The 50155-nt window shown below is 65.6% G+C and carries 42 protein-coding genes and 1 tRNA gene; 7 read left to right on the top strand and 36 right to left on the bottom strand.

Translation table 11 applies throughout. From position 1 onward, the window contains the following. The coding region (locus ACIPVK_RS15995) for a PIG-L family deacetylase (RefSeq protein ID WP_407613008.1) at nucleotides 1–535 on the bottom strand (535 nt) is incomplete at its 3' end. 210 nt (nucleotides 536–745) lie between these two features. Here ACIPVK_RS15995 and ACIPVK_RS16000 point away from each other — a divergent pair. Both ACIPVK_RS16000 and greA read left to right on the top strand, forming a co-directional pair. After that, the gene (locus ACIPVK_RS16000) at nucleotides 746–1147 is read left to right on the top strand and encodes a DUF4307 domain-containing protein (RefSeq protein ID WP_407612971.1); all 402 of its coding nucleotides are present in this window, start codon (nucleotides 746–748) and stop codon (nucleotides 1145–1147) included. A 266-nt stretch (nucleotides 1148–1413) separates the two neighbouring features. Further along, on the top strand, nucleotides 1414–1908 hold the full coding sequence (gene greA / locus ACIPVK_RS16005) for a transcription elongation factor GreA (RefSeq protein WP_407612972.1): 495 nt from the start codon (nucleotides 1414–1416) through the stop codon (nucleotides 1906–1908). A 223-nt stretch (nucleotides 1909–2131) separates the two neighbouring features. Here greA and ilvA read toward each other — a convergent pair whose 3' ends face one another. The 21 genes from ilvA to ACIPVK_RS16110 form a co-directional block, all read right to left on the bottom strand. Beyond that, entirely contained in the window at nucleotides 2132–3382 is a 1251-nt protein-coding gene (ilvA, locus tag ACIPVK_RS16010) for a threonine ammonia-lyase (protein ID WP_407612973.1), read from the bottom strand. A gap of 104 nt (nucleotides 3383–3486) precedes the next feature. Then, a complete protein-coding gene (locus tag ACIPVK_RS16015) occupies nucleotides 3487–4791 on the bottom strand; it encodes an AI-2E family transporter (RefSeq protein WP_407612974.1) in 1305 nt (434 codons plus the stop codon). A 204-nt stretch (nucleotides 4792–4995) separates the two neighbouring features. Continuing rightward, a complete protein-coding gene (locus ACIPVK_RS16020) occupies nucleotides 4996–5808 on the bottom strand; it encodes a Bax inhibitor-1/YccA family protein (RefSeq protein ID WP_407612975.1) in 813 nt (270 codons plus the stop codon). A 249-nt stretch (nucleotides 5809–6057) separates the two neighbouring features. Further along, nucleotides 6058–6139, bottom strand: a tRNA-Leu gene (locus ACIPVK_RS16025). 169 nt (nucleotides 6140–6308) lie between these two features. Then, entirely contained in the window at nucleotides 6309–7682 is a 1374-nt protein-coding gene (locus ACIPVK_RS16030) for an NAD(P)/FAD-dependent oxidoreductase (protein ID WP_407612976.1), read from the bottom strand. An 88-nt stretch (nucleotides 7683–7770) separates the two neighbouring features. Further along, complete coding sequence (locus ACIPVK_RS16035; protein ID WP_407612977.1) at nucleotides 7771–9264, bottom strand: S8 family serine peptidase; 1494 nt, start codon at nucleotides 9262–9264, stop codon at nucleotides 7771–7773. A gap of 45 nt (nucleotides 9265–9309) precedes the next feature. Next, the gene (locus tag ACIPVK_RS16040) at nucleotides 9310–10266 is read right to left on the bottom strand and encodes an exopolyphosphatase (protein WP_407612978.1); all 957 of its coding nucleotides are present in this window, start codon (nucleotides 10264–10266) and stop codon (nucleotides 9310–9312) included. After that, nucleotides 10263–10979: a DUF501 domain-containing protein gene (locus ACIPVK_RS16045; protein WP_407612979.1), complete on the bottom strand. Its 717-nt coding sequence runs from the start codon at nucleotides 10977–10979 to the stop codon at nucleotides 10263–10265. The genes ACIPVK_RS16040 and ACIPVK_RS16045 overlap by 4 nt, the downstream gene beginning before the upstream one ends. Before the next feature lie 54 nt (nucleotides 10980–11033). After that, on the bottom strand, nucleotides 11034–11942 hold the full coding sequence (locus ACIPVK_RS16050) for an FtsB family cell division protein (RefSeq protein ID WP_407612980.1): 909 nt from the start codon (nucleotides 11940–11942) through the stop codon (nucleotides 11034–11036). A gap of 142 nt (nucleotides 11943–12084) precedes the next feature. Further along, nucleotides 12085–13365: a phosphopyruvate hydratase gene (gene eno, locus ACIPVK_RS16055; protein ID WP_407612981.1), complete on the bottom strand. Its 1281-nt coding sequence runs from the start codon at nucleotides 13363–13365 to the stop codon at nucleotides 12085–12087. A gap of 100 nt (nucleotides 13366–13465) precedes the next feature. After that, nucleotides 13466–14185 carry a MazG nucleotide pyrophosphohydrolase domain-containing protein gene (locus ACIPVK_RS16060; protein WP_407612982.1) on the bottom strand — a complete coding sequence of 240 codons (720 nt, stop codon included), beginning with the start codon at nucleotides 14183–14185 and terminating at the stop codon, nucleotides 13466–13468. Nucleotides 14186–14422: 237 nt separating this feature from the next. Further along, nucleotides 14423–15616, bottom strand: coding sequence for an adenosine deaminase (locus ACIPVK_RS16065; protein ID WP_407613009.1), 1194 nt, complete (start codon nucleotides 15614–15616; stop codon nucleotides 14423–14425). A gap of 99 nt (nucleotides 15617–15715) precedes the next feature. Beyond that, nucleotides 15716–16438 carry a DedA family protein gene (locus ACIPVK_RS16070; protein WP_407612983.1) on the bottom strand — a complete coding sequence of 241 codons (723 nt, stop codon included), beginning with the start codon at nucleotides 16436–16438 and terminating at the stop codon, nucleotides 15716–15718. A 204-nt stretch (nucleotides 16439–16642) separates the two neighbouring features. Then, on the bottom strand, nucleotides 16643–17956 hold the full coding sequence (locus ACIPVK_RS16075; protein ID WP_407612984.1) for a thymidine phosphorylase: 1314 nt from the start codon (nucleotides 17954–17956) through the stop codon (nucleotides 16643–16645). Nucleotides 17957–18021: 65 nt separating this feature from the next. Continuing rightward, nucleotides 18022–18438, bottom strand: coding sequence for a cytidine deaminase (locus ACIPVK_RS16080; protein ID WP_407612985.1), 417 nt, complete (start codon nucleotides 18436–18438; stop codon nucleotides 18022–18024). A gap of 11 nt (nucleotides 18439–18449) precedes the next feature. After that, a complete protein-coding gene (locus ACIPVK_RS16085) occupies nucleotides 18450–19733 on the bottom strand; it encodes an ABC transporter permease (RefSeq protein WP_407612986.1) in 1284 nt (427 codons plus the stop codon). Beyond that, complete coding sequence (locus tag ACIPVK_RS16090) at nucleotides 19730–20929, bottom strand: ABC transporter permease (protein ID WP_407613010.1); 1200 nt, start codon at nucleotides 20927–20929, stop codon at nucleotides 19730–19732. Before ACIPVK_RS16090 ends, ACIPVK_RS16085 begins: the two co-directional genes overlap by 4 nt. A 50-nt stretch (nucleotides 20930–20979) precedes the next feature. Beyond that, entirely contained in the window at nucleotides 20980–22536 is a 1557-nt protein-coding gene (locus ACIPVK_RS16095) for an ABC transporter ATP-binding protein (protein WP_407612987.1), read from the bottom strand. A 206-nt stretch (nucleotides 22537–22742) separates the two neighbouring features. Continuing rightward, nucleotides 22743–23837: a BMP family protein gene (locus ACIPVK_RS16100; protein ID WP_407612988.1), complete on the bottom strand. Its 1095-nt coding sequence runs from the start codon at nucleotides 23835–23837 to the stop codon at nucleotides 22743–22745. 279 nt (nucleotides 23838–24116) lie between these two features. Continuing rightward, entirely contained in the window at nucleotides 24117–25337 is a 1221-nt protein-coding gene (locus ACIPVK_RS16105) for an amidohydrolase (protein WP_407612989.1), read from the bottom strand. Nucleotides 25338–25515: 178 nt separating this feature from the next. Next, nucleotides 25516–26628 carry a mannose-1-phosphate guanylyltransferase gene (locus ACIPVK_RS16110; protein ID WP_407612990.1) on the bottom strand — a complete coding sequence of 371 codons (1113 nt, stop codon included), beginning with the start codon at nucleotides 26626–26628 and terminating at the stop codon, nucleotides 25516–25518. A gap of 251 nt (nucleotides 26629–26879) precedes the next feature. Between ACIPVK_RS16110 and sdhC the strand changes: the two genes are divergently transcribed. From sdhC to ACIPVK_RS16130, 4 genes are read left to right on the top strand one after another with little or no spacing between them, the layout of a single operon-like run. Beyond that, nucleotides 26880–27275, top strand: coding sequence for a succinate dehydrogenase, cytochrome b556 subunit (gene sdhC / locus ACIPVK_RS16115; RefSeq protein WP_217388615.1), 396 nt, complete (start codon nucleotides 26880–26882; stop codon nucleotides 27273–27275). A 3-nt stretch (nucleotides 27276–27278) separates the two neighbouring features. After that, nucleotides 27279–27725: a succinate dehydrogenase hydrophobic membrane anchor subunit gene (locus ACIPVK_RS16120; protein WP_407612991.1), complete on the top strand. Its 447-nt coding sequence runs from the start codon at nucleotides 27279–27281 to the stop codon at nucleotides 27723–27725. A 58-nt stretch (nucleotides 27726–27783) separates the two neighbouring features. Beyond that, on the top strand, nucleotides 27784–29571 hold the full coding sequence (gene sdhA / locus ACIPVK_RS16125) for a succinate dehydrogenase flavoprotein subunit (RefSeq protein WP_407612992.1): 1788 nt from the start codon (nucleotides 27784–27786) through the stop codon (nucleotides 29569–29571). Next, complete coding sequence (locus ACIPVK_RS16130; protein ID WP_407612993.1) at nucleotides 29571–30353, top strand: succinate dehydrogenase iron-sulfur subunit; 783 nt, start codon at nucleotides 29571–29573, stop codon at nucleotides 30351–30353. Before sdhA ends, ACIPVK_RS16130 begins: the two co-directional genes overlap by 1 nt. A gap of 197 nt (nucleotides 30354–30550) precedes the next feature. Here ACIPVK_RS16130 and ACIPVK_RS16135 read toward each other — a convergent pair whose 3' ends face one another. The 5 genes from ACIPVK_RS16135 to ACIPVK_RS16155 all read right to left on the bottom strand — a co-directional run bounded on the left by ACIPVK_RS16135 (nucleotide 30551) and on the right by ACIPVK_RS16155 (nucleotide 34753). Continuing rightward, nucleotides 30551–31705 (bottom strand): YhjD/YihY/BrkB family envelope integrity protein, encoded by a 1155-nt coding sequence (locus ACIPVK_RS16135; protein ID WP_407612994.1) that lies wholly within the window; start codon nucleotides 31703–31705, stop codon nucleotides 30551–30553. After that, nucleotides 31686–32243, bottom strand: a complete 558-nt coding sequence (locus ACIPVK_RS16140) for a 2'-5' RNA ligase family protein (protein WP_407612995.1) — start codon at nucleotides 32241–32243, stop codon at nucleotides 31686–31688. Before ACIPVK_RS16140 ends, ACIPVK_RS16135 begins: the two co-directional genes overlap by 20 nt. 2 nt (nucleotides 32244–32245) lie before the next feature. Beyond that, nucleotides 32246–33283, bottom strand: a complete 1038-nt coding sequence (trpS, locus tag ACIPVK_RS16145; RefSeq protein ID WP_407612996.1) for a tryptophan--tRNA ligase — start codon at nucleotides 33281–33283, stop codon at nucleotides 32246–32248. Between the two features lie 16 nt (nucleotides 33284–33299). Then, nucleotides 33300–34046 (bottom strand): exodeoxyribonuclease III, encoded by a 747-nt coding sequence (locus tag ACIPVK_RS16150; RefSeq protein WP_407613011.1) that lies wholly within the window; start codon nucleotides 34044–34046, stop codon nucleotides 33300–33302. A gap of 182 nt (nucleotides 34047–34228) precedes the next feature. After that, entirely contained in the window at nucleotides 34229–34753 is a 525-nt protein-coding gene (locus ACIPVK_RS16155; protein WP_407612997.1) for a hypothetical protein, read from the bottom strand. 154 nt (nucleotides 34754–34907) lie between these two features. Between ACIPVK_RS16155 and ACIPVK_RS16160 the strand changes: the two genes are divergently transcribed. Continuing rightward, the gene (locus ACIPVK_RS16160) at nucleotides 34908–39545 is read left to right on the top strand and encodes a DUF4082 domain-containing protein (protein ID WP_407612998.1); all 4638 of its coding nucleotides are present in this window, start codon (nucleotides 34908–34910) and stop codon (nucleotides 39543–39545) included. 449 nt (nucleotides 39546–39994) lie between these two features. Here the strand turns inward: ACIPVK_RS16160 and ACIPVK_RS16165 are convergent, their stop codons facing one another. The 9 genes from ACIPVK_RS16165 to ACIPVK_RS16205 form a co-directional block, all read right to left on the bottom strand. Beyond that, nucleotides 39995–41011, bottom strand: a complete 1017-nt coding sequence (locus tag ACIPVK_RS16165; RefSeq protein ID WP_407612999.1) for a hypothetical protein — start codon at nucleotides 41009–41011, stop codon at nucleotides 39995–39997. 4 nt (nucleotides 41012–41015) lie between these two features. After that, nucleotides 41016–41765: a hypothetical protein gene (locus ACIPVK_RS16170; protein ID WP_407613000.1), complete on the bottom strand. Its 750-nt coding sequence runs from the start codon at nucleotides 41763–41765 to the stop codon at nucleotides 41016–41018. Nucleotides 41766–41945: 180 nt separating this feature from the next. Then, the gene (locus ACIPVK_RS16175; RefSeq protein WP_407613001.1) at nucleotides 41946–43175 is read right to left on the bottom strand and encodes an NYN domain-containing protein; all 1230 of its coding nucleotides are present in this window, start codon (nucleotides 43173–43175) and stop codon (nucleotides 41946–41948) included. 216 nt (nucleotides 43176–43391) lie between these two features. Then, nucleotides 43392–44324 (bottom strand): ABC transporter permease, encoded by a 933-nt coding sequence (locus ACIPVK_RS16180; RefSeq protein WP_407613002.1) that lies wholly within the window; start codon nucleotides 44322–44324, stop codon nucleotides 43392–43394. Beyond that, nucleotides 44324–45253: an ABC transporter permease gene (locus tag ACIPVK_RS16185; protein WP_407613003.1), complete on the bottom strand. Its 930-nt coding sequence runs from the start codon at nucleotides 45251–45253 to the stop codon at nucleotides 44324–44326. Before ACIPVK_RS16185 ends, ACIPVK_RS16180 begins: the two co-directional genes overlap by 1 nt. Continuing rightward, nucleotides 45250–46383, bottom strand: a complete 1134-nt coding sequence (locus tag ACIPVK_RS16190; protein WP_407613004.1) for an ABC transporter ATP-binding protein — start codon at nucleotides 46381–46383, stop codon at nucleotides 45250–45252. Before ACIPVK_RS16190 ends, ACIPVK_RS16185 begins: the two co-directional genes overlap by 4 nt. 2 nt (nucleotides 46384–46385) lie before the next feature. Beyond that, a complete protein-coding gene (locus ACIPVK_RS16195) occupies nucleotides 46386–47612 on the bottom strand; it encodes an extracellular solute-binding protein (RefSeq protein ID WP_407613005.1) in 1227 nt (408 codons plus the stop codon). A gap of 55 nt (nucleotides 47613–47667) precedes the next feature. Further along, the gene (locus tag ACIPVK_RS16200) at nucleotides 47668–48705 is read right to left on the bottom strand and encodes a LacI family DNA-binding transcriptional regulator (RefSeq protein ID WP_407613006.1); all 1038 of its coding nucleotides are present in this window, start codon (nucleotides 48703–48705) and stop codon (nucleotides 47668–47670) included. 442 nt (nucleotides 48706–49147) lie between these two features. Beyond that, nucleotides 49148–49504, bottom strand: coding sequence for a VOC family protein (locus ACIPVK_RS16205; protein ID WP_407613007.1), 357 nt, complete (start codon nucleotides 49502–49504; stop codon nucleotides 49148–49150). Nucleotides 49505–50155: the final 651 nt, after the last annotated feature.

A 50155-nucleotide genomic window follows, 5' to 3' on the forward strand; every position in this document is an offset into this window, starting at 1 on the left:
AGGGCGACTCGATGCCGGCGTCGACCATGGCATAGTGCAGCGTCTTGAAACGCTCGGGGGCGAAGGCACGGTCGTAGTAGAGCTTGGAGGTTTCCCAGGGCTCGCCGAGTTCCGGTGAGCTGGTGGCCTTGGCGGCTTCTTCAAAGGCGTGCACGGCGATCTTGTGCGCCTGGATGTGGTCGGGGTGCGGGTAGCCGCCGTTTTCGTCGTAGGAAATGATCACGTGTGGCTTGAATTCACGGATCAACTTGATCAGCGGGGCCGCGGCCCGGTCCAGCGGCTGCAGGGCGAAGGCACCGAAGGGCAGCTCGGGCAGCGGGTCGCCCTCGGGCAGGCCCGAATCGACGAAACCGAGCCAGCGGTGCTCGATGCCCAGCACCGCGGCGGCCTCGGCCATTTCCGTGCGCCGCACCCCGGCCAGGTCGCGGTGCGCGTGGGCAAGCTCGCCGACGGCGGCGTTGAGGATGTCGCCGCGTTCCCCGCCTGTGCAGGTTGCCACCATCACGGAAGCTCCGGCCGCAATGTATGCAGCCATCGTGGCCGACCCCTTCGACGATTCGTCGTCGGGGTGCGCATGGACTGCCAGCAAACGCAGGCCCGTTGAATCAGCGATGTGCTCCACGTTTCGATCTTCCACCTAGGTAGCTCCAACTTCTCATGCTCGGTGAAGGGTTCCCCTTGCCAAGGCTTAGACTGGTAGGGATGATTTCCCGGCCGCGACGCCCATGAATCGAGAGGGGCGCCAATGTCCAGCTTAACGAATAGGTACGGTTCCCCCAAGCGGGGCCTTGCCAAAAGAACCCGTGCGACGCTCATCGTCGGTGGCGTCGGCCTCGGAGTACTCGGGGCGCTCTACCTGACCTCCACCACCACTCCAGGAGTGCAGTTCAAGGACATCTCCTTCGATGTCCCCTCCTCCACCATGGCCACCGCGACGGTGGCCATTTCCAAGGACGCGAGTGCAACGGTGCAGTGCGAAGTGCGGGCGTTGAGCGAGTCGTACGCCATTGTCGGGTGGAAGACGCTGGTCGTCGGTCCGACAGAGGGCAAGGGAATGACGACGAAGATCTTCGATGTCGAGCTGCGCACCGAATCGCTGGCGACCACCGCGGGCGTCGAGGAATGCCGGGTCGTCAAGACGGCTTAGTTCCCACACGAACGACAGGTTCCGGACATTGTGAAGTGGCCGAGACGCGCCGATACGCCAAAAGCTCAAACCTTGGGCAATTAGCCAAATGACGGCTAATATCTTTCTAATACGTTAATGCCCCGCTACAGACCGTGACGGACAAAGTTCTTCACCCACTGTGCGGGGTCTTTGCTTGCAAGATGTTCGTCGCATCATCGGGCGGGACCGTCTCGGCATGTTGTTCCCCCAGGGAATAGCGGCCCTGATTACACAAGGAGTACCACGTGACTACGACCAATCACGAACCAGTTATTTGGCTGACCCAAGAGGCCTTTGACCGCTTGACTGTCGAGCTCGAACATCTCTCCGGTCCGGGCCGCGCCGAAATCGTGGACCGCATTGAGCAGGCACGTTCCGAGGGTGACCTCAAGGAGAACGGCGGCTACCACGCGGCCAAGGAAGAGCAGGGCAAGGCCGAGGCACGCATCACGTACCTCAAGGACCTGCTGCGCCGTGCCCACGTGGGCGAGGCACCTGCCGATGACGGAATCGTCGAGCCGGGCATGCTGGTCCAGGCGATCATCGCCGGCGACAAGACGACCTTCCTCTTTGGCAGCCGCGAGGTCGCCGGGGACTCCGACCTGGAGGTCTACTCGGAGCGCTCCCCGATCGGCGCTGCCGTCCATGGCGCCAAGTCCGGCGACACGCTCACCTACACCGCGCCAAACGGCAAGGAAATCACCGTAGAGATCGTTTCCTGCAAGCCGTACAGCGCGTAATTTCTTTCACCCACGCCTTGGCGTGATCGGTGGCCCGGTGGCCGCCAATGCCTCACCCACTTGGAAGCTCCCCCCTTGGGGCGATTCCACGGAGGGTCGCCGCATTGGCGGCCATCGCGCTGTGGCCCCGGGGTCGCGCTGTGGCCGCCAATAGCAATGCCCCCTGTTCATCCCGCATGCGGGATCGGAACAGGGGGCATTGCTGCTCTTTGGCGGGACCTGCCTAGCCCATGATCATGGGCTGGAAACCCTCGGCCCGCAGGTTGTTCAGGACCATCTCCGAGTGCACGTGCCCCTTGGTTTCCATGTCGATGGTGATCGCCACGTCCCCCATGGACAGCGAACCGCCGACGCGGGTGTGGTCCAGCCGGGTGACGTTGGCGTCGGATTCTGCGATGACGCGGGAGATCGTTGCAAGCTCGCCGGGACGGTCGTCAAGCATCATGCGCACGGTGAGGTAGCGCCCCGCCGCGGAGAGGCCTCGCTGGATGACCTTGAGCATCAGCAGCGGATCGATGTTGCCGCCGGAGAGGATCACCGCGGTCTTGGTGGGGGTCAGCCCGAGTTCCTCCAGCTTGCCTTCCAGCAGGGCTGCCACGCCCACTGCGCCGGCCGGCTCCACCACCAGCTTCGAGCGTTCCATGAGGAACACCAGCGCGCGCGCCAGCGCGTCCTCGGAGACCGTGACGACCTCGTCGACGAGTTCGCGGATGATCTGGAAGGGCAGCTGGCCGGGCCGGCCCACCGCGATGCCGTCGGCAATGGTGCGCACGGTGTCCAGCGGGACCAGCGCGTCGGCGGCCAGCGAGGGAGGATAGGCTGCTGCGTTCTCCGCCTGAACCCCGATGATCTTGATGTCGCGCCCCAGCTCGGCGGCGCGGGACTTGATCGCCACGGCGACCCCGGCCAGCAGTCCGCCGCCGCCCACGCCCATCAGCACGGTGTCGACGTCGGGCAGCTGGTCCAGGATCTCCAGGCCGATGGTGCCTTGCCCGGCGATGATGTCGGGGTTGTCGAAGGGGTGCACGAAGACGGCACCGGTGGCGGTGGCGTAGCGCTCGGCCTCGGCCAGTGCCTCGTCGACGTTGTGGCCGTGCAGGATGACCTCGGCCCCGTGGTCGCGGGTGGCCGTGAGCTTGGGCAGCGCCACGCCCAGCGGCATGTAGATGCGGGCCTTGATCCCGAGCCGGCGCGCCGCCTGGGCCACGCCCTGGGCGTGGTTTCCCGCCGAGGCCGCGACGACGCCGCGGGCACGCTCCTCCGCGGAGAGCTTGGCCATGCGGACGTAGGCGCCGCGGACCTTGAACGACCCGGCGCGCTGCAGGTTCTCGCACTTGAGGTAGACCTCGGAGCCGACGTCCAGGGACAGTGCGCGGGAGTGCTCCATCGGCGTGCGGACGGCCACCCCCTCGAGCAGGTCGCGGGCCTCTTCGATGTCGGAGAGGCTCACCGGGAGTTTGGTCTTCTGGATCATGGGAGCGGCTTTCTTCTGGGCGTGTTCACACGCTGGTGCAATCAGGACTGGAGGCCTTTCAAGGGCCAGGACCTTGGACCGCGAGTAGGCGGTGCGGGTGCGGATCAGGAACCGGGGTCGGGTTCTTCTCCGTCAAGGTCGGCGGGAGCCGGTTCCGCGGAGCGGACCGGCCTGGTAATTCGGGGGCGCTCCCCCGCGGCCAGGGGTTCGAACAGGGTGTCGTGTTCCCAGCCCCGGTCGGCGATGTACTTGACCACGGTGTTGGCCACGGCCAGCACGGGAACGGCGAAGAGCGCACCGGCGATGCCGGCGACGATGGAGCCGCCGGCCACGGCCATGACGACGGCCAGCGGGTGGAGGCTCACCGCCTTGCCCATGATCAGCGGCTGCAGGATGTGGGATTCGGCCTGCTGCACAAACAGCACCACCAGGAGCATGATCAGCGCATTCACCGGGCCGTTGGCTACCAGGGCCAGCAGCACGGCAACCGCGCCGGTGACCAAGGCGCCGACGACCGGGATGAAGGAGCCGATGAAGACGAGCACGCCCAGCGGCAGCGCCAGCGGCACCCCGAGGATCAGCGCGCCGATGCCGATGCCCACGGCGTCGATGAAGGCGACAAAGAGCTGGACGCGCACGTAAATGACCATCGAGGCCCAGCCCCGGCGTCCGGCGCCATGTGCTGCGGCCCGGGCGCGGCGCGGCAGGATGTTGACGAAGAAGCGTCCGATCCGTGCACCGTCAAGCAGCAGGAAGATCAGCGAGAAGAGCACCAGCAGCGTGCCGGCGACCAAGTGCCCCAGCGTGGTGCCCCAGGACAGCGCCCCGGAAAGGATCGAGGAGGAATTGTTCTTGAGCTGGTTCAGCGCGTCCTGCACCAGCTGGTCCACGTCCTGGTTGCTCAGTGCCAGCGGGCCGGTGGAGAGCCAGTGCTGGATCTGGCCGATTCCGGTCAGGGCCTGGGACCAGAGCGAGGCGAAACCGTTGGCCAGGCGCTGTCCGACAATCGACAGGCCACCGACGATCAGGGCCAGGAAACCGATCATGGTCACCCCGACGGATAGCCCCCTGGGGAATCGCAGGGCGCGGTTCAGGAACTTCACCACGGGGCTCAGCAGCCCCGCCAGCAGGGCCGCGATCATCAGCGGGATCACCAACAGGGACACGTGGGACAGCAGCCACACCGCGATGCCCAGGGCGATCACGATGACAATCAGCCGCCAGGACCAGGATGCCGCGATGCGCACCGCGTAAGGCAGGTCATCGGCCGTGGCATGTTCGGCGTAGGAAGGCACACCGGCGTCTTCCGCCGCGGGCTCGGCGGTCAGTCGCTGCTTGGTGGCTTGGGCCCCCTGCTGCACCGCTTCGGTGGCGGCGGCCAGGCGCTTGAAGGCGCGCGGCAGCTTCATGCGGCTCCCCCGAGGGAACCGCACCGGGGCGTCGCGCCCGTGCGCTCATGCCTTCCGGTCGCATCCAAGCTGCCTGTAAATGCCATGAACATACGTTATCCCCTGGAGGTTGACTGTGCGGCATAGATGACGCACATATTGCAGAAAAACCGCGGGGCAGTACCCAAATCATGGGTACTGCCCCGCGGTCACACAGCAGATTGACTAGTCGTCGCCACGCAGGATAGCCAGAATGCGCAGAATCTCAACGTAGAGCCAGATGAGTGTCACCGTCAGGCCGAACGCCGCGGCCCAGGCCATCTTGGCCGGGGCTCCCTGGCGCACGCCCTCGGAGATGCTGGTGAAGTCCAGCACCAGCGCGTAGGTGGCCAGCAGCACGGCGAGCACGCCGATGCCCAGGCCGAGCAGGCCGCTGCGCATGCCGAACATGCCGTCAATGACACCGAACATCATCAGGCCGAAGTTCAGCAGCGAGAACAGGCCGTAGCCGATCATCGCGATCATGAACATGCGGGTCATCTTCGGGGTCGCACGGTACTTGCCGGAGCGGTAGAGCATCAGGGTCACGGCGAAGACCGACAGGGTGGCCAGCACGGCCTGGACCGCGATGCCCGGGTACATGTTCTCAAAGACGCCCGACAGGCCGCCGAGGAAGATGCCCTCGAAGCCCGCGTAGAGCATGATCAGGATCGGCGAAGGCTGGCGCTTGAATGCATTGACCAGACCCAGCACCAGGCCGACCACGGCGCCGACGAGCATCAGGCCCGGCAGCTGCCAACCAATGGCGGCACCGATGACGACCAGGCCGAGTGTCAGCATGGTCTTGTTGATGACGTCCGCATAGGTCATGCGGCCGGTTTCCTGCGGCGATGCGGACGGCTGCGTGTACAGGTCCTGCAGCGCTTGCGCGCTCATCGGCTGAGCATAGGTCGTGGACGCGGCACCCGTTGCGCCGGCCGCACGGGTCTGCTCGCGGTAATTCTTGGAATTGAAGACCGGGTTTCCGCCCAGGGCCATGGTGGTTCTCCTCCGTAGGGGTTGTTAGTAAATAGCCTACGTTGGTAGAACGCTTGATGCAGACCAATAAATCCCCAAATCAAGACCTTTTTGGGATTAAGCGTGTAGCTTGTGGCTTTTGGGGCATCATGGTGCGAACCCCCATCATTTCCGGCTGTCGTGGCATCCGAAGACAACCCCGGATAGGAGCCGTAAAACAAAGGCTCCTGCTCCCCCGCAAATTCGGGAAAGCAGGAGCCTCGCATTTTGTACCCCCAGTGGGACTCGAACCCACAAGCCTTTCGGCAGCTGATTTTAAGTCAGCCGTGTATGCCAATTCCACCATGGGGGCCTACTGCACCAAGCGTACAAGATCGTTCCCTCGGTTGAGAAACGACCGGTTGCCCGCCAATGCATGAGGAAGGGCGGTGACACCGACGTCCTCGGTTCCCGGGCCGTGGCCCTATCACTTTGGGGCCCGGGATCCGTGACGCGTTGCCACCGCCCTCACGTGGTTGCTGCTAGGCGCGCGGCTTCGGCGTTGCTGCCTCGACGAAGGTGGCGCGCGGGGTTTCGAGGTTGCTCAGCTGCAGGGTGTCGCGCTGGAAGAACAGTGCCACCATCCAGTCGCCCAGGACGCGGAACTTGCGCTCGAAGGTCGGCATGGCCATGCCGTGGTAACCGCGGTGTGCCATCCAGGCCGGCCAGCCCTTGAGCTTGATGCCCATGACCTTGGCAACGCCCTTGTTGGCACCGAACCCGGCAACCGCGCCGAGGTTCTTGTGCTTGTAGTTCTTGACCTGGCCCACGCCGTAGCGGGTGGAGTACAGGTTATGTGCCAGCAGCTTGGCCTGGCGCACGGCGTGCTGTGCGTTGGGCACGCAGGTGCCGTCCGGCAGGCCGCCGGTCACGTCGGGCACTGCCGAGACGTCGCCGGCCGCCCAGGCACCTTCGATGGCGATTCCGTCTTCGCCGGTGATGCGCAGGTCGGTGCCGGTCATGACACGGCCGCGGGCCTCGATCGGGAAGTCGGTGGAGCGCACCATCGGGTTGGCCATGACGCCGGCGGTCCAGATCAGGGTGTCGGTCTCGAAGGTCTCGGCCTCGGACTTGTCAGGCATGTTGATCAGTGCCATGACGCCTTCCTCGGCGTTGGCCAGCGAGGTGTTCAGCAGGACCTCGATACCGCGGCTGCGCAGGTGGTCAACGACCCACAGCGCCTGGTCCTCGGTGACCTCGGGCATGATCCGGCCCATGGCCTCGACCAGCACGAAGCGCAGCTCGTCCTTGCCGATGCGGCCGTTCAGGTCGGCGGCGTGGCGGGCCATGTCCTCGATCTCGGCAATGGTCTCGATGCCGGCGAAGCCGCCGCCGACCACGACGAAGGTCAGCGCGCGCTTGCGCTCGGTGGCGTTGGTCATCAGCGAGGCGGACTCGATGCGCTCGAGGATCTTGTTGCGCAGGGCAACGGCTTCCTCAATGGACTTCAGGCCGATGCCCGTGTCGGCAAGGCCGGGGATCGGGAAAGTGCGGGTGACGGCACCGGCGGCCATGACGACGTCGCGGTACTCGAGCTCGAAGGGCTCGCCGACGGCCGGCACGATGACGGCCTTGTTGTTCTTGTGGTCGATGGCCGAAACGCGACCGGTGATCAGCTCGGCGTGCTTGAGGTGCTGGCGGTGCGAAACCACGGCGTGGCGGGGTTCGATCTGGCCGCCCGCAACCTCGGGGAGGAAGGGCTGGTAGGTCATGTAGGGAAGCGGGTCGACCACGGTGACGATGCCGCCGTGGTCCTTGACCTTCTTCTGCAGCTTCATTGCAACGTAAAGTCCAACGTAGCCGCCGCCAACGACAAGAATGCGTGGGCGATCGGAAAATTGTGTAGTGATAGGCATGTAGCCCATCCTATCCCCAAAAACACCGTTTGTGAAAGTCTTCACTAGCTCCCGATGGGGTGGCAATTGCCACTATTTCCAAGGAAGGCTAGGAGCCGTCGCCGGACTCCGGAAGCTCGTCGAAAATGTCCTTGGTTCCCGAGCGGTCGCTGAGTTTCAGCGCCGCAACCGGCGCGCTTTTCGCGGATTCGGCCATGACGACCCGGCGACGGGCGCCGGTGAAATGCAGGGTGCCGGCCAGCGCCGTAAGTCCCAGCAGCCCTCCAAAGCCGAGCACCAGCAGCGGCGGCAGGAAGCCGGCGTCGTCTCCCGGGGCCAGCGGGGCGGGCGCGGCAATGGGCTTGACGCTGGATTTCTCCGTGGAGATGCCCGGGTCCTCCGTGGGTGCGGCATTGACCTGCGCGCCGCGGCGGTGCACCCTGATCCATTCGGTGATGGTGTTCATGGGATTGGTCTTGACCTCGGGGACCGGTGCGGTAAGCGCCGCGTAGGCGTCGAGGATGCCGTGTCCGTACAGGTTGTCGACCCCCGGCGCCCCGGCGTCGCGCGCGGTGGCCAGGATCCGGTTGATGACCTGTGGGGCCTTCATGTCGGGATACTTCGAGCGGATCATAGCGGCGACCCCGGCAACCAGGGGGGCCGCCCCGGAGGTGCCGGACCAGTCGGCGTAGCCCCCGCCGGGCAGCCCGCCAACCAGGGGGTCGGCGGGAGCCGCCACGCCGATGCTGATGCCCTCGGTGGAGGAATCGACGCTGGCCTTGCCATTGCGGTCGACGCCCGCCACGGTGAGCACGCCGGGAATGGTCGCCGGCGCCCCTACCTGCTTCATGCCCCCGGCGCGGTTGCCCGCCGCCGCGACGATGACCACGTCCTTGTCCTCCGCGTACTTGAACGCGGTGTCCCAGCTGACCGGCCAGTCCGGCTGGGTGGAGCCCAGGGAGATGTTGATGACCGAGGCGCCGTTGTCGACGGCCCATTTCACGGCCGCGGGAACCTGGTTCTCCACGGAAATCCCGGCGGGGTTTTCGGTGCCCATCCACAGCGACACGGAGAGCACCTCCGCTTCCGGGGCCACCCCCAACATCCCGTCGGGCCCGGGGCCCGGCTTCGGGATCTCGATCTCTTCCGGCGCCGGAGGCGGATCCTCCTTGGCCTCCTTCGCGGACTTCACCGCTTTGTCGTAGGCGATCTTTTGCGCTTCCGCGTCGGCCTTGGCCGCCGCGATCGCCGCCTTGTTGTTCCCGCGGCCGGCCAGCAGGGTTGCCACGAGGGTGCCGTGTTCCGGCAGCGTGCCCAGCGGCTTCGAGCCGTCCGGGTTGCCGGCGCCGGAGACGTCCTTGCCGCCGCCCACCACGCCGCGCAGGTCCGGGTGGGTGGTGTCGATGCCGGTGTCAATGACGGCGACCTTGACCCCCGCCCCCTTCGAGACCCCCCAGGCCTTGGAGATGCCCGAGGCCTGAAGCCACCATTCCCCGTCGCGGGCCGCATCAGCCTGGGCGGCGGGAGCCGCAGCCAGGGCGGCCGACACGCACAGCACCAGGGTCAGGACCGTGGCGGCGACGCGGCGCAGTCTGTGGCTCAAGGGTTCTCCTAGCGTGGTGCGTGGACGGGATTCCGGCGGCGGTTCTCAGTAACTTGTGCCAAGTCCCAAGGCAATACCGTCCAGAATATCGTGCTCCGAGGCGGTGGCCGTGGTGACCCGCCCCGAGCTCGCCTGCCCCACCCGATCCAGGATGCATCCGTAGATCAAGGCGCCTGCGGCAATCACATCCACCCGCCCGGGGTGCATGAACCCTAGTGAAGCCCGGGTTTCGCGTTCGGATTCGAGCATGAAGGCGACGGCTGATTCGAGCTTGTCGAAGCCGACCTCGGCACCGTGGATGAGGTTCGAGTCATACTTCTGCAGGCCGAGCGCGGCGGCGGTGAGCGTGGTGATGGTTCCCGCAACTCCGACGATCCGGTCCACGAGGGAGAAGTCGACATCCCGCTGGACCTCGTCGAGCACCTCGTTGACCTGGGCGCGGGCCGCGGCGATCGATTCGGGCGTGGGCTGTTCCAGGCGCCAGAAGCGCTCGGTCAGCCTGACGCAGCCCATGTCCATGCTGCGCGATGCCACCGGGCCGTGGCCGTTGCCCAGCACGAACTCGGTGGATCCCCCGCCCAGGTCGATGACCAGGTTGTGGGTTCCCGGGGCGGCCGGAGCCACGGAGGCGGCCCCCGCATAGGACAGCGCGGCCTCGACCTCGCCGGGCACGACCTCCGGGTCGACGCCCAGACGGCTGCGCACCCCGGCGGCGAATTCTTCGCGGTTCCCCGCGTCGCGCGTGGCCGAAGTGGCCACGAAGCGGATCGAGGTGGCGCCGTGTTCGTTGATCAATTGCGCGTATTCGTCGATGGCCGCGAAGGTCCGCGTCAGGGCCTCGGGCGCGAATTCGCCGGTGGCATCCACGTCCTGGCCCAGGCGCACCACCCGCATCAGGCGCAGCACGTCGGTGAGCGCCGTGCCGTTGGGGGTCTCGTGCGTGTCCGCAATGAGCAGTCGGATGGAGTTGGTTCCGCAGTCGATGGCGGCGACGCGTGTCATGCCCCGGGTGCTTCCTGCGTGCCGGAGGCATCGTTTGCGGCGGCCTCGCGGGCGGCGCGGGCGGCGGCGCGCTCGGCCTTCTTGACGGCCGGGTCCACTGCCTGGGTCTTCACATGGCGCGAGCGGTCTTGGCTCGGGGCCGGGGCCTGCGTGTCCCAGGCGCCGGCGCAGCGGCAGGTGTCCTTGGTCCACCATTCGGCGATGGCCTCCAGTGCCCTGTCCCCCAGCGGGTTCACTCCCGGTCCGGCGGCCAGCGAGTGGCCGACCAGCACGTGCAGGCACTTGACGCGGGTGGGCATGCCGCCGGCGGAGACGCCGGCGATTTCCGGCACGGCACCGGTTCCGGAGCGCCCGCCAATGGCGTCGCGCACGGCCAGGTACTGCTCGTGGGCCTGGGCGTAGGCGTCGGCCAGCGCCGGATCCTGCTCCAGTTCCGCGTTCATCTCATTCATCAGGCCGCCGGCCTCCAGCCGCGAGACCGCGGCGGTGATCACCGGGTGCGTCAGGTAGTACGTGGTGGGGAACGGGATCCCGGAAGACAGCCGGGGCGCGGTGGTGGCCACCAGCGGGTTCCCGCAGACGCACCGGGCGCCGATCTCCACGACGTCGCGCACCGGGCGGTTCAGTTGGCGGGAAAGCGTCTCCAGGTCTGCGGCGCTGGGCACTCGTGCTGCAGCATCAAGTGCTTCGTGGTTTTGGTTCGCGGCGTCCACGGTTGGGAGCATCTCCTCGCGTCGGTGGTTCAGGTCAGGGGTGTGGGGGCGGGCTCAGTCGGTGGCTGCGCGCTGCACCGAGTCAAAGAGTGCATCGACCCAGGGAAGGTCGGTGCGGACTTCCTCGGGGCTTTGGTTCGCCTCGCCGGCAAGGTCTTCTTCCGGCCGGGAGCCGACCACCATGTAGTTGCGTTCACCCGGCATGACCAAGTTTATCCGGTCGCGGGCCTGCTGCTTGATATACAGCGGATCGTCCCAGCGCGCGATCTGGTCCTTGAGGGCTTCCTGCTCTGCCTGCATGGCGGCAATCGAGGTGCGCAGAGCGGCAATTTCGTCTCGCTGGCGCGCATAGGTGCCGATGCTGGGGATCAGCAAGACCGCGAAGACCGACAGCGCGATGCTCAGGGCCAGCAGGCGGCCGGAGAAGCTGCGCGCCGGAATGGGTATCTTGGGCCCGTCGTGGCCCTTGCGCTCCGTTTTTTGTGCGGCCTTCGCGTCCTTGCGCACCGCGCCGGAAAGCAGGTTCCGGTCCTCGATGCGCCGCTGCGAGGCCGTCGCCTTGGACCTGGGCGCGCCCTGGGCCTTGGCGCCGGCCCGGGGCTTGGAAGCCGCTTTGGAAGCGGGCTTGGGACCTGCCGGCTTGGACGGGGTCTTGGTGGCTGGGGCCTTCGCCGCAGCGGGCTTGGCCTTGGCAGGCCTGGGGGCGCCGGCGGTGGGTTTGCCGGAGGAATTCACCGGGCCCAGCGGAATGACCTTGGCGCGGGGCGTCGGCTCCGCCGGGCGCGGAGTTTCACGCGGGGACGCGGCCCGGGGCGCCGCCGCGGCGGAGCCCGGCTGTGTCTCGCGGTAGGGCCGTGGCCGCTTGGGTGCGGCCTCCGGTGCCTGGTGACCGGTTTCGGCCTCGCGTTCGGGGTCGTTGGCCGAGGCCCCGGAGCGTGGCATGGGGGGACGTCGCGCGGCCATCTGACTCCTTGCCCGGTAATGCCGGAGCCCTTTGCAGATGGCCCCGGATGGTTCGTGGTGGCGAGCTTTCGGGGGTTAACACAAAAACTCGTGGGGGAACCAAGAATAGTTCCCCCACGAGCCTACGTGTAATTACGCCTTGCTATGCACCGAAACGCGGGAAGGCGCCGGCACCGGCGTAAACCGCCGCGTCGCCGAGCTCTTCCTCGATGCGCAGCAGCTGGTTGTACTTGGCAACGCGCTCGGAGCGGGCCGGGGCACCGGTCTTGATCTGCCCGGCGTTGGTGGCAACGCAGATGTCGGCGATCGTGGTGTCTTCGGTTTCGCCCGAGCGGTGCGAGGTGATGGTGGTGTAGCCGGCGCGCTGGGCCATGGACACGGCGTCCAGGGTCTCGGTCAGCGAACCGATCTGGTTGACCTTCACCAGCAGCGAGTTGGCCGTGGCGGTCTCGATGCCGCGTGCCAGGCGCTCCGGGTTGGTGACGAACAGGTCGTCGCCCACCAGCTGGACCTTGTCGCCGATGGCGTCGGTGAGGGTCTTCCAGCCTTCCCAGTCGTCCTCGTCCAGCGGGTCCTCGATGGACACCAGCGGGAAGTCGGCGACGAGCTGTGCGTAGTAGTCGCTCATCTCCTGCGCGGTGATCGACTTGCCCTCGAACTGGTAGGTGCCGTTCTCGAAGAACTCGGAGGAGGCAACGTCCAGCGCCAGTGCGATGTCGGTGCCCGGGGTGTAGCCGGCCTTGGTGATGGCCTCGGTGATCAGTTCCAGTGCCGCACGGTTGGACGGCAGGTTCGGCGCGAAGCCGCCCTCGTCGCCCAGGCCGGTGGACAGGCCCTTTTCCTTCAGCACGGACTTGAGGTTGTGGTAGACCTCGACGCCCCAGCGCAGGCCCTCGGAGAAGGTCGAGGCGCCGATCGGGGCGATCATGAATTCCTGGATGTCCACATCGGAGTCGGCGTGCGAGCCGCCGTTGAGGATGTTCATCAGCGGAACCGGCAGCACGTGGGCGTTCGGGCCGCCCAGGTACTTGTACAGCGGCAGGTTCGCGGACTCGGCTGCGGCGTTGGCCACGGCCAGGGAAACGCCCAGGATGGCGTTGGCGCCCAGCTTGGACTTGTTGGACGTGCCGTCCAGGTCGATCATCGTGAGGTCGATGGCGCGCTGGTCGGTGGCGTCCAGGCCCTCGATGGCTTCGGCGATGTCGTCGATGACGGCTGCAACGGCTCCGAGGACACCCTTGCCCTGGTAACGCTTCGGATCCTCGTCGCGGCGCTCTGCTGCCTCAAAGGCACCGGTGGATGCACCGGACGGAACTGCGGCACGGCCCATCGAGCCGTCGGACAGCAGGACCTCAACCTCAACGGTTGGGTTGCCGCGCGAATCGAGGATTTCGCGGGCGTGAATGGCTTCAATCAATGCCATGGGAAGGTACTCCTTCAAGGGGTGTGGATGTTAGTCAAACGTGAACTGCATGATGCAGGCGCCGTTGCCTGCCCCTAGCCTAGCTTGGGCGAGACGTAGTTCACGAAGTTGTTGCTTGCGTTTCGGCCCCGGCCTGCGCAATGCGCTGTTGAACGACGTTGCGCAGGGCCCGTTCGGCGTCGAGCCCTTGGGTCTGGGCCTGGGCGCACAGGGCGAGCAGGTGCTCGCCCAATTCCCGTTCGCTTTCCGGGGTGCCGCCTTGCGGCGGTTCCCCCCAGCGGACAGAATCCTGGATGTCCGGCTCCCCCGCGGCGCCGGGTTCGTCCCGGGTTTCGGTGATCGCCGCGTGGCGGGCGGTACGGGAGAGAAATGACTGGGCGTAGAGCAGCGCCGGCAGGTTGGAGGGCAGGCCCGCGGCGGCCGATTCGTTCAGCGGCTTTTCGGCCCGCTTCGCTCGGTCCCACGAGTCGATGATCTCGGCGATCGAGTCGGGGAAGCTGTCCTTGAGGCTGCCATCGGGGTGGAAGACGTGGGTGTTGCGGCGGATCATCTTGGCGCCGAGGTAGCCCGCGACCGAGTCGAGGTCGAAGGCCCGGCGTTCGGACCCGATGGCCGCGTGCAGGACGACCTGGAGCAGGATGTCGCCGAGCTCGGCCTCCAGTTCGGCATCCGGGGCGTGGGTCTCGATGGCCTCGGTGAGTTCGTAGGATTCCTCGAGCAGGTATTGGACCAGCGACTCGTGGGTCAGCGCCGCGGTCCAGGCGCAGTGCTCGCGCAGCTGGGAAATGATCGTAACGAGGCGGTCGACCTGCTCACTCACTGATGCTTCTCCCCTGGTGCGGCGACGGTTCCCCCGCGGCCTGCGCCCGTGGCGGCGCGGTGGGCGGGAAACCCCTGGGCGGCGTTGCCCGCATCCAACGATATCCGAATCCCGGGCGGCGGCGCCGCGTGGCGGGGTTCGGTGTCGGTCACACCGGAGGCCTTAAGCACCGATGCCGGTGCACCCATGCCCCAAGACGGGCATCGATGCACCGGCGGCCGGTGGCGGGGTTCTCCCCTAGTCTTCGTCCTCGTCGTCGAAGTCCTCGTACTCGAGGTCATCGTCGTCGTCTTCGTCGTTGAGCGCGTCGTAGGCCTCGTTGATGAAGTCGACCAGGGCCTCGCGCTCCTCCAGGGGAAGGAAGGCGGCCTCGGCGGCGTTCAGCGTGAGGTCCATCAGGTCCTCGAGGTCGTAGTCGAAGGCCTCGACGAGCAGTTCGAACTCGTCCGAGATGGTGGTGCCGCTCATCAGCCGGTTGTCCGGGGAGATGGTGACGTTGAAGCCGGTCTGGATCAGCAGGTCCACCGGGTGGGACTCGATGCCCTCGCCGAACGCGGCGGTGGCCCCGGTCTGCAGGTTGGAGGACGGGCAGATTTCCAGGGCAATGCCGCGGTCGCGGACCCAGTTGGCGACCGGGCCCAGGTTGACCAGGCCGGTGTCCTCGCCGACTTCCTCGCCGTCGTCGTCGAGTCCGCCGTACTGGATCTCGATGTCCTCGGCGATGCGCACACCGTGGCCCAGGCGCTGGGCGCGGCCGGTGATCAGTGCGTCGCGGATGGAGTCAAGGCCGGCGGCCTCCCCGGCGTGCACGGTGGCGGGGAAGAAGTTCTCGGCCAGCAGGTCGAAGGCCTTCTTCATGCGCGAGGGCGGGAAGCCCTCCTCTGCCCCGGCAATGTCGAAGCCGACGACGCCGCGGGAGCGGTGGCGCAGGGCAAGTTCGGCGATCTCGACGCCGCGGTCCGCGTGGCGCATGGCGGTGAGCAGCTGGCCGACCTGGATCGGGGTGCCGGCCTCGGTCAGCCGGATGCTGGCTTCCTCGATTCCCGCCTGCACGGCCTCGACGGCATCGTCCAGGGACAGGCCCTCGCGCTGGTGCTGCTCGGGTGCCCAGCGCACCTCGCCGTAGACCACGCCGTCCGCGACAAGGTCCTCGACGAATTCGCCGGCCACGCGCTTGAGCGCGTCCTTGGTCTGCATCACGGCAATGGTGTGGTCAAAGGTTTCCAGGTAGCGCTCCAGCGAACCGGAGTCCGCCGAGGCCCGGAACCAGGCGCCGAGTTCCTCCGCGTTGGTGGAGGGAAGTGCGTGGCCGGCCTCTGCCGCCAGCTCGATGATGGTTTGCGGGCGCAAGCCCCCGTCGAGGTGGTCGTGCAGCGATACCTTGGGCAGGGACCGGAAGTCGAAGGAAGGGTCATATGCAATGTGGATCATCTCGTCAGTCACCCGCCCAGCCTAGCGGTGCGCCACGGGTTCCAACAGTGGGTGCAGGTGGTGTTGGGGCAAATGTTCACCCAACACCTCCACGGCGTTTCAGTTGCCGTCCGACACCATTGGTTCGGGCTCGGGGTCCTGCCCCGGAACGCGCACCGGGCGCGGAGAATCGACGGCACCTGCCGCCCCGGCGGCGAGACGGTTTTCGCGTTCGGAAATGCGGCGTCCGGTCCGCACCAGGATGGCGTGGGAGAGCTTGTCGATCAGGGAGCCCATGACGATGGCCAGGGCGACCGAGAGGACGATCCCCAGCAGCTGGTTGTCGTGGAACCAGGCGCCCGCCACCACGCCGATGGCCACCGAATAGCTGGACCAGGTCAGGCACCCGGCGACGTCCAGCACCGTGAAGCGCCGGTGCGAGAACCCCGTGGCCCCCGAGCTGAGGTTCACCACCACCCGGCCGATGGGAACGTAGCGGGCCGTGAAGATCAGCATGGCGCCGCGCATGTTCAGTTCGCGGCGGGCAAAGGCAAAGAGTTTCTGCATGCGCCGGCGCCGCATCCAGCCGAAGCGCTCGGTGCCAATGCGCCGGCCCAGCAGGTAGGCCATCTGGTCCCCGGAGATCGCCCCCACGGCGCCGGCCAGGATCAGCAGGTAGACGTTGGGGATCCCGGTGCCGGCCGCCACGACCCCGAGGGCGACCAGCAGCGTCTCCGAGGGCAGGATGGGGAGAAACCCGTCGATGAAGCAAAAGAGGCAAACGATCGGCAGGATCCACCACGCGTTGGCCGCGTGAACGATGGCCTCATTGATCAGGTCCACTAAGAAACCGGCTTTCCATTGCTATGGCGCGCACCGCTGGAAGCCCCAAGGCGCGGCATGTCGTGGGTCCCAAGAGCCACTTGGCTCTTATTCTCCCGCATTTCCCCCGAACTGCGCATCATTCCGCGGGTTGAATCCTGCGCTTCGCGCCTCGTCCTTTCGGACCACGCGCGGTCCCCGGCGTGCGGGGGTGCGCAGGAGCGCTCAGGAAGCGGTGATCCTGTCGATGACCAGCGCCATGTCCGGCCGGCTTCCGGCCGGGGCAATGGTCGCCGCGCCCTCGAGCAGCCCGCGTGCCCGCTCGAAGCGTTCGGGGGTGTCGGTGAGCATCGTGGCCAGCGGTGCTCCGCGGCGCACCACGTCCCCGGGCTTGGCGTGCAGGCGCACCCCGGCACCGGCCTGCACCGGGTCCTGGCGGCGGGCGCGCCCGGCGCCCAGGCGCCAGGCGGCAACGCCCACGTCCATGGCGTCCAGGGAGGTGACGACCCCGTCGGCCTGCGCATAGATCGTCTCGGATTCCCTGGCCACCGGCAGGGGTGCGTCGTTGTCCCCGCCCTGCGCGGCGATCATGGCACGCCACTTGTCCATGGCCCGGCCGTCCTTCAGTGCGGCGGCCACGTCGACGTCGGTGACCCCTGCGCCGGCGAGCATCTCGGTGGCCAGCGCGATCGTCAGTTCCACCACGTCGGCGGGCCCGCCCCCGGCGAGCACCTCGATGGACTCGGCGACCTCGATGGCGTTGCCCGCGGTGAGCCCCAGCGGGGTGTCCATGTTGGTCAGCAGCGCCACGGTGTGCACCCCGGCATCGGTGCCGAGGTTCACCATGGTGCGCGCCAGCTCGCGGGCATCGCCCAGGTTCTTCATGAACGCACCGGAGCCGACCTTGACGTCGAGCACCAGCGCGCCGGTGCCCTCGGCGATCTTCTTGCTCATGATCGAGGAGGCGATCAGCGGGATCGACTCGACCGTGCCGGTCACGTCGCGCAGCGCGTAGAGCTTCTTGTCCGCCGGGGCCAGGGACGCCCCGGCGGCGCAGATCACCGCGCCGACCTCGGATAGCTGCTTCATCATGGCCTCGTTGCCCAGATCGGCCCGCCAGCCGTCGATGGCCTCGAGCTTGTCCAGCGTGCCGCCGGTGTGCCCCAGGCCGCGGCCCGAGAGCTGCGGGACGGCAACGCCGAAGACCGCCACCAGCGGGGCCAGCGGCAGGGTGATCTTGTCGCCCACCCCGCCGGTGGAGTGCTTGTCGGTGGTGCGCATGGGCGTGCCGCCGGGAGTGCGCAGGGCGGAGAAGTCCATGCGCTGCCCCGAGTCGATCATGGCGGTGGTCCAGCGGGAGATCTCCGCCCGGTCCATGCCGTTGAGCAGGATCGCCATGTTCAGCGCCGCCATCTGCTCCTCGGCGATCACCCCGCGGGTGTAGGCGTCGATGGTCCAGTCGATCTGCGCCGCGGACAGGGTGCCGCGGTCGCGCTTGGTGCGGATGATGTCTACGGCGTCGAAGTTCTCGGTGCTCATGGTTGCTCCGTTTCTGGAAAAAACCTCGCCCCGCCCACCTTCAACGGGTGGGCGGGGCAAGTGGTTTATAGGTTGTGCGCCCCGAACGCGTCGGGAAGCACCTGGTCCATGGTTTGGATGCCGCGCGGGGTCATCAGCTGCATGTGCTCCCCGCGGTGTTCGAAGAGCAGCTGCCGGCAGCGCCCGCAGGGCATCAGCGATGCTCCGCCGGCATCCACGCAGTAGAAGGCGTGCAGCTTGCCGCCACCGGTGGCGAAGAGCTCGCCGACCATGTTGCATTCGGCGCACAGCGTGACCCCGTAGGCGGCGTTTTCCACGTTGCACCCCGAGACCAGGCGTCCGTCCTCGGTCAGCGCCGCGGCGCCGACCTTGAACTTCGAGTACGGCGCATAGGCCCGCTCCATGGCCGCGACGGCGGCCAAGCGCAGCATCTCCCATTCCGCCTCGCCCACGCTCGGCAGGGCCAGGTGCGAATCATCCATCGGTTCCATCCCTAGCCCTTCACGTAGGGTTCGCCGTCGGCGGCCGGGGCCCGGGACTTGCCGACCAGCCCGGCCACAGCGAAGACGGTGACCACGTAGGGCAGCATCGCCATGAACTGGCTGGGCACCGGGGTGCCGATGATGGTGAGGATCGACTGCAGGTTGTCGGCGAAGCCGAAGAGCAGTGCGGCGAAGAAGGCGCCGATCGGGTTCCAGCGCCCGAAGATCACCGCGGCCAGGGCGATGAAGCCGCGCCCGCCGGAGATTTCCTTGGTGAAGGAGTCGATGGCTACCAGGGTGAAGAACGAGCCGCCGATGCCGGCGATGGCCCCGCCGAGCACCACGTTGACGAAGCGGGTGGTGTTGACCTTGATGCCCAGGGTGTCCGCCGCCTTGGGGTGCTCGCCCACGGCGCGCACGCGCAGCCCCCAGCGGGTCTTGAACAGCCCGATCCACACGGCCGCGACGGCGATGTACATCAGGTAGCCCACGATGGACTGGCGGAAGAGGATCGGGCCGAGGATCGGGATGGCCGAGAGCACGGGGATCTCGATGACGCTCAGGCGGCCCGGGGAGTTGAAGAGCTCCGGGTCTTCCTGCATCACGGTGGTGAACAGGAAGCCGGTGATGCCCGAGACCAGGACGTTGAGCACCACGCCGACGATGATCTGGTTGACCACGTACTTGATGGAGAAGATCGCCAGCACCACGGAAACCAGGGCGCCGGCCACCGCGGCGGCGAGCAGGCCCAGCATCGGGCTGCCGGTCACCGAGGCGATGATCGCGGCGCTGAAGGCGCCTCCCAGAAGCTGGCCCTCGATGGCGATGTTGACCACGCCGGCGCGCTCGCACAGCACCCCGGAGAGCGAGCCGAAGACCAGCGGCACGGCCAGGGTCACCGAACCGGCAATCAGCCCGGCCAGGGAGATCTGCGGGGTGCGGGCGCCGGAGACGACCCAGACCAGGAACGCGAAGATGAACAACGCGGCAAAGACCAGCGGCACCCAGGCCGGGGTCGGGCGGTGCTCGCGCGCCAGGAAGATCGAGTACCCGGCCAGCACGCACATGCCCAGGCCCAGCACGATTCCGGTGGCGATGCCCGGGACCACCAGGTCGGGCAGGGTGAAGACGTCGCCGCCGGTGGAGATGCCGAAGGTGGCGCTCTGCGCGGAGCCGCCGAAGCCGAAGAACACCAGCGCGAGCAGTCCGATCACGGAAAGCATGATGGGGGTCTTCCAGGCCACCGGCGCATGCACCAGGGCCTTGGTGGACAGGGTTGGGGCCGGCGCGCTCATGCGCCACCTCCTTGGCTGGCAGGTGCAGCGGGCGCTGGCGCCACGTGCTTGGGCGGCTTGGTCTTCGACTTGCGGTTCAGCCCGAACATGGCGCGCACCAAGGGAGGCGCGGCAATGAAGAGCACGATCAACGACTGGACGACCAGGACGATGTCGATGGGGGTCCCGGTGGAGATCTGCATGGTCACCGCCCCGGCGCGGAAGGCGCCGAAGAGCAGGCCGGCCAGGAAGGTGCCCCACGGGGTGGAGCGGCCCAGCAGCGCCACGGTGATCGCGTCAAAGCCCAGCGACGCGGCAATGCCCGCGGTGAGCACCTTTTCGGTGCCCGCCACCTGGGCGACGCCGGCGGCCCCGGCCAGCGCGCCGGCGATGGCCATGACCAGGATGGTGGAGCGCGCCACGTTGACCCCGGCGGTGCGGGCCGCGGCGGCGTTGGCGCCCACCGCGCGGAACTCGAAGCCGATGGTGGAGCGCTTCAGGATCCAGGAGACCAGGAGGGTCAGGGCGATGGCCGTGACGAAGCCCAGGTGCAGGCGGGATCCCGGCAGTGCCGGGAAGACCGCGCTGGGATCCAGGATCGGGGAAATCGGGTTGGTCTCCCCCGGGCGCTGGAACGCCTTGGTGTTCAGCAGGAAGTCCAGGAAGTACAGGGCAACGTAGTTGAACATGATCGTGAGGATCACCTCGTGGGCGCCGGTGCGGGCCTTGAGCAGGCCCACCAGACCGCCCCAGACGGCGCCGCCGATGACGCCCATGAGGATCACCAGCAGCAGGTGCAGGCCGAAGGGCAGGTGCCAGGCGAAGCCGGCGTAGGAGGCCATGATGGCACCGATGATGATCTGGCCCTGGGCACCGATGTTGAACAGCCCGGCGCGGAAGGCCAGGGCGACGCCCAGGCCGGCGCAGATCAGCGGGGTGGAAACCGTGAGGGTTTCCAGGAACGGTTCGAAGCCCTGGCGCGAGTTGTAGATCGAGCCCCGGAAGAGCGAGACGTAGGAGTCGGTGCCCGCCGCCCACAGCGCGGAGAAGAAGTCCGAGGGGCGGGAGAAGAGGTAGCCGGCGGTCGTGGAGACCTTGGGGTCGGTGGCCGCGATCAGCAGGCCGCCGAGCACCAGGGCCACGATGACGGCCAGGACCGAGACGAGCCCGGGGCCCTGGGTGATCCTGGTCCAGATGTCCTGCCGGCGCTCGTCGATGGTGTTGGCGTGGGTCGGTGGCGGGCTGCCCGGGGATAGTTCGCTCTGGCTCACGCGAAGTCTCCTTCCATGTCGTCGGGGGTGTCCTGGTGCGCTTTTTCGGCTTCCGTCGGCGAGACGCCGGCCATCATCAGGCCCAGCACATCGCGCGGGGTGTCGGCATCCACGATGCCGATGAGCCGTCCCTTGTAGAGCACGGCGATGCGGTCGGCGAGCTGGAGCACCTCGTCGAGCTCGGTGGACACGATCATCACCGGGGTGCCGCCGTCGCGTTCGGCCAGGATGCGGCGGTGGAGGAACTCGATGGAGCCCACGTCGACGCCGCGGGTCGGCTGGGAGGCGATGAACAGGCGCAGCGGGCGGGACAGCTCGCGGGCCATCACGACCTTTTGCTGGTTGCCGCCCGAGAGCGAGGAGGCGAGGTTCTCGGCCGAGGGGGTGCGCACGTCGAATTCGGCGACCCGGGAGGCGGCGTTCTTCGCGACCTCCGCAGGGCGCATCGAAATGCCCTTGGCGAAGGGTGCCTTGTCGTAGAGGTCGAGGACGAGGTTTTCGGCGATGCTGAAATCCGGGACCAGTCCGTCGACGGTGCGGTCCTCGGGCACGAAGCCGATGCCCGAGCCCAGGATCTGCTTGACGCTGCGGCCCAGCAGTTCCTTGCCCTCCAGCGTGATGGATCCGGCGACACGGTCCTGGATGCCCAGGATCGCCTCGGTGAGTTCGGTCTGCCCGTTGCCCTGGACCCCGGCAATGGCCAGGATCTCTCCGCGGCGGATCTCGAAGCTCAAGTCGTCCACCACGCGTTGGCCGGTGGCGGAGGTGACGGTGAGGTTCTTGACCTTGAAGGTCGCCTCGCCGGGGTTGGCCGGGTCCTTGTCCATGGTCAGCTTGACCTCGCGGCCCACCATCATGGAGGCCAGCTCGGTGGTCTCGGCATCGGGCGGGGCATCGCCCACGACGCGGCCGCGGCGGATCACCGTGATGACGTCGGAGACGGCCTTGACCTCGCGCAGCTTGTGCGAGATGAAGACGATGGAGGTGCCGTTGGCCTTGAGCTGGCGCATGATGTCCAGCAGCTCGTCGGTTTCCTGCGGGGTCAGCACCGCGGTGGGCTCGTCGAGGATCAGCACCTCGGCGTTGCGCACCAGGGCCTTGATGATTTCCACGCGCTGCTGCACGCCCACCGGCAGGTCCTCGACCAGGGCGTCGGGGTCGACGTCGAAGCCGTACTTGTCGGAAATTTCGCGGATCTTCTTCCGGGTGACCTCCAGGTCGAGGAAGCCTCCGGCCTTCGTGGACTCGGCGCCCAGGGCGACGTTTTCGGCCACGGTGAAGACGGGGACCAGCATGAAGTGCTGGTGCACCATGCCGATGCCGGCGGCCATGGCATCGCCCGGGCCGCGGAAGGAAACGGGCTTGCCGTCCACGAGGATGCGTCCGGCCGTCGGCTCGTAGAGGCCGTAGAGCACGTTCATCAGCGTTGACTTGCCGGCACCGTTTTCGCCGAGCAGGCAGTGGATCTGCCCCTCTTCGACGACGAGGTCGATGTCCTCATTGGCGTAGAACGATCCAAACGCCTTGGAGATTCCTTGGAGTTCGAGTTTCACGACACCACCATTCTTGGTTGTCAGATACCGGAGGGCGACCCCGTGGGGCCCTCCCGCCGCATTGCCGGTGCCGGCTGGTTCCAAGACTAAGCAGGCCAACGGCGCACCGCCAGCCCCCGCCTGGTTCCCACGCGAGGTGGGTGGTGCAGGGGGCCGGCAGCGCGCCGCGTGGTAGCCGAGCCTGGAACCCGCCGGGTGGGCGGGGGCTAGGACTTGGGGCTGGCCTGGGATTCGACCTTGATCGAACCGTCGATGATGCCTGCCTTCAGGGCCTCGAGCTCGGCCTTGGTCTCGGCGGAGACCTTGGAGTCGAAGTTGTGGAACGGTGCCAGGGCGACACCGGTGTTTTCCAGGGTTCCGACGTAGGCGGTGTTGTCGAACGTGCCGGCCTTGTCGTCGGTGACGACCTTCTCGACGGCGGTGTCCATGGTCTTGATGACCGAGGTCAGCATGATGTCCTTGTAGTCCGGAGCGGTCAGGAACCCGTCGGAGTCGACCCACACCAGTGACGCGGACTTGCCCGAGGCGTTGGCGGCCTTCACGGCAGCGCCGGCGCCCTTGCCGACCGGACCGGCCACGGGCATGATGACGTCCGCACCCTGGTTGATGAAGTTGGTGGTGACCTGCTTGCCCTTGTCCTGCTTCTCGAAGTCGCCGGTGAAGGTGCCGTCCTGCTTGGACTTGTCCCAGCCCAGCAGCTTCACGTCCTTGCCCTTGTCGGCGTTGTACTTGTCGACGCCGTCGGCAAAGCCGTCCATGAAGATGGTCACGGTCGGGATCTTGATGCCGCCGAAGGTGGCGACCGATCCGGTCTTGGACTGGGCGGCCGCGGCGTAGCCGGCCAGGTAGGCGGCCTGGGCCGTGTCGTACACGATCGGCTTGACGTTGGCGATCGGCTTGTCGTAGGTGAAGTCGACGATGGCGAAGTGCTTGTCCGGGTTCGCCTCGGCGGCGGCCTTGGTGGCGTCGCCCAGCAGGAAGCCGATGGTGAGGGTCAGGTTGCAGTCCGCCGCCATCATGCCGTTGATGTTGGTGGCGAAGTCGGAGTTGGCCTTGGACTCGGCGCTCTTGGGGGTGAATCCAAGGTCCTTGCCGGCCTGGGTCAGGCCGCGGTAGGAGGATTCGTTGAAGGACTGGTCGTCGAATCCGCCGGAGTCGGAGACGATGCAGCCCAGGTAGTCCGAGGACGCGTCCGGCCCGCCGTTGCCTTCCTCGGGTGCCGCGCCGCAGGCGGACAGGACGAGTGCGGAAATGCCGAGCACGGCAGCAGCCATACCGGTCTTGCGCTTGATGGTGCGCATAGGGATTACCTCCATATAGTTACGAGCTACAAGTTACCGCGGCCCGAATTCCCCCCAAGTTGCCCGGCGGGAATCCATGCCCACGATCGGTGGTGCACTGCCGCCGGCGACCGGTGGTGCCGGCATGAATTCGCGACTCCCCCGCGACCCTGCCCGGACCCAATAATGTGGGGCGGGGCACGTTCGGAAAGAACGGCTTCACAACCACATAGCCTAACCTGTAAAACGCTTAACGTATGGACGAAATATGTTACAACCAGATAACTCTAGGACTCGGGGTTACTCTCCGGTAGCCATTTTCAGCTGGGCAATCGCCCGCACCGCCGCGGCCGCCATGACCGTCACGCCCACCTCGATGGCCGACTCGTCGGGGATGTAGTCCCCGCGGTGCAGGTCGTAGTCCTCCCCGCCGGGGGTGCGTGTGCCCAGGCGCATCATGGCGCCGGGCACCTTGCTGGTCATCCAGGCAAAGTCCTCCCCGCCCATGGACTGCGGGGTCAGCACGATGGCGGACGAGCCGATCTCGGCACGCGCCGAATCCTCGATGAGGTCGGTTTCCTCCTCGGTGTTGATGACCGGGGGCACGCCGCGGATGTGTTCGAGCTTGACCTCCACTCCGTAGGGGCTCGCCACCTGGCGCACCACCTCGTCCAGCAGGTCGCCCGCGCCTTCCCAGGCCTCGCCGTCCAGGCAGCGCATGGTGCCGGCCAGGTAGCCGGTGGCAGGGATCGCGTTGGGGGCGCTGCCGGCGTGGATCTGGCCCCAGACCACCGAGACCGCGCTGCGCACGTCGATGCGCCGGCCCAGGACCGCCGGGACGTTGGTGGCGATCTGGCTCATGGCGAAGACCAGGTCCTCGGTCAGGTGCGGGCGGGAGGTGTGCCCGCCGCGGCCGGTCAGCTCGATCTTGATGGTGTCGGACGCACTGGTGATCGCGCCGATGCGGGTGCCGATCTTTCCGGCGTCGATGCGCGGCTCGCAGTGCAGGGCCAGGATGCGCGGGACCTCGTCCAGCACGCCCGCGGCAATGACCGTCAGGGCGCCGCCGGGCATCTTCTCCTCGGCGGGCTGGAAGATCACGCGGACCCTCGCGCCGAGGGGCGTTTCGTCGTCGATGGCCTTGAGCACCTTGGCCACGCCGAGCATCACGGTGGTGTGGATGTCGTGTCCGCAGGAGTGCGCGACCCCGTCCACCACCGAGGCGTAGTCCAGCCCGGTTTCCTCCAGGATCGGCAGCGCATCGATGTCGGCGCGCAGCCCCAGGGCGATCGGCCCCTCCCCGATGTCCACGTAGGCGCCGGTTTCCTCCAGGGCAACGGGGTCCAGGCCCACGTCGCGCAGCCGGGTGAGGATGCGTTCGGTCGTCTTGTATTCGGCGAACGAGAGTTCCGGATTTGCATGGACCTCTCGACGGAACGCCACCAGCTCGTCAACCAGGGGCGTGACCCAGGGCTTGACGGAAGGCAGTTTCAGGTCTTCATTGATACTCGTGCGCACCATACCGACAATACGCGTTGGGACCTGAGCTTGTGCAGTCCGCTTCGAATTGTTGCCCCGCTCACTTCCACCTCTTTTAACCGGCCCCCGTTCCCGCCGGCAAAAAATGCCCCGCGGCAAGCGCTGGACCAGCGCCGCCGACGGGGCATCTTCGGGAGGTCCGGCCTTCCGGACCGCCTTCCTACAGGACGTCGACGATGCCCTCTTCCTTGAGCTTTTCGACGGTGCTCTTCACCGACTGGGCGTGCTCCTTGGTGGTGACCAGCAGCGCATCGGGCGTGTCGACGACGACCACGTCGTGGATGCCGATCAATGCGATCACCCGCTTGGAGTCGGTGACCACCACGCCGGTGGCGTTGTCCGAATACACGCGCGGGTTGGCGCCGACCACGGTGACGCCGGTCTTCTCGCTGGCGGGGTTCAGCCGGCCGATGGCGGCGAAGTCCCCCACGTCGTCCCAGTTGAACACCCCGGGGATCACCGCGACGTCCCCGGCCGCGGCGGCGGGTTCGGCCACGGCGTAGTCGATGGCGATCTTGGGCAGCGTCGGCCAGATGCGGTCGATGGTCGCCACGCGGTCCCCGGTTTCCCAGGCGGCGGCGATTTCCATCAGGCCCGCGTGCAGTTCCGGCTGGCTGCGCTGCAGGTGCTCAAGCATCAGCGACACCGGGGCGACGAACATGCCGGCGTTCCACAGGTAGCCGCCGTCGGCCAGGTAGCGGCGGGCGGTGTCCTCGTCGGGCTTCTCCACGAACTCGACCACGTCGCGTGCCGTGGGTGCGCCGGAGATCTCCATCCGCTCCCCCGCCCGGATGTAGCCGAAGCCGGTGGAGGGCAGGGTCGGGCGGATGCCGATGGTGACGATCTTGCCGGTGGCCGCGGTGTGGATGGCCTCGCGCACGGCCTCCTGGAAGACCTCGACCGGGACGATCACCTGGTCGGCGGCGAAGGAACCCATGATGGTCTCGGGGTTGCGCAGGTAGAGGATCGCCGCGGCCAGGCCGATGGCGGCCGCGGAGTCCTTGGGGTCCGGCTCGAGAACGAGGTTCAGGTCCTCGAGCTCGGGCAATTGCGCCAGCACCGCGGTGCGGTGCGCACGTCCCGTGACCACCATGATGTTGTCGCCCGCCAGCGGGATCAGCCGCTCGTAGGTGGCGCGGATCAGGGTTGATCCGGACCCGGTCAGGTCGTGGAGGAATTTCGGGGCGGCGGCGCGCGAGAGCGGCCACAGTCGGGTGCCGACACCACCGGCAGGGATGACCCCGTGGAATCGTGCCAAGAGTTCAGCGTTCATCCGACTAAGGCTAGTGGATGAACCCCAAGAATGCGGTGTCGGGCGCCCATGAAATAGGGCATTGAAATCTATTGTATTTCGCGTATTTCCCGGATGTTTAGACGATCCGCCCTTTCATCCGGTGACCCTACTCACAAGGGCTGCGCAAAGAATGGGCACCCCCGTCCAAGGTGGTCTAAGATCGGGCAAGGAACGCTCGCACCAAGGCGTCAATTTATTGTGTGGAAGATACACATGCGCCCTTGCGAGCCATGGAGGTTAATTCAGTGTCGAAGGCTTCGTCAGGCACCCTCTACCGCGGCCATGAAGGCATGTGGTCTTGGGTGGGGCACCGCGTAACGGGTGTCGTAATATTCTTATTCCTTTTGGTTCACGTGCTCGATACGTCCCTGGTCCGGGTTTCCCCGGGTGCCTATGACGCCGTCATGTCCACCTACAAGAACCCGCTGATGGCACTGGGCGAAACCGCTCTGGTCGCCGCCATCGTCTTCCACGCGTTCAACGGCTTGCGCCTGATCCTGGTCGACTTCTGGAAGTCGGGAACCAAGTACCACCGCCAGATGCTCTGGGGCGTTTTGGCCCTCTGGGTCATCACCATGGTGGCATTCTCCATCCGCCACCTGTCACTCGCCTTTGGAGGTCACTAACCCATGTCGGCAGATATCGCTGCACCCCGCAGCCAGCGCATCGATCCGAAGTACAACCGCGCCAACAAGTCCCGCGGCAGCTTCGAAATGGTCGCATGGCTCTTCATGCGCCTCTCCGGCGTCGCCCTGGTCGTCCTGATCTTCGGGCACCTCTTCGCCAACCTCATGGTCGGCGAGGGCATCAACGCCATCGACTTCGGCTTCGTGGCCGGCAAGTGGGCCGACCCGGTCTGGCAGTTCTGGGACCTGGCAATGCTCTGGTTGGCCATGCTGCACGGCACCAACGGCGTGCGCACCATCATCAACGACTACGCCGAGAAGCCCGCCACCCGCGTGTGGCTCAAGGGCATCCTCTACGTCGCGACCGTTGTCATCGTCGTCCTGGGCACCCTGGTGATCTTCACCTTCGATCCTTGCATCGCCGGTAACTCCATCCCGGCTTGCCAGTAATCTTCGGCTCCCCGTTCGTTCGCTGAAGCAGAGAATTCAAGAAAAGAGAGCATCAGGTATGCAGGTACACAAGTACGACGTCGTGATCGTCGGAGCAGGCGGCGCAGGCATGCGCGCGGCCATCGAATCCGGCCAGCGCGCACGTACGGCCGTTCTCACCAAGCTTTACCCAACCCGTTCGCACACCGGTGCAGCGCAGGGTGGCATGTGTGCGGCCTTGGCCAACGTAGAAGAAGACAACTGGGAATGGCACACCTTTGACACCGTCAAGGGCGGGGACTACCTGGTTGACCAGGACGCCGCCGAGGTCATGGCGAAGGAAGCCATCGACGCGGTGCTCGACCTGGAAAAGATGGGTCTGCCGTTCAACCGCACCCCGGAAGGCAAGATCGACCAGCGCCGCTTCGGCGGCCACACCCGCGACCACGGCAAGGCCGCCGTGCGCCGCGCGTGCTACGCAGCGGACCGCACCGGACACATGATCCTGCAGACGCTGTACCAAAACTGCGTCAAGCACAACGTCGAGTTCTACAACGAGTACTACGTCCTGGACATGCTCATGGTTGAGGAGGATGCCTTCCGCGAGGACGGCACCGCCTACAAGCAGAAGCGCGTTGCAGGCGTGGTCTCCTACGACCTGGCCACCGGCGAACTCCACGTCTTCCAGGCCAAGTCCGTTGTCTTCGCCACCGGCGGAGCCGGCAAGGTCTTCAAGACCACCTCGAACGCCCACACCCTCACCGGCGACGGCATGGGCATCGCGTTCCGCAAGGGCATCCCGCTCGAGGACATGGAATTCGTGCAGTTCCACCCGACCGGCCTTGCCGGACTGGGCATCCTGCTCTCCGAGGCAGCCCGTGGCGAAGGCGCCATCCTGCGAAACTCGGAAGGTGAGCGCTTCATGGAGCGCTACGCCCCCACCATCAAGGACCTCGCACCGCGTGACATCGTCGCCCGGTCGATGGCCAACGAGGTGCGCGAAGGCCGCGGCTGCGGCCCGAACAAGGACTACGTCCTGCTCGACCTGACGCACCTGGAGCCGGCGCACATCGACGCCAAGCTCCCGGACATCACCGAGTTCGCCCGCACCTACCTGGGTGTCGAGCCGTACACCGACCCGGTGCCGGTCTTCCCGACCGCGCACTACGTCATGGGCGGCATCCCGACCAACATCGACGCCGAGGTCCTGCAGGACAACGACACCGTGATCCCGGGCCTCTTCGCCGCCGGCGAGGTCGCCTGCGTTTCGGTGCACGGCTCCAACCGCCTGGGCACCAACTCGCTGCTGGACATCAACGTGTTCGGCAAGCGCGCCGGCATCTCCGCGGCCAAGTACGCCCTGGGCGCCGAGTTCGTCGAGCTTCCCGAGGATCCGGAGAAGTTCACCACGGACCAGATCGATGCCATGATCAACTCCACCGGAACCGAGCGCGTCGCAGTACTGCGCAAGGAACTGCAGGACATCATGGACGCCAACGTCCAGGTGTTCCGCGACAAGGACTCGCTGAACCGGGCACTCGAGGTCATCGAGGAACTGCGCGAGCGCTACAAGAACGTATCGGTCCAGGACAAGGGCAAGCGTTTCAACCTTGACCTGCTCGAGGCCATCGAGCTTGGCTTCCTGCTGGACATGGCCGAGGTCATGACCGCGGCCGCCATGCACCGCAAGGAATCCCGCGGCGGTCACTACCGCGAGGACTTCCCGAACCGCGACGACGAGAACTTCATGAAGCACTCGATGTCGTACCGCGATGCAGCGGCCACCACCGAGGGCATCTCCGGGATCCGCATGGAAACCAAGCCCGTTATCTTCACCCGTTACCAGCCGATGGAGCGTAAGTACTAATGAGCACGGAACTTCCCGAACCAGCCTCGAAGATTGAGCTGAAGCCCGGAGTTGGCGGCGGCGGAGAAATTCCGCAGTTCAACATCACCTTGCGCGTTCGCCGGTACCTGCCGGAGACGACCGCGGACGCCTACTGGGAAGACTTTGAGCTGACCATGTACGGCACCGACCGCGTGCTGGACGCCCTGCACAAGGTCAAGTGGGACCACGACGGTTCGCTGTCCTTCCGCCGTTCCTGCGCCCACGGCGTCTGCGGCTCCGATGCCATGCGCATCAACGGCCGCAACCGCCTGGCCTGCAAGACCCTGCTCAAGGACCTGGACCACTCCAAGCCGATCACCGTTGAAGCCATCAAGGGCCTGCCCCTTGAAAAGGACCTCATCGTCGACATGGAGCCGTTCTTCCAGTCCTACCGCGAGATCATGCCGTTCCTGATCAACAAGGACCACGAGCCCTCGGGCGAGCGGTACCAGTCGGCAGAGGACCACGCCAAGTTCGAGGACACCACCAAGTGCATCCTCTGCGCCGCGTGCACCTCCTCCTGCCCGGTGTTCTGGACCGATGGCCAGTACTTCGGCCCGGCGGCAATCGTCAACGCGCACCGCTTCATCTTCGACTCGCGCGACGATTCGGGCGACATGCGCTTGGAGATCCTGAACGACAAGGAAGGCGTGTGGCGCTGCCGCACCACCTTCAACTGCACCGAAGCATGCCCGCGTGGCATCCAGGTGACCCAGGCTATCGCCGAGGTCAAGCAGGCCATCCTGGCCCGTTCCATCTAGTCTCCGACTAGGCCCCGTGTGGCCCGGTTTCCCTTGCGGGAAGCCGGGCCACACTGCTTTAAGGACTCCTCGGTATCCCGTGCTTGCAGGTTCGGGCCATCCGGGCGGACCCCTCGGGCGCGGGAACCGTGGCAAGGGCGGTCAAGCAACACCCAGCCGGTTGGGAAATCAGGGAAAGCAGTCCCGGTGCCCGCCGCCTAGGACCGTGGGGCCCGGGTCCGCGCCAGGTCCGCCGCGCGCACCGCGACCACGGCGGCGGAGAGCAGGTACACCTGGCTGAGCAGGTTGAACCAGACAAACAGCCCCAGGATCACCGCAAAGGGCGCCAGCAGCACGTTGCTGGTCAGCGAGGCCAGCAACATGGCCGAGAGGAAACGCAGGACCGCTGCCACCGAACCGGCCAGCAACACCCCTGCCGCCAGGCCCCCCTCGATCACCTTCGCCCGCGAGGCGACGCGCAGCAGGATCCAGGCCGTGGCGCAATCCAGGGCGAACATGGCCACCAGGAAGGCCACGCGGGTCAGCGCGTTGCTCCACCAGCCGTTGAGCTGGAGCAGGTGGGCCAGGGAATCGAGCAGCGAGGAGCTGGCCAGCGCCAGGGCGCTGGAGGCGATCAGGGCCACGGCCAGGGCGACCAGAAGCAGGGCGTCGCGAAGCCTGGAGACCACCGGGTTGGACCGGTCCCGGTTCAGGCCGAAGATGGTGCGGATGCCCTCGCGCAGCCCGGACAGCCACCCCAGCGAGGTCAGCACCAGGGCCACCAGGGAGACCACCAGGGTGATCCCGAAGCTGCGCAACCCCAGCAACTGCTCCGGTTTGGCCAGTCCCCCGTGGCCCGTGTCGATCAGCCCGGGCGTGCTGGCGGCGACCATGTCGATCACGCCGTCGCGCAGCACCGGGTTGTCGCTGGCAAACAGGCCCAACATCGCAAACCCCGCCACGAGCATCGCGGCGATGGAGAAGAACATCCGGTAGGCGCTGCCGGCGGCCAGCAGCGGGCCGCGGCGGCGGATGTACAGGTTCCACACGCGCATCGGGTAGAGCGCGTAGAACCTGGCCGTGAGCAGGATGCACAGGGCCTTGAGGCGCAGCCAGGGCGTGCCCGAGGCGCGCACGGCATAAAGTTCCTGGGCCTTGAGCCGGATGAACGAGCGAAGCGCCCGCGGGTCCAAGGGGGAGGGCGGGGCCACGACGGCGGCACCGACAAAGCGGCGGGCCACCACGCCCGGGGCCCGGGTCCCCGTTTCCTCGGCGACGGGGTCGAAGGAAGTACCGGCGGAACCGGCGGGTTGGACGTCTTCGGCAGCGTCCCACGCCGGCGTCTTGGCGCCCTTAGCGCGTCGGCCCGCCAAGGCCCAGCTCCTCACGAAGCGACCAGGCACCGGTGGAATCAATGCCAAAGAGGCCGATGGAATCCACGGTGAAGCTCATGGTTTCGTCCTTGAGCTCTTCCTGGGCCAGGTCCATGGCCGAGTCGTCGGCCTCGTGGGCGATCGTGAGGTGCGGCCGGTAGCCATAGCTCACCTCGTGCCGCATCGGGCCGGCCAGCAGCTCGTCGTGCAGCTTCCCGCAGGCCTCGGCGCCCTCCTCGACGTTCAGGTACACCACCGGGGTGATGGGCCTGAAGGTCCCGGTGCCATGCAGGCGCACGGTAAAGGAGGAGGCGCGGGCGGCGACCTGGTGGACGTGCCTCGCCGCGGCATCCCAGTCGGTGGTGGAGCCGGAGACCAGGGTGATGTGCGGTGCAATGCGTGCCGATAGTTCCCCGCCGTAGCGCTGGCGCCAGGCACGCAGCGTGTCCTCCAGGGGGGACGGGATCTCGATGACGACCCCCAGCGGCGTCGCCTCTGCGACGTCGCTGCCGGTCATCTCCCCCGCCGTGGTGCCCATTTCTAGCGGATCCCTCCCAGGGGAGCCATGAAGCCAACGCGCTCGTAGACATCGGCGAGCGTCTTGGAGGCGACCTCGCGGGCCTTGTGGGCGCCGGCCGCCAGGATGGAGTCCAGCTCGGCCGGGTCCTGGAGAAGTTCCAGCGTGCGCGTGCGGACCGGGGTCAGCGCCTCGACGACGGCGTCCGCCACCGCCACCTTCAGGTGGCCGTACATCTTGCCCTCGAACTCGTTGACCAGCGCCGGGATCGGGGTCCCCGTCACGGCCGAGAGGATCTCCAGCAGGTTGGTCACCCCGGGCTTGTTGGCCCGGTCGTGGGCCACGACGGTGTCGGCGTCGGTGACGGCGGACTTGATGCGCTTGGCGACGGTCTTGGGCGCGTCCAGGATGTTGATCAGGCCGTTGGGGCTGGAAGCGGACTTGGACATCTTGGAGGTCGGGGCCTGCAGGTCGTAGATGCGCGCGCCCTCCTTCTGGATGAAGGCCTCCGGCACCACGAAGGTCTCGCCAAAGCGGTGGTTGAAGCGGGTGGCCAGGTCGCGGGCCAGTTCCACGTGCTGGCGCTGGTCATCGCCCACCGGGACGCCCTGGGGCTGGTACAGGAGGATGTCCGCGGCCATGAGCACCGGGTAGGTGAACAGGCCCACCGAGGCGACGTCCGCGCCGCCCTTGGAGCTCTTGTCCTTGAACTGCGTCATCCGGCTGGCCTCGCCGAAGCCGGTGATGCAGTTCAGCACCCAGGCCAGCTGCGCGTGCTCGGGTACCTGGGACTGGACGAAGAGCGTGGACTTCTCCAGGTCGATGCCGCCGGCGATGTACTGCGCGGCGGTGACCCGGGTGCGGTTGCGCAACTCGGCCGGATCCTGCGGCACCGTGATGGCGTGCATGTCCGGGATGAAGAAGAAGGCGTCGTAGTCGTCCTGGGCCTTGACCCAGTTGACCAGGGCGCCCAGGTAGTTGCCCAGGTGCAGGGAGTCGGCCGAGGGTTGCATGCCCGACAGGACGCGCGGACGGGTGGTGGTGGCCAGTGTTTCGCTCATGCGTTGGATGGGTCCTTTAGAACTGGTAGTCGACGACCAGCGGAGCATGGTCGGAGAAGCGCACGTCGTAGCTGGATGCGCGGTCAACATGGGACTTGACGGCCTTCTCAGCGAGCCGAGGGGTGGCCATGTGGTAGTCGATGCGCCACCCGGCGTCGTTGTCGAAGGCCTGCCCGCGGAAGGACCACCAGGTGTAGGGACCCTGCGCGTCGGGGCCGGCCAGTTCGCGTGCCACGTCTTTGTACCCGATCTCGGCGCCGAAGAATCCGTCGAAGTAGGCGATTTCCTCGTCCATCACGCCGGCGCGCTTATTATGGTTTGGCTTCCAGTTCTTGATGTCCTTCTCGGTGTGCACGACGTTTAGATCGCCCACCACCAGCACATGGTCCTTCTCGTTCTTCAGCTCGACCAGGCGCACATTCATGCGCTCGAGGAAACGGTACTTGTCTTCCTGCTTCTGGGTGCCCAGCTCGCCGGAGTGCACGTAGGCGGAGACGACGCACAGCGTGCTGCCGTCCTCCATGGTGAAGTCCGCTTCCACCCAGCGCCCGGACTCGGCGAAGTACTCCTCGCCGATGTGCCCGCGCACGGCGGTTGGCTCGGCACGCGAAAGCACCGCGACCCCGGCGCGACCCTTGTCCTTGGCTTCGGCGTGCAGCATGTGCCAGCCCTCGCCAATCAGCTCGCGCACGATTGCATCCGGCGCGCGCACCTCCTGCAGGCAAAGGATGTCCGTGTCGCGGGCTTCGATCCAGTCGGCCATGTTTCGCTTGTAGGCAGCACGGATGCCGTTGACGTTCACCGAGGCAACGCGCACCGCACGCTCGGACTTGGCCAGGATCTCTTCTGAGGTAGGTATCACGCCATCCACCTTATCGATATTTGTTCATGGGTTGTCGCCGGCAGCGCCGGGGGTGTCGCCGCGCCGCCGGCGGCTGGGGAAATCTAGTCGATGACCTCGCCGGTCATGGGCTCGCCGCGGCCGGAGGGCTTCATCATGTCGCGGGCATTGGAGGCCGTGATCTCGATGGTTTCCAGGGCGCGGTCAACCATGCCGGCGGCGTCCTCGCCGTTCTGGGCCCGGTACTCGTTCACGACGCCGACCTGCACTTGGATGATCTTGAAGGAGTGGTCCAGTTTCAGGTCGCGGTTGCGCGTTGCCTCGTCCATGACGACGGTGCCGGCGCTCGGGGCACCCTGGCCGCGTGTGGCCGCAGCCGCGGTGGCGGCCTTCAGCTGGCTGGTCATCTTCGCCGCGCCGCGCCTGAGCCCGAAGACCAGGAACGCCGAAAGCAGCAGCCACCCCAGCGAAATCACCACGACGAGCCAGCCGATGACGTCGTTCTGGTTGGCGGCGAAGACGACGGCCACCAGGAAGATCGTGACCATGACGGCCAAGGAGAGCGTCGAGGCGTTGATGGTGATTTTTTTGCCCTGCGCGGGGGCCGATTTACTACCGAGGGGTTCCATGTTCATATTCTCTCAAACACGTGGCGGCCGGACCGAATCCGAGTATGAATTACGCTTGTTAGCTTAATTGCCGAAATCCTACACTCAAGCCAGATACGTGAGACTGGGGACGTGGCGCGGCCAGGCCGCACGCGCAGAATCGTGGGGAAAAATCATGGCACTGTCGTTTGGATTTTCGGGGCCCAGCAGGCGCAGGCACGCGCACCCGAACCAGTCCAAGGACACTCCGCCTCCCCCGTCCAGGAAATCCCGGCGATTCCTGGCAGTGGCCAGTGCACTGGCGATGGTCGCGGTCACCTTGACGGCCCCCAGCTCGGTGGCGGCAGATCCCTGCGCGCCCGGGGCCAACAAGATTGTCTGCGAAAACTCCAAGCCGGGAACGGACCCGGGCGAATGGGACATCGTGGGCGCGGGCGATGCCAGCATCCAGGGATTCGCCACCGACATCAGCGTCAATGTCGGGTCCAGGGTTGATTTCAAGATCGACACCAACGCGAGCGCCTACACCATCGATATCTACCGCACCGGCTGGTACCAGGGGCTCGGTGCGCGCAAGGTTGCTTCGGTGAACCCCAGTGCGTCGCTGCCGCAGAACCAGCCGGACTGCCGCAACGACGTTGCCACCGAATTGGTGGACTGCGGGAACTGGGCGGTGTCGGCCAGCTGGAACGTCCCGGCCGACGCCGTTTCCGGCGTCTACGTGGCCAAGCTGGACCGGGCGGACCGCAATGACCAGAGCCACATAACCTTCATCGTGCGCGACGACGCCAGCCAGTCCGACGTCCTGTTCCAGACTTCGGACCCAACCTGGCACGCCTACAACACCTACGGCGGATCCGACTTCTACCAGGGCGCAGCCAACGGGCGCGCCTACAAGCTCAGCTACAACCGCCCGTTCAACACCCGAGGCGGTATCGAGGCCCGCGACTTCTACTTCGGGAACGAGTACCCGATGGTGCGCTTCCTCGAGCGCAACGGCTACGACGTGAGCTACTTCAGCGGCGTCGATTCGGACCGCCGCGGCAACCTGATGACCAACCACAAGACCGTCCTCTCGGTGGGGCACGACGAATACTGGTCGGTCAAGCAGTGGGACAATTTCGAAAAGGCACGCGACGCAGGTGTGAACCTGCAATTCCTCTCGGGCAACGAGGCCTACTGGCGCACGCGCTACGAGGCCTCGACCACCGACGGCACCAACTACCGGACGCTGGTCAGCTACAAGGAGACCTGGGCGAACGCCAAGATCGACCCGAACGCCCAATGGACCGGAACTACTCGGGATCCACGTTTCGCGCCGGCGAGCGCCGGGGCCGGGCAGCCGGAGAACGCCTTGACCGGCTCCCTGTATTTCGTTAACCACGGCGACTTGCCCGTCACCGTCAATGCCCAGGAAGGAAAGACCCGGCTGTGGCGCAACACGCCGTTGACCACCCTTTCCCCGGGCTCAAAGCGGGCCCTTGCCCCGCATACCGTTGGCTACGAATCGAACGAGTCGCCGGACAACGGTTTCAGGCCGGCAGGACAGGTGTTCCTGTCGACAACCACGGGCGCAGTTCCACAATATTTGACCGACTTCGGCAATACCGTGGAACCGGGCAGCACGACCCACCACCTGAGCCTGTACAAGGCCGCGAGCGGCGCGCTGGTGTTCTCCGCCGGCTCGATCCAGTGGACCTGGGGCCTGGACGACCAACACGACGGCGACGGGGCCGCCCCCGATCCGATCATGCAGCAGGCCCAGGTCAACCTGCTGGCCGACATGGGCGCCCAGCCGGCCACGCTGATGCCCGGGCTCGTGGCGGCCACCAAGTCCGCCGAAACGACTGCACCCAGCATCAGCATCACCACTCCCCCGCCGGCCGCGGCAAAGAACGGGAAGAAGTACACGGTCTCCGGAACCGCGGTGGACGGGGGCGGCGGCGTGGTGGCGGGCGTCGAATACTCCACCGACGCAGGGGCCCATTGGCATCCGGCCTCCGGAGCCGCCACCTGGTCCTTCAGCTACATCCAGCAGGGCATCGACGGGGAGGCATTGTGGGTGCGCGGCATCGATGACAGCGGCAACTACCCGACCACCGCCACCGTCATCCCGCTGACCGTCACCGGGCCGTTCAGCGTCTTCGGGGAGACAGTCCCCAGCGCCCCCGACTCGGGTGATCCAGCCCCCGTCGAATTGGGCCTGCGCTTCACCCCGACCACGGACGGCTTTGTCGCCGGTGTCCGCTTCTACAAGAGCACGGCCAACACCGGATCGCACACCGGATCGGTTTGGTCGTTGGGCGGCCAGCGTCTGGCCACCGTCTCCTTCTCTGGCGAAACGGCCAGCGGATGGCAGGAAGCCAGGTTCTCTTCCCCCGTTGCCGTCACCGCGGGAACCGAATACATCGTTTCCTACTCGACGACCACCGGGCATTATGCGGCCAAGAGCTACTTGTTCGCCTATGCAGGCATTGGAATCGATCCGCTCAATGTGGCCGGCGGCTTCGGGGCCAACCCGGCCGGGGTGTACGACACCAACGGGTCCATGCCCACCAGCAGCTACCAACAGGGCAACTACTACGTGGACGCCATCTTCGAATCACAGGATTCCTCGCCGTTGCGCGCCTACAACGCCAGCCCGTTGGACACCGCCAAGAGCGTTCCTCTGGGCACTCCCATTGCCGTGACGTTCTCCCGTGCCGTGCAGCCGGGATCGGTGGGCATCTCCCTGAAGACCGCCGCCGGCGCCGTCGTGGCGGGATCCACGAGCTACGACTCGACCACGCGCCGTGCGACCTTCACCCCGGACAGCTCCCTCGCGCGGGGAACCGGCTACGCGGCCACAGTGTCCGCGCAGGATGCGCTCGGCAATTCGGTGAGCAGCGGAGGCAGCTGGAGCTTCACGACTGTGCTGGCCGATTCCGTGGCCGGGGACTGCCCGTGCGGGCTCTACCAGGACTCCGCGATGCCCACGACCGGCCTGATTGACGACAACACCCCGCTGACCCTGGGCATGCGCTTCATCCCCACGGAACCAGGCAAGGTCTCGGGTGTCCAGTTCTACAAGGATGCGGGGAACATCGGCGCCCATACGGGCAAGTTGTTCTCCGTCGGCGGGGCGTTGCTGGCCAGCGTCACCTTCACCAACAACAGCGCCTCCGGCTGGCAATATGCGGCTTTCTCGACACCCGTGAACGTGAGCGCCAACACCGAGTACGTGGTCGCCTACACCACCGAGGGAACCTACTCGGTGTCGCCCAACGGGTTGCAGGACGCCAAGAGCTTTGGCCCGTTGCGGACCAACGCCAATGCCGGGGTCTTCACCTATTCCTCCGGGTTCCCGGACAATGCGACCAGCACCGATTACCTGGTCGACGTGGCGTTTGTTCCCGACGGGGCACAGGCCATCAACGTGGTCTCGCGTTCGCCCCTTTCGGGCGCAACCGACGTTCCCGTTACCGCCAAAGTCGTCACCGTCCTGAACCAGGAAGTGGCTTCCGGCTACCAGTACACGCTCACCGGTCCCGCGGGAGCCGTGGCTGGCACGGTGTCCACCTCGAGCGACCGCAAGACCCTGACGTTCACGCCGACCCAGGCGTTGGACAATGGCCGGCAATATTCCGTGGCGTTGAAGAATGTCACCAGTACGGCCGGGGCAGCACTGCCCGACCAAAACTGGTCGTTCCACACGGCCAACGCGGACGGCACGGCCTCGACCTTCCTGGGTACGCAGGTGCCGGCCAACCTGGATCCGCAAGATGGCGGTTCCGTTGAGTTGGGTGTGCGTTTGCAGACCACCAAGGACATCGATGTTTCAGCCATCCGGTTCTACAAGGGAACGCTGAACACGGGCGTCCATACCGGATCATTGTGGAGTGAGACCGGCACGCGTCTGGCCACCGCAACCTTCTCGAATGAAACGGCATCGGGATGGCAGACGGTGCAGCTGGGCAACCCAGTGCGCATCACGGCGAACCAGACGTTCATCATTTCCTACCATGCACCCAACGGCGGCTATGCCTACACCTCGGCCGATTTTGCGCAGCCGCGGACCGTCGGTGCGCTGAGCACGGTGGGCAGCAACGGGCTCTTCGTCTACGGTGCAGGAGGCACCGCGCCGAGCAACACCTGGAACGACACGAACTACTTCGTGGATCTTGTCTACAGCACGGTGGCCGTTCCGGCGCCCTCGCCGACGCCGAGCCCGACTCCAACGCTGTCTCCATCTCCATCTCCCACGGTGACGGCATCGCCAAGCCCCACACCGACGCCCACGCCCACTCCGACACCAACACCGACGCCAACACCCACTCCAACGCCAACGCCCTCCCCAAGCCCGACGCAGGTGAACCTCTTTGGCTCGATGCTTCCGTTGCAGTCGGATTCCATGGACTCACGCTCGGTTGAGGTCGGTCTGCGGTTCAGCACCACGGTTCCGATCACCGCCCACGGGGTGAGGTTCTACAAGGAAAGCACCAACACCGGAACGCACACCGGAAGCATTTGGAACAACGCGGGCCAACGGCTGGCCACCGTGACATTCACGGGGGAAAGTACACGGGGTTGGCAGAGCGCCACCTTTACCGCGCCGTTGGCGCTTCCGGCAGGAACCTACACGGTCTCCTACCTGGCACCCGTGGGCCACGTGTCTACCACGGCTCTCTTCTTCTCCAAGAAGTTCACCGACGGGACCGTCACGGCCAGCACCAGTAACGGCAGGCACCGCTACGGAACCGGTGGTGTCATGCCGGCCTCCACCACGACATTGCGCAACAACTACTTCGTGGACCTGACATATTCGCTGCCGTAGGTCTGTTGACCGAAGCCGTATCCGACCAGTGGTCGCCCTCCATCCATCTCCTCAACGCTGGATGGAGGGCGACCACGCATGTTCAACGAGCATCCCGCCACGCGGACCCGGGCAATGGGGTAGCCACCGTGGTGCCGATTTCGGAACCGCCCGCAGATGGCGAGATGCCACCGTGCCCGCCGGCGACTCCCGCGGCCGGAACCTCCACCGGCCCGTGCATGGCGGCCAAGGGGCTCGTCCACGCCGCATCCATGCGCCTATGTCCCGGACGTTGTAGCGGGGCCCTCAGGGCCACCTGAAGGGGCGGTAAGGGCACTGCACCGCGGAGTCATGCCATCACCAACAGCGACGATGGGCCCGATTTGTTTTCTTGGACCTTTTCGCTCCCGAGCGTAGGGAAAACGGCCTCACGACACCTGCCGATCCGTGGTCGTGCTCCGGCCACTTCTTCAACGCTGGACCGAGGGCGACCACGCATGTTCGATGAACAACTTGGGCAATGCCCCGGGCACCAGGTCCAGGGAAAAGATGTCCGCATCCCCTGGTGCTTCCTCCCGCGGCTGGCCGAAGATCAAGGTGTCTTGGTCCTGCCATTCGAGCTGGTCGTCAAAGCCGGAATCCAGCGGATAGAGCTGCTCGGTCCGTTTGGCAACGTCGTACACCGCGATGTCCCAATGCGCCGGCACCGAATCCGCGCGGCGCTTCTTGTAGGCGATCAGCTTTCCGTCAGGGGAGAGCGACGGGCATTCCGCATTCTCAACCACGGCACGCATGGTTTTCTCCGTCAGGGAACCATGCATCAGCCACGTCTGCTTCCCCGATGCCGCCGTCGCGTAAAAGGTCTTGGCATCCTTGGCGAAGGTCACGCCCCAGACGTTCCGGTCTTCGGCAGTGATCTTGTGGTCACCGACGAAGATGCCGAAATCCTGCAGATTCCCGTAATCCGTTCCCCCAGGTGCAGCAATCGTCGTCTGGGTCGAGAAGCCGACGAATTCATAGGACTCGCCGGTGATGAAGGCGGTGGTACCCACCATGCCCGTCGCGGAGACCCGCGTGCGGCTTGGTTCGCCGGGCAATGGGCGCTGGGCCAGCAGGTGCCCTCCGATGCTGTAGACGGTCGAGTCGTAGCTCGAGTTCATGCCGCGTTGAACACTCAGGCAGGAGAGCATCCCGCCGGTGCGGTACACCCGGTCGCAGGACAGTCGGGTGGTGGTTCGTTCACCATCGGGGGCGTCCAGGGGTACCCATGCGACCTTGCCATAATCACTACTGTCCCGCGTGTCGCGGAAGACCACCGCGTTCTCCAAGGGGATCTGCGCAATGCCTTCGGGGTTCTGCTGGGCCGCGACGGCCGGGGATTGTGTTCTTTCCCTGAATCCCATGAAAGAGTTCACCGCGAATCCCGCTGCGGTGAGAACCGCAACCAACACCATGACGGCAACTATGAACTGACGTTTGCCTTTCACCGAACTATTTTCCAACCACGTAAGTGCCAAAGGCGGCAACAGTTGTGGCCCCCGTGGGCGCCGTCCGCACCGTGGCTGTCATGGTGTCATCCCCGAAGCCCAGCGAGATGCTCTTGGCACCGTCGGCGGCCGTGCCTCGAGTGGCGACCCAGCCGCGCTTGGCTGCCTGCGATTCGTAAAATTTCAGGACCGCTTCGACGCTCAGAGAGGTGCGGTAATTGACCGCGACCTGAACATTTCGTTTCTGCGTGCTGACCGAGGAATCAATGATGTGCGCCCCTTGCGGGATCGGCATCGCCTTGGTGGGGAAACCAGACGTGAGCTCTCCCTTGGCGGTGCCTTCCCTCGGAACTGTCCCGGAGAGCACCGGAGCCTTCTTCACCGATTTGGGCAACGTAGTTGCCTTTGGTTCGGTGGTGGCTGGAACCTCCAACTTGGGTGATTCAACTTCCGTGGCCGGGGCGGAACTGCGCGGCGATCTCGGTTCCTTCGATTCCTTGGCACTGGATGCAGGTGGAGCCGAAGATGGATTCTTCGAGGTGGCCGTGGAAGCAGCGCTGGCGCTTCCCGGAGCGCTCACGCTTTCGCTGGCGGAACGTGTCGGTGCAGTGGCCTGTTCTGTGGAACTGGGACTCGGATCGCTGCCCGCCACCTTTGCGGCCGGCGCCCGCGCTGCGGCGTTGAAGGCAATCGATGCCCCCACAAACACGACGATGACGGCGAGCGCCCAAGCAAGCCATTTCTTGTTCTGCATCTGTCCCCACTAAATGCGATCGGCTGCCTTCATGCTGCCGTGGCCCCAAGCCAATTGTTCCCTGTGGCTAGATTACAACTCGGCGTTGGCGTACGCCATGCATATGCGAAACGAATCGACTGCCGGCTCCGATGAATAGCGATTCTTCGACAGCAACGAACGATTCCGTCCGATGACGATTCACGCAACAGAGGAATGCACCACGACGGCGCCGACCGCTTCGAATCGGACTCGGTATTCCGTGGTGAGCAATGCCTGATCCAAGACTTGATGGAGAAGCGGGAATCCAGCATTTAACGAAGTAAACCCAGTGATGGCAGTGCGCAGTTTGTTGCCGACGAGACTTAGATTCAGCCCCGCTGATCCGGTGGCCCTGACGTCGGGGCCGAGAGCCCCATCCGTGAATTGCTTCCGGACAGCTTCCACATAGAATTCCGGCGCGGGTATTGGCACGGTCATGGTCGGCACAGGCACCGATTGGAGCGCGGGCGTTGCGACTTCCTGAGTCGGTTTTTGAGCCGGAGCTGCATCGATGACCCCCAACGAACAATGTTCCTCCAAGAAGGAAGTCAACGTTTTGGAACCACAGGCCTTGTAGCTAAGTTGCGGCCACTCTTTACGCAGGAAGCTGCCCAAAGTGGACGCGACTACTCGATTCTTGACCCGACACTCCGGATGCTGCTTGAGGATCTTGAAAATGGCGTCATGCAATTTAGCAATTTCGGCAATCTTGGCCAGCTCGGCAAGCGACTTTTCTGAGGCTTTCTTGGGCGTGGCTTTCGGTTTTGCCTTCTTGGGTTTCTTGTTGACGGCAACTTTCGCAGGCAACTTGGTCGGCGAAGCAATTAGTGGCTCCGGCGCATGCACCGGTTGCATCTGGACCGCTGCGGCTACTTGTGACATCTGTACTTGGTGGTATTCATCGGCAACTGACTTCAGCAAGGCATTGACCACGCCGGATTCCGGATCGTTGGTGGACACGACCACAACGTACTTTTCCAGGGCATGGAGTCGCCTGACCAGGGGAACGAACCCGCCATCACCGGTGGCGATCACAAACACGTCGATCCAGGGCGAGTCCTGGACCACCGCCAAGACGTCCACGCACAATTCGATGTCGGCAGCATTCTTGACCTGCTTATCGAAGGAAAAGATCTGCACTGGTTCAACGCCGAGCCCCAGCATTTCCCGCTGGAAGCCGGCCATCACGTGGCTGCCCCAGTGCGCATAGGCGCGGATCACGGCGGCCTTGGAACCCATGCCCGATTGCCGCACGATGTTTTCAATTCCGGTGACCAGCTCGCCGAGCCGCAAAGCGGTCTTCCCAGCGGTTTTGCCTCCCACGAGGTTTTCCATGTCCAGGAAAACAGCTACATTGCGCCGCGTTGATTTGGCATCCCCCATGCCCATGATTCCAATCCCCCGTTCGTTCGCGCGATTGGTAACCTTCCCCAAGGCCCAAGACGTGCGATTCGTCGTTTCATCATCTTGGCAGAGAATCCGGGAAAATGGCACCTTCGAATATCCGGCAATGCGAAATGGCTTTTGACTTCTGGCCTGCCGGTCACGCTGAGGCGTCGTTGGTCGGGGAGGCACTTCCGCGCCTACCCGACCAACGACATCGGCTCAGTCGTCGCGGGATTCCTTCACCCGTGCCACCAGCTGGGTCGGGTTCACGAACCGCAACGCAATCACCAGGATGATCAGCATCATCGCGGTGTAGAGCACGCCCATGCTGGAAACCAGTTGCCGGGCCTCGCCGCCGCCGGAGGATGTCATGGCCCGGTAGATCGCTACGACCAGGGTGTCCGAGGTCGGACCGGAGACCAGGTAGGTCAGCTCGAACATCCCGACCGTCCTGACCAGCACCAGGATGGCCGCCGCCAGGATCCCCGGCACCAGCAGCGGGGCGAGGATCCGGGTGAAGACCCGGCGCATGCTGGCGCCGGACATGCGGGCGGCGTTCTCGATCGCCGGGTTGATCTGTTCAATGAACGGGGTCATGGTCAGGATGACGAACGGAACCGACGGAACCAGATTCACCAGGATGACCGCCAGCACCGTGCGGCCCAGGCCGAAGTTGTACATCACGGTGGCCAGCGGGATGCCGTAGGTGATCGGCGGCATCAGCACCGGCAGCAGGAACAGCACCGTGATGAGCTTCTTGAACGGGAAGTCCCGGCGCGCCAGCACGTAGGCGGCGGGCACCCCGATCAGCACCGAGAGGACGACGACGGTGAAGGACGCTCCGAGCGTCACCAGGACGATCTGGCTCAGGTTGAACCGTTCCCAGGCCCCCGTGTACCAGTCGACGGTGAAGGTCTCGGGTAGCCAGGTGTCGAACCACGGCTTGCCGAAGGAGTCGACCACGACACTGGAGATGATCCCAGCCAGGAAGATGAAGAAGGCCGCGATGCCTGCCCAGACGAACCAGGTTCCCGGGGAGGCAATGAGCGCCCTCTCCCCCGGCGGGCGGACGGGCTTGGCGTACGGCTTCCTGCGGCGCTTGCAGGCCGGCTCTGGATCCGGCGCCGTCTCGAGCATGGGTGTGATTGCCATTATCCCTTGCCTCCTGTTGAACCCTTGTAGAGGAACGAGCGCCACAGCAGCACCACGGCGATCACGATCAGCTCCACGACGCCCATCATGATGGCGATCGTCGAGGCCATGGCGTAGTCCTGCTGTTCGCCGAAGGCGCGATACGCCATCAGTGCCATGACCCTGGTTTCACCCAACGGGTCGCCGACCAGCCGGGCCGACGGGAAGACGCTGAACGCCAGGACGAAGGTGAGGATGAATGTCGTGGCCAGACCGGGTGCGAGCAGCGGAAGGATGATGCGCCTGAAGCGCTGTTTCCAGTCCGCGCCCAGGGTCTTGGCCGCGGCCTCGATCGCCGGGTCGATGCCGGAGAGGTAGGAGGAGATCAGCAGGAACGCGAACGGGAACCCGGAAATCACCAGCGAGAGCACCACGCCCAGGTAGTTGTTCACGATCGGGAATGGTTCGTTGATGATGCCCGCCTCCATCAGGAAGCGGTTGACCCAGCCCTGGCGGCCGCCGAAGATCAGCAGGCCCTGGGCCGTGAGAACCGTGCCCAGGGTGATCGGCAGGACCAGCAAGGTGGAGAGCAGCCGCTTGCCGCGGAACCGGTGCCGCAGCTTGAAGGCGATCGGCACCGAGACGGCCACGTTGAACAGCGCCACCGGCAGGGCAAGGCGCATGGTGATCCAGACCGAATCAAAAAGGAACGGGTCCTTGAAGAACGCGACGTAGTTGGCGAGGAAACCGCCTCCCCATTGTTCTTGGGTCCGCGGCAGCGGCTGGAAGGTCAGTCCGATTCCGTAGGTGAACGGGTAGACGAAGAGCACCAGGCCGAAGAGCAGCGCCGGGATCAGCATGAGGAGCTGGCTGTCGATGCCGCGCTCCGCGAGCCGGTGCCGCCGGCTGGCCGAAGCCTTGGGTCGCGGTACGGTCTTTAGTGTGCTCATCCGCGCACCTGCAGGAGTTCCTGTTCCTCTGCGGAGACGGCGGCCAGGGAGGTTCGGTAGACCAGTGCCCGGGCCGGGTCCAGCACCAAGGTGACGGTGTCCCCTGGCGCCGGTGCATGGTCCGAGTGGACGAACAGGTTCTTTCCCGTGCTCGTGGTGACCCCGACGGCGAATTCGCGGCCCTGGTACTCGACCACGGTGACCGTCGCCGAAAAGGAGTTCCGCCCGTCGGTCGGCTGGCCCTCGCGGGCGACCGTGAGGTCGTGCGGGCGGATGGCCACCCGCACTTCGTCGCCGGCCACCGCGGGCTGGACCAGCGTCGCATCCAGCGCGAGACCGTCGCCCTCGACCCGCGCGGAGGACCCGGAGGCCGAGACCACCTTCAGGTCCAGCAGGTTGCGGTAGCCCATGAAGTCGGCCACGTGCCAGTTGGCAGGATTGTCGTGCAGCTCGGCCGGCGTGCCGATCTGCTGGACGTGCCCTTCGCGCAACACCACCAGCCGGTCCGCGAGGCTCAGCGCCTCCTCCTGGTCGTGGGTGACGTAGATGGTGGTCAGGCCCAGGGACTGGTGCAGCCGGCGGATTTCGGTGCGCATCTCCAGGCGCAGCTTCGCGTCGAGGTTGGAGAGCGGCTCGTCCATGAGCACCAGCCGCGGCTCGACCACGATGGCGCGGGCGATGGCGACGCGTTGCTGCTGGCCGCCGGAGAGCTGGCCCGGCAGCTTCTTGGCGTGCTCCTCCAGCTTGACCAGGGCGATGGCTTCCTTGACGCGGCGGGTGATTTCCGCCCGCGGCCGGTTGCGCATCTGCAGTCCGAAGGCCACGTTCTTTTCCACCGAGAGATGCGGGAACAGCGCGTAGTTCTGGAAGACCATGCCGAAGTCCCGCTTTTCGGAAGGCAGGACGTCCACGCGCTTGTCGTCGATGAGGATCTGCCCGTGGGTCAGGGGAAGGAGTCCGGCGAGGCAGTTCAGCGCCGTCGACTTCCCGCAGCCCGAGGGTCCGAGCAGGGCGATGAACTCCCCTGCCCGGACCGTCAGGTTGAGGTCGACCAACGCGTCGTGGCCTCCAAAACTGCGTCCTACGTTTTTCAGTTCGAGGGACCCGAATGCGTTGGCCGAGCGTGCCATGGCTACTTGGCCTCGAACTTTCCTGCGCCGATTTTGCGATCCCAGATGTCGAACGCCATGACCATCTTCTCCGGGGACAGCGGCGTCACCTTCTCCTTCTCCTCGATCAGCGCGTCGTACCAGTCGCGGCCGAACTTGGCGATGGTGTCCTGGCTCTTCTGCGGAGCCTTGTCCAGGGTGGCGCCCTTGATTGCCGGGCCGGGGTAGAAGTAGCCCGAGTCGTAGGCCTTGGCGTTCTGCTCGGGGGTGAGCATGTTCTGGAGCATCAGCAGGATCGCGGAGAGCTTGTCAGCGGACTGGCCCTTGGGGACCACCGCGTAGTGCGCGTCGGTCACCCAGGTGAAGTCGTCGAATGCCGCGGCCTCGATCTTGTTCGGCTCCCGGTTGTCGGCCCGAGGCTCGATGTCCCAGCCGGTGGTGGTGGGGATCAGGGACCAGGTGCCGTCGGACATGTTGGTGATGACCTGTCCGGTGCCGGTCGGGTAGTTGTCGATGGTGGCGCCGAGTTCCTCAAGGTAGGCCCAGGTCTTGTCCCAGCCCTTCTCGGGATCGGTCGGGTCCGAGTCGCCCAGGATGTAGGGCAGGCCCATCAGGAACGTGCGGCCGGGACCGGAGTTTGCGGGGCGCGCGTAGCCGAACTTTCCCGGGTTCGACTTGGCCCAGGCCAAGACCTCCTCGGGAGTGCTGGGCACGTCCTTGACCACGTCCGGGTCATACTGCAGCAGCGGACCGGACGGGTAGTAGGTGACCACGGCACCGAAGCCGCCGGCCAGTTCCTGCATGGCGGCCGCCGGTTCAAGATAGTTGGCCTGGTTGGAGAGCCGATCGCTGTATTCTTTGACGAGCGGGACCCACAGGTCCTGCCCGATTCCGGCAGAGAGTCCGTCGTTGCCGGTAAGGACCAGGTCGACCTGCAGCGAGCCGCTGTCCACCTGCGGCTTGATGGTGCCGACCAAGTCCGGCGCGCCGCCGGACTCCCACGTGACGGATGAGATGACATCCGGGTTTGCCGCTGCGAAGTCCTCGACCATTTGGCCCGTGAGTTTCTGGTTTCCCGCAACGTCCAGGATGTGCAGGGAAACGGGGGCCGATGGCTTGTCGGGCACCTCGCCGCCGCTGGCGGCGGGTGCGGTGTTGGTGGACCCGGTGTTCGGTGCCGCGCATCCAGTCATTGCCAAGGCGAGCACGGCGACGGTAGACGCAAGATATTTGATCTTTCGAGCCTTCATATCGTGTTCCTTCATCCTTTTTTCTCTCCGGACGTGGATGCCCAGAAGTTGCGAGTCATCCGCCGATGGCGGATGCGGTGGTGCTGGATGGCGAAGCCTCCATGGAACCGGGCTTGGCGACGCCGGTCGATTCCCGGACGACCAGCTCAAACGGAATTTCGTGGCAGTCCGTCTTGCGCGGCGTGCCCCGCAGTGCCTCGAGCAGCGCATCGACGCTGGTCCGACCCATCTGCACGCGGGGAAAATCGACGGTCGTCAAGGTGGGCCAGACCAGCGTGGAGACTGGGACGTTGTCGAAGCCCGTGACGCTGATGTCCCCCGGCACGTTCAGGCCCCGCTGCCTCAGCCGGTCCATGAGCCCGACGGCGACTAGGTCGTTGAAGGCAACGACCGCGGTCGCGCCGCTGGCGATGGCCAGGTCCCCGGCAGCGATGCCGCCCGTGAAGACCGGCTGGAAGTTGCCGAGTTCAGCCAGCTTCAGTTCGGGGAATTTCTTCCCCGCTGCCGCGAAGGCCTGCACGCGCTGGAGGTTCGACCAGGAGGTTTGCGGGCCACCCGCGTAGGCGATCTTGCGATGCCCCAGCGCCATCAGGTGGCCCATGACAGACCTGAAACTTTCGGCATGGTCAAAGGTGATGGATGAGACCTCCTGGACGCGACGGTTGACCAGCACCAACGGCATGTCCCGTGACAGCTCTTGGATGCTGGCATCGGTGCCGCGCGCCGAGCAAACGATGACGCCGTCCACCTGTCTGGAAAGGCCCCGAATGATTTCATTTTCAACCGAGGCGTCCTCGTCGGTGTCCGCGATGAAGACGGCGTAGCCGGCGGCCCGCGCCCTCGCCTGGACGCCCTTGGCCATGGAGCCGAAGAACGGGTTCTCGAGGTCCGGAACGACCAACCCGATGGCGCCGCTGCGGCCGGAGATGAGGTTGCGGGCGTTGAGGTTGGGGGTGTATCCGAGCTTCCGCGCGGTCTCCTGCACCTTGGCACGGGTGGCAGCATTCACCATTTCCGGCGAGGATAGTGCGCGGGACACCGTGGAGATGGAAACTCCGGCAATCCGGGCAATATCGCGAACCGTTACAGCCATCCCTCACACCGCCTTGTGTCAGTTCTTGCCCCAATGGCACAGCAACTAATTGCTGTGCCATGAAACATACTGCAAGCGTTTGCAGTCCGCGTCAAGGCTTTTCAATTTCGCATCAAATAAAGACTTGGTAACGGGCCAACGGAACGCGAAATACTGGAGTTACCGGTCAGCTGCGAATGGTCCGCTGACCACTTGGCGCTCCCCTGGTCCAAGTCACGAAAATGCGTGCTTCGCACTGGGCGCCCCTGCAAGCATCCTCAGTACCCCGGCCGGCACCTTCTCTTAAGCCTCGGAACACCGAATCAATCGCGGTATGACCCGCAAGTCACGAACGGCTACAGGTGCCCCTCGGCGTCGAGACATCATTCGCACGTGTGCATTGCCTTGCGCACAAGCGAAAAGCTATTCCAACGCCGCCGGACCTGCCCTTCGGCTTAGACGATCACCAACTGACCAAGCAAAACGGATGCTTCTGCGGATCAAGGTACACCCGGTAAGTCTTGGATCCTGCTCCCATCGACGTTGCACCCATGGACAGGACCTCGGCTTCGGCCAGGTCAAGATCCTTGACCCTGACGTCAATGTGGGCCTGCTGCGGATGCAGGTGCCCGGGCCACTCCGGGGCGACGTAGGGATCCACGCGTTGGAAGGCTATGGCCGGGCGGTCGGGCGCATCGCCGATGCCCACCCAATCGTCGTCGTTTTCGACTCGGACCATACCCAACAGCTCCTCATAGAAGCTGGCCAAGGTATCGGGGTTTTCGCAGTCAATAACCAATGCTTGCCATGAGCCAACCATGTCCGCACGCCTTTCCAAGGTCTGGTGTGTATGGGTCTTCCTGCCCCATAAGTATGCGCCGTTGGTTCCTACGCGGCCAGAGTCGGTTCCGTCAACGATAAATGTTCGCGAATTCCAGGTCCGTTTTGGCGATCTGGAGTCGCGGGCCCAATCGGCCGACCGATGTATATATAACCCCGGATTCACCCCGTTCAAGCACGGTCCTCTAATTTCGAAGCGCACTTTCTCATCGTGCCGGACCGATCCCGTGCGAGCGAACTTGCCAAATCACCAGCCGGCTAGTAAAGCCTGATCCGCTTCGCACGCAAGAGAGATGACCACACGGCATTTTTCATTGTCCGAGACGCATAGAAGAATGGACAGAGAATAGATTTTGAAACACCCCTTTACAGGCTAGAAGTTCTCTCCTAGACTCCAAGCTAGATGCCAGCGGTTGGGGAACCGCGTGGGGGGCTGCCAATGGCAGTAGGCATCGGACGGGGTCAAGATACTTGGGGACCACTTCATTCCTTCATAATTTCTCATCAAGATTGATTCGCTGGGGGGCGATAAAAATCGCACCTTCTTGACGCAGAAAATGGAGAAACATCATGAACACCATGCTCGCAAACATTTACTTTGCCATGCAGACCGTCGGCAACAAGATTCGCC

Source organism: Paeniglutamicibacter sp. MACA_103 (assembly GCF_045798555.1).
Classification (GTDB): Bacteria; Actinomycetota; Actinomycetes; order Actinomycetales; family Micrococcaceae; genus Paeniglutamicibacter.

What these genes read in the sequence shown, in the direction of transcription:
- ACIPVK_RS16170 (WP_407613000.1), bottom strand. Translation starts at nt 41,765, where the DNA reads ATGCAGAACAAGAAATGGCTTGCTTGGGCGCTCGCCGTCATCGTCGTG.
- ACIPVK_RS16200 (WP_407613006.1), bottom strand. Translation starts at nt 48,705, where the DNA reads ATGGCTGTAACGGTTCGCGATATTGCCCGGATTGCCGGAGTTTCCATC.
- ACIPVK_RS16040 (WP_407612978.1), bottom strand. Translation starts at nt 10,266, where the DNA reads ATGACACGCGTCGCCGCCATCGACTGCGGAACCAACTCCATCCGACTG.
- ACIPVK_RS16030 (WP_407612976.1), bottom strand. Translation starts at nt 7,682, where the DNA reads ATGCCTATCACTACACAATTTTCCGATCGCCCACGCATTCTTGTCGTT.
- ACIPVK_RS16160 (WP_407612998.1), top strand. Translation starts at nt 34,908, where the DNA reads ATGGCACTGTCGTTTGGATTTTCGGGGCCCAGCAGGCGCAGGCACGCG.
- ACIPVK_RS16120 (WP_407612991.1), top strand. Translation starts at nt 27,279, where the DNA reads ATGTCGGCAGATATCGCTGCACCCCGCAGCCAGCGCATCGATCCGAAG.
- ACIPVK_RS16015 (WP_407612974.1), bottom strand. Translation starts at nt 4,791, where the DNA reads ATGAAGCTGCCGCGCGCCTTCAAGCGCCTGGCCGCCGCCACCGAAGCG.
- ACIPVK_RS16185 (WP_407613003.1), bottom strand. Translation starts at nt 45,253, where the DNA reads ATGAGCACACTAAAGACCGTACCGCGACCCAAGGCTTCGGCCAGCCGG.
- ACIPVK_RS16000 (WP_407612971.1), top strand. Translation starts at nt 746, where the DNA reads ATGTCCAGCTTAACGAATAGGTACGGTTCCCCCAAGCGGGGCCTTGCC.
- ACIPVK_RS16130 (WP_407612993.1), top strand. Translation starts at nt 29,571, where the DNA reads ATGAGCACGGAACTTCCCGAACCAGCCTCGAAGATTGAGCTGAAGCCC.
- ACIPVK_RS16110 (WP_407612990.1), bottom strand. Translation starts at nt 26,628, where the DNA reads ATGAACGCTGAACTCTTGGCACGATTCCACGGGGTCATCCCTGCCGGT.
- ACIPVK_RS16175 (WP_407613001.1), bottom strand. Translation starts at nt 43,175, where the DNA reads ATGGGCATGGGGGATGCCAAATCAACGCGGCGCAATGTAGCTGTTTTC.
- ACIPVK_RS16180 (WP_407613002.1), bottom strand. Translation starts at nt 44,324, where the DNA reads ATGGCAATCACACCCATGCTCGAGACGGCGCCGGATCCAGAGCCGGCC.
- ACIPVK_RS16105 (WP_407612989.1), bottom strand. Translation starts at nt 25,337, where the DNA reads ATGGTGCGCACGAGTATCAATGAAGACCTGAAACTGCCTTCCGTCAAG.
- eno (WP_407612981.1), bottom strand. Translation starts at nt 13,365, where the DNA reads ATGGCATTGATTGAAGCCATTCACGCCCGCGAAATCCTCGATTCGCGC.
- ACIPVK_RS16155 (WP_407612997.1), bottom strand. Translation starts at nt 34,753, where the DNA reads ATGGAACCCCTCGGTAGTAAATCGGCCCCCGCGCAGGGCAAAAAAATC.
- ACIPVK_RS16075 (WP_407612984.1), bottom strand. Translation starts at nt 17,956, where the DNA reads ATGAGCACCGAGAACTTCGACGCCGTAGACATCATCCGCACCAAGCGC.
- ACIPVK_RS16100 (WP_407612988.1), bottom strand. Translation starts at nt 23,837, where the DNA reads ATGCGCACCATCAAGCGCAAGACCGGTATGGCTGCTGCCGTGCTCGGC.
- ACIPVK_RS16150 (WP_407613011.1), bottom strand. Translation starts at nt 34,046, where the DNA reads ATGGCCGACTGGATCGAAGCCCGCGACACGGACATCCTTTGCCTGCAG.
- sdhC (WP_217388615.1), top strand. Translation starts at nt 26,880, where the DNA reads ATGGAGGTTAATTCAGTGTCGAAGGCTTCGTCAGGCACCCTCTACCGC.
- ACIPVK_RS16080 (WP_407612985.1), bottom strand. Translation starts at nt 18,438, where the DNA reads ATGGATGATTCGCACCTGGCCCTGCCGAGCGTGGGCGAGGCGGAATGG.
- ACIPVK_RS16140 (WP_407612995.1), bottom strand. Translation starts at nt 32,243, where the DNA reads ATGGGCACCACGGCGGGGGAGATGACCGGCAGCGACGTCGCAGAGGCG.
- ACIPVK_RS16085 (WP_407612986.1), bottom strand. Translation starts at nt 19,733, where the DNA reads ATGAGCGCGCCGGCCCCAACCCTGTCCACCAAGGCCCTGGTGCATGCG.
- trpS (WP_407612996.1), bottom strand. Translation starts at nt 33,283, where the DNA reads ATGAGCGAAACACTGGCCACCACCACCCGTCCGCGCGTCCTGTCGGGC.
- ACIPVK_RS16205 (WP_407613007.1), bottom strand. Translation starts at nt 49,504, where the DNA reads ATGGTTGGCTCATGGCAAGCATTGGTTATTGACTGCGAAAACCCCGAT.
- ilvA (WP_407612973.1), bottom strand. Translation starts at nt 3,382, where the DNA reads ATGATCCAGAAGACCAAACTCCCGGTGAGCCTCTCCGACATCGAAGAG.
- ACIPVK_RS16050 (WP_407612980.1), bottom strand. Translation starts at nt 11,942, where the DNA reads ATGGCCGCGCGACGTCCCCCCATGCCACGCTCCGGGGCCTCGGCCAAC.
- ACIPVK_RS16190 (WP_407613004.1), bottom strand. Translation starts at nt 46,383, where the DNA reads ATGGCACGCTCGGCCAACGCATTCGGGTCCCTCGAACTGAAAAACGTA.
- ACIPVK_RS16065 (WP_407613009.1), bottom strand. Translation starts at nt 15,616, where the DNA reads ATGATCCACATTGCATATGACCCTTCCTTCGACTTCCGGTCCCTGCCC.
- sdhA (WP_407612992.1), top strand. Translation starts at nt 27,784, where the DNA reads ATGCAGGTACACAAGTACGACGTCGTGATCGTCGGAGCAGGCGGCGCA.
- ACIPVK_RS16195 (WP_407613005.1), bottom strand. Translation starts at nt 47,612, where the DNA reads ATGAAGGCTCGAAAGATCAAATATCTTGCGTCTACCGTCGCCGTGCTC.
- ACIPVK_RS16020 (WP_407612975.1), bottom strand. Translation starts at nt 5,808, where the DNA reads ATGGCCCTGGGCGGAAACCCGGTCTTCAATTCCAAGAATTACCGCGAG.